Source organism: Sphingomonas kyeonggiensis (genome assembly GCF_030812785.1).
Taxonomy (GTDB): domain Bacteria; phylum Pseudomonadota; class Alphaproteobacteria; order Sphingomonadales; family Sphingomonadaceae; genus Sphingomonas; species Sphingomonas kyeonggiensis_B.
On sequence record NZ_JAUSTJ010000002.1, the window covers coordinates 1,679,230 to 1,736,900 of the forward strand.

Below are 57,671 nucleotides of genomic sequence, written 5' to 3' on the forward strand. Positions count from 1 at the left end.
ATGCCAGCGCAATGAACTTTCCAATCGAAGCCGTGCGCGCGCAATTCCCGGCACTCCGCTCCGGCCGCGTCTATTTCGACACGCCCGGCGGTACCCAGATCTGCGAGAGCGCGATCGCGCGCATGGTGCTGCACCTGCGCGACGGCACGGCCAATTCGGGTGGCGCGTTCGTCACGTCGATCGAGACCGATGCGCTCAGCGACCAGGCACATGCCGCGATGGCCGAGCTGCTCGGTGGCAGGCCGGACGAAATCGCCTTCGGACCGAACATGACCTCGCTCACCTTCGCTCTGTCCCGCGCGCTGGCGCGGGAATGGGCCGAGGGCGACGAACTGATCTGCACCAGGCTCGAGCATGACGCCAATGTCTCGCCCTGGCTCCAGGCGGCGCGCGACAGGGGGATGACAGTGCGCTGGCTCGATTTCGATCCTGAGACCGGCCGCTGGAAGCTCGAGGAGCTGAAAGCGCTGCTCCAGCCGCAGACCCGGCTGGTGGCGCTGGGCATGGCGAGCAATGCGCTCGGCACGATCAACCCGGTAGCCGAGGCGGTGAAGATCGTCCGCGCGCATTCCGACGCGCTGGTGTTCGTCGATGCCGTGCAATCGGTGCCGCACATCGTCACCGACGTCGAGGCGCTGGGCGCGGACTTCCTCGCCTGCTCGCCCTACAAGTTCTTCGGCCCGCACCAAGGGGTGCTCTGGGCCCGCGCCGAGACAGTCGAGCGGGTCGAGGCCTATCGCGTGCGCCCGGCAGGCAATCATGGCGCGCATCGCTTCGAGACGGGAACGCCGTCGTTCGAGGGCCAGGCGGCGGCGCTCGGCACGATCGAGTATCTCGAATGGCTGGGTGGGCAGCTCGATCCGCAGGCCGATGGCAGGCGCGGCCGGCTGGTCGCGGCGATGCAGGGCTGTGTCCGCTACGAGGAGCATCTCGGCGCGCGGTTGCTGGCGGGATTGGCCAGCATCCCCGGCCTGAAGCTCTGGGGGCCGCCGACGATGGAAGGCCGGGTGCCGACCTTCTCGTTCACGATAGAGGGGCATCATCCGGACAATATCGCGGAGCATCTCGCGGAGAACGGCGTTTTCGCCTGGTCGGGCAGCTTCTACGCGGTGGAGGTTACCGCACGGCTCGGGCTCGATGCGGCAGGCGGGCTGCTGCGGGTGGGGCTGTGCCATTACAATAATGCCGAGGAAGTGGATCGGCTGATCGAGGCGCTGCAGGCGCTCTGAAAAAGCGTGATCCCGGCGACGGATCGCCGGGATCACGGGAGGGGGCTCTCAGATCGCGTATTTCGCCCGCTGCGGCCGGCTGAGCATCGCATTGGCGGCATCGTCGCCGATGAACTTCTCGGCCGTGGGATCCCATTTGAGGCGGCGGCCGGTCTTCATTGCGATGTGATGGAGCAGGCAGGTCGAGCAGGCGCGGTGGCCGATCTCGGCCGGTGCGCTGACCGGCACGCCTTTCAGGATCGCGTCGAGCCAGTTCCGGTGCTGCTCGGGCGCCTTGTAGAGCTGGATTTCGTTCGGGCCGATCACGCTGGCGAGGATCTTCGGATCGCTGGCGGTGAGCGGCACCTCGGCGGGCTTGGAGGGGTCGGACGAGGAGACCGCGCCGGTGCGCTGGACGAACACCCAGCCCTTGTCACCGATGAACTTCACGCCATTGGGCAGCGCGCCCGAGATCGTCATCGTCACGCCATTGGCATAGCGCGCATGGGTCTCGAACGGGCCGTGCACGTCCCACAGGCCGGACTTGGGGAACTCCGCGCTGCCCCAGATCTCGACCGGGCCGCTATGCTCCATGTCCATGCCCCAATGGGCGATGTCGACATGATGCGCGCCCCAGCCGGTGATCATGCCGGCACCGAACTGCTCCATGCGGAGCCAGCCGGGGCGGTCCTCGAAGCTGTTCTGCGGGTGGACGCGGATCTCGGTATAATAGGCCTCCGGCGTCGTGCCGAGCCAGGCGTCATAATTGAGGTTCGGCGGGATCGGCATCTGCGGCGCCTCGGGCCCCGAGGGATCGCCGGGCAGGCCGATCTCGACATGCTTGAGCTTGCCGATCCGGCCGTTGCGGACCAGCTCGCACGCGCGGTGGAACTGCGGCCAGGGGTCCTGCCCGCGCTGCTGCGAACCGATCTGGAGAATCCTGCCCGACTTCGCGACTTCGTCCGCCATGCGCCGCCCTTCGGCGATGGTCAGCGAGGCGGGCTTCTGCAGATAGACGTGCTTGCCCGCCTGCACCGCATGCACGGCGAGCGGGGCGTGCTGGTGATCGGGCGTGGAGACCAGCACCGCGTCGATATCCTTCGCCGCGAGCAGCTCGCGATAATCGGTATAGCCGCGCGTGCCCGAATAGGGTTTGCCGGTGCTGGCGGCATAGCGGTCGTCGACCAGCTGCATGCCGGCGCCGAGCCGCTTGGTATCGACGTCGCACACCGCAACGATCTGGGCGTCGGCATGCTTGTGGATTTCCTTCATGTCATGGACGCGGCTGATCCGCCCTACCCCGATCGCGCCGATCGCCACGCGGTTGGAGGGAGCGTTCTGGCCGAACACGCTGGACGGCACGATCATCGGCGCCGCGATGGCACCCAAAGTCTGGCGTCTGGAAAGCCGCATGCCCCTCTCCTCCTCTGTACTGTGGTTCAGGCCGTGACCGGCCTCGTCGCGTTCTTCTGTGCGGTGAGCACCAGCTCGGCGGCGAGCAGTGCCTGTTCCTGGTCCTGCGCCACGCTGGAGCGCTCGACGACATCGGCGATGAATTGCGGGCCGAAGGGCAGATGCACCTTCGAGCAGTCGATATAGCGCACGCCCTGCTTGTCGCAGATCAGCAGGTGGTTGCCGCCCGGGCGCCCGGCGATATCGACGTATTTGCGCAGCTCGATATAGCCCTCGGTACCGAGGATGAAGAGCCGGCCGTCGCCCCAGGTCGGCAGCCCGTCGGGGGTGAACCAGTCGACGCGGACATAGCCGGTGCCGCCGTCGCCGGTCAGCATCATGTCGCCGAAATCCTCGAAGTCCGGCTTGTCCGGCCATTTCAGATTGCCGGTCTGCGCGGCGACGACATGCGCGGTCTTCGAACCGGTGTAGAACAGGAACTGGTCGGCCTGGTGGCTGCCGATATCGGTGAGAATGCCGCCATAGCGGGCCTTGTCCCAGAACCAGTCCGGACGGCCCGAGCCGACGCGGTGGGGCGCGAGATTGACGGTCTGGATCACCTTGCCGATCCGGCCTTGCTGCACCAGCTCGCCGGCATGGACCGCGGCGCGCACCTCGAGCCGCTCGGAATACATGATCGCGAACTTGCGCTTCGTCTCGGCGACCGCCTTGCGGACCTCGGCGAGCTGCTCGAGCGAAGTGATCGCCGGTTTGTCGCCGAGATAGTCCTTGCCGGCACGCATCGCCCGGACGCCGAGCGGCGCGCGCAGATCGGGGATCGGGGCGCCGACGATCAGCTTGATCGACTTGTCGCCGAGGATCTCGTCCTCGCTCCGCGCGAGCTTCACGGCATTGCCATAGCGCTTGCGGAAGGTGTCGACCTGTTTGGGATCGGCTGCGTAGAAGCTCTTCAGCACGCCGCCGCCGCGGATCATCGCGTCGGTCATCGAATAGATATGCGCGTGATCGAGCCCGATCACGCCGAAATCGGCCTTGTGGGTCACGCCCGGCTCCGGCCCGATCGGCGCGGCATTCTCGGACGGCGCATTACCCGAGCTCTTTGACTGGGCGAGGACTTCGGGGGGCAGCATCGCGGCAATGCCGGCAATGCCGAGGATCGATCGGCGGTCCATCTCGTGCTCTCCTGTCACTTGGCCGGCGTCGCGCCGGTCTTCCAGTTGATCACGTGATAGGTCGCCGGCGTGTCGCCTACATTGCGCAGCGCGTGCGGTGAATTGGAAGCGTTGAAGATCACCGAGCCCGGCCCGAGCCGCTCCCATTTGCCGCCCGACAGCGTCTCGACCGTGCCGCGATCGATGATCACCAGTTCCTCGTTCGGATGGGTATGCGGGGGGTGCGAGGCGAGGCCCGGATTGAGCGTGGTGACGTGCATCTCCAGCTCGGACAGCGTCGCCGTGGGCTGGCGGACCAGGTCGCGGATCTCGCCGACATCGGTCTTCTTCACCGCCAGCTTGTTCCAGTCCCACACCGCCGGGCCGAGCACATCGTGCTGCTGGGCCAGCGCATTGGCGCCCCAGCCGCACAAGATCGCGACCGCGGCAATGCCGACGTCCCTTTGCGTGATCCGCATCACCCTCTCCTCTTTCGGAAGAGGCTAACATCAATTGTATGAGTTTTAAAACCCCTATTTATCGAATATCGCGGCGGCCCCGCCATCGGCGGCGAGATCGAGGGTCAGCGTCTCGCCATCGGCCACCCGCTTCTCGTTGACGACGGGCGTGTCGGGCCTGGCGCCATCGGTCCACAGCCGCATCGCCGCGCCGCGCTTGCCGAGGAAATCGAGCGGCACGGTCACTTTGCGCGCAGTCTCGCTGTTCATCGCGCCGAGATACCAGCGGCTGCCCTTGCGGCGGGCAAGGACGATATACTCCCCGGTCTCTCCGGCGAGATAGCGCGTCTCGTCCCAGCTCGCCGGCACTGCCTTGATGAAGTCGAACCCGGCAGGGCTCGCGGCATAGGTATCCGGGCTGTCGGACACCGCGCCGATCGGCGAGAGGAAGACGACGTACATCGCCAGCCCATGCGCGCGACTGGTCTGGACGAAGGGAAGATCGCCGCGGATGCGGAACTCCGCCGGCGTCACGTTGCGGAAGCCGCCGGGGGTATAATCCATCGGGCCGATCAGCCCGCGGGTAAAGGCGAGCATCACATTGTGGCGCGAGGTCGCCCGCTTACTCCACTTGTTGTACTCGGCGCCCATCACGCCTTCCTGGGTCATGAAGTTCGGCCAGGTGCGTGCAAGCCCGCGCGGCGGGAAGGCACCGTGGAAATCGACCATCAGGTGATGGCGCGCGGCAGCGCCGAGCGTGCGCGTGTACCAGTTGACCATCCACTGGTCGTCGCGGTCCATGAAGTCGATCTTGATGCCCGCGATGCCGAGCTTCTCATAAAGCGTCAGCGCATCCTCGAGCTGGTCGTCGAGCGCCTGCCAGTGCATCCACACCCAGAGCCGCACCTTCTTCGACCGGGCGTATTCGGCGACTTCCTGCAGGTTGAGCGTGTCGGCCCATTTGGTGATGTCGACGCCGGGGCGGCGCACCCCGCCCCCGCCGGCGCCGGCATACCAGCCCTCGTCGATCATCGAATAAGGCAGGCCGTTGGCCGCGGCGAAATCGATCAGCGCCTTGGCGACCGCGGTGGTGCTGCGCTGGCCGGGCAGCGCGGCGATCGAGGGACCGCTCCACCAGTCCCAGCTGGTCAGGCCCGGCTTGATCCAGCTGGTATCCTCGATCCGGCTCGGGCTGGAGAGGCTGGTGACCAGGGTGGATTCGTTCAACTTGCCGAGCTGGTCGGCAAGCATCACCACGCGCCACGGCGTGACGATCGGGCTGCCGATGCGCGTGTGCACCGCGATCCGGTAGTCGTCGAGCGAGGGCGAGAGCTTGAGCTGCAGCCCCGGCCCGCCATCGCCGCGACCGGTGAGGTACATGCCGGCAAAGTCGAGCAGGTCCGCCTCGGTGATGGCGAAGGCGGCCTTGCCGGTCTCGCAGGCGAAGGGGAGATCGAAGAGATTGTGGTCACGCAGGTGCAGCACATCGACCGGATCGAACTCGCCCTCATGGCTCGAGCCGAACTTGCCGACGTTGAAGCCCCAGCATTTGTAGGTCGGCGGGAAATAGAAGCCGGTGCGCTCGTAGCGGATGATGGCGGCAGCGGTTTGCGGCTGGACGGGCACGACTGTGCGGAACGCCACCCCGTCGTCATAGGCGCGCAGGACGATGTCGAGCTTGCGCTTCGCCCCGCCCCTTTCCTGGAAATGGACGGTGAGCTGGTTGTAATGATCGCGCCCTTCCGCGGCGGTGCCCGCGACGATCGGGTAGCGCGTATCGGCGCTGACGTTCTCGGATCCGGTGATCGCGAGATTGTAGCCGAGCGTATCGGTGTCGAGATCGAGCAGGATCGGCGACGGCGCGATCACCAGGTTACCGCCGCGCGAGACGGCATAGGTCGGCGTGCCTGAGCCGTTCAGCTGGATCGCGATGCGGTTACTGCCGTCGGGCGAGGCTGCGGTGAGAAGCTGTTGCGCGGAAGCGTGGGTGATCGAGAACAGAGCCGCAAGCGCGACCAGAGCTCCCCTCCCTGCAAGGGAGGGGTTGGGGGTGGGTGGATAACCGCGATACGGCGCAATCGAGCGCGTGGAAGCAGTATCGCCCGGACACGACCCACCCCTGACCCCTCCCTTACAGGGAGGGGAATTGCCAAAGATTGCCCTCACGCCTTGTTTGCCTTCAGCACCGGCGCGAGGACGCTCTCCATCGCGGCATAGCCCTGTTCGGTGGGATGCACCCCATCCGAGGCCAGGCCGGGCTTCATCGCGCCTGCCTCGGTCGCCAGCACGCCGGTATAGTCGACATAGGTCGCGCGGGCGCGGCGGGCATAGTCCTTCAGCCACGCATTGATCGCCCGGATCGGCTGCACCGTCTCCAGGCCCGGACGCCAGGGGAAATGGTCCGCCGGCGGCACCGAGCCGAGCAGCACCTTGATGCCGTTGGCCTGGGCCAGCTCGGTCATCATCCGCAGATTGTCATAGCTCTGCGCGAGCGTGATCTTGCCGGTATTGCCCGCGATATCGTTGGTGCCGGCCATGATGTGAATCAGCCGCGGCTTGAGCGCGATCACGTCGGCGATCATCCGCAACACCATCTGCGGCGTGGTCTGGCCGCCGATCCCGCGGCACACCCGGCCGGGGGTGAAGAAACCAGGGTGCTTGCTCTGCCAGCCCTCGGTGATCGAATCGCCCATGAAGACGATGTCGACCTTCCGGCCGGAGGCGATCAGCTTGGCATTGTCCGCGGCATAGCGGCCGAGCCAGGGCCAGTCTTCCTTGAGCTGGCGCTGGTGCTTGTCCTCCCAGCTCTCCTGCGCCTGGACGGCGCTGGCGGCGGGAAGCAGCAGGGCTCCGGCAAGGAACCCACGGCGGACGATCGGCATCTCAGGCATCTCCGGCATCGAACGGATACCGGCAACAGTAGCGCCCGAGAGCACTGCAAGAAAAGCCCGCAAGTTATCGCGGAACGGGCCGTTTAGAGGATCGGCCCGGCATTGTGCGCGGAGGTCGGGATCGCGTTCGACAGCGTTCGCGCACCAGTTCGTTCCTTGCCGCCGGAGGGGGAGACCCGGGGATCCGGCGGCAAGCGAACGACTTCTTCTTCGATCAGTGAGCCGAAGAAACCCCGCCCTCGGCGCGCACCGTCGGCGCACGGCCGGCAGCAATCGCGAAGAAGCAAAGGACGACGTAGCAGAGCGCCGGCACGATCAGCGCAAAGCCATAGCCGTGCGAGCCCGAGACGAAACCGACCAGCGGGGGCATGAGCGCGCCGCCGACGATGGCAGTGCACAGCAGGCCCGAGGTCGATTCCTCGCTAGCAGTCGAGCGCTCCAGGGTGAGCGTGAAGATCACCGGGAACATGATCGAGTTGAACAGGCCGATCGCCAGCGCGACGAAGCCGGCGGTGACGCCGCCCACGACGAAGACATAGACGCACATGGCGGCGGCGATCGCGGTGAACAGGGTGAGCAGCTTGTGCGCCTTCACTCGGGCGAGCAGCACCGAGCCGATCGCGCGGCCAACCATCGCACCGAGCCAGTAAAAGGCGACTGCCTTGCCCGCTTCCTGAAGCGAGACGCCGTGCACGCCGTCACTGCCCATCGCATAGCCGAGCAGCGGCACGCTGAAGGCGGCATCGGACTGGCCCCAGATCGCGTTCGAGTTGAGGAACAGCGCCATCTGCGTGCCGATCGACACTTCGGCGCCGACATAAAGGAAAATGGCGAGGCCACCGAACAGCGCCCATTTGGACGAGAAGGACGAGAACAAGCCAGCGGTCGAGGCCGGCGGCGGTGCCGCTTCGGTGACGACGCGGCGGCTGAGGAAGAAGAACACGGCGAGCGCAGCGATCAGGCCGCAGAGCCAGAAATAGGCTGAGTCGATGCCGGCTAGCGCCTCGGCACGGACTTCCGGCGTGATCGTCGTCCCCGGCTTCACCTCGACGCCCTTGAGGAACAGGTGTGCGCCGAGCAGCGGGCCGAGGAAGGTGCCGAACGAGTTGAAGGTCTGGCTGAGCACCAGACGGAAATGGCTGCCGCTCGGCGTACCAAGCGCTGCGGCGAGCGGATTCGCCGCGACCTGCAGGATGGTGATGCCACTCGCCAGCACGAACAGGCCGAGCAGCACGAGCCAGTAATTGGCGGCATTGGCGGCAGCGAGCATGATCAGGCAGCCCGCGATCATCGTGATCAGCGCGCCCAGAATCGAAGGCACGGCCTTGAAGCGCGAGATGATCAGCGCCGCCGGGAAGGACACGAAGAAATAGGCCGCGAAATAGGCCGATGCGATGGCTTGCGCCTGCCAGTCCTCAAGCGTGAAGATGCCCTTCACCGCGGCGACCAGCGGATCGACCAGCGAGGTGATGAAACCCCATGCAAAGAACAGGGTTGTGACGGCGGCGAACGCCAGCGTCGTCTGTGTGGAACGTGTTGATGCCAAGAAACCTCTCCCTGCGGACGTCGCCCGCTCCTTGCCACGGCGGGCGTTTGAGGGAAACTGGTCCGACAACGTTGCCACTGTCAAGTTATGTCGATGAAACGCCTAAATTCGACGCTCGCCACATGCGCCCCCTTTGGCTTAATAGCAGGCGGCGATTCAGGTCGTCCGGCGTATCGGGGCGGCCGCGAGGGAGATTTGCGAGTGAACAATGTGTTTTCGGGCCGCCTGACCCGTCGGGTGATATGGGCTGCGGCGCTTGCCGGCATAGCGGCGCCGGTCGTCGCGCAACAGGTCGCGCCCGCGCCGCAATCCACGCCCACGCTCCAGGTGGTGCCCGTGCCGCCGTTTGTCCCGAACGCGCCGGTCGTGCTGCCCGTGCTGACGCCGTCCCAGGCGGCCGAGCTCGCACCGATCCTCACCGAGGCCGGCTTCGCCCAGGGCCTGCGCCGCGTTGGCGATCCGGTGCCGAGCTTCAAGGACAATGACTCGCTGGTCCGCGCCGCGCTCGATTATGCCCGCGCAGTCCATTCGGGCCGGCTTGCCGAGGCCGATTTCGATCCGAACTGGGGCCTGCGCCCCACCGGCTATGATCCCCTGCCCGCCTTTGCCGAGGCCGTGAAGCAGAACCGCGTCGGCGCCTGGCTGCGCGACCTGCCGCCCCCCTGGGCCGGCTACGACACGCTGCAAAAGGGCCTGGCGACCTATCGCCAGATCGTCGCCAAGGGCGGCTGGCAGACCCTGCCGGCGGGCGCGGACCTCGCCGTCGGCGCCAGCGGCGCGCGCGTCGCGGCGTTGCGCAAGCGGCTGGCGGTCGAGGACTCCCAGGTCGTCGCCACCGGCGACAAGTTCGATGCCGATCTGAAGGAAGCCGTGGTCCGCGCCCAGCGCCGCTACGGCCTCAATCCCACCGGCGTGGTCTCCTCGGGCACGCTCGGCGCGCTCAACGTGCCGGCGCAGGACCGGGTCGGCCAGATCATGGCGAACATGGAGCGCTGGCGCTGGCTGCCGAGCGAGCTGCCGGCCAAGCGCATCCAGGTCAACATCGCCGCCGCGGTGCTCACCGTGTTCGAGGGCGACGCTCCGATCGCCTCGATGAAGGCAGTCACCGGCCGTCCCGGCAACGAGACGCCGATGCTCCAGTCGAAGATCCATTCGATCGTGCTCAATCCGCCCTGGAACGTGCCGACCGGCATCGCCCAGAAGGAGCTGTGGCCCAAGGGCGAGGCAGCGCTGAAGGCGCAGGGCTACAAGATCATCGGCACCGGCGCGAACCGCCGCCTGCAGCAGCAGCCCGGCCCGCGCAGCGCGCTCGGTCGCTACAAGTTCGACTTCCCGAACAACTATGCCGTGTACCTGCACGACACGCCGTCGCAATCGACCTTCGCCAGCTTCAGCCGCCTGGCCAGCCATGGCTGCGTCCGGCTGGAGAAGCCCGGCCCGCTAGCCCAACTGCTGCTGCGCAACGATCCCAACTGGCAGCCCGACCAGATCAACGCCGCGCTCGCCAAGGGCGACACGCTGCGCGTGAGCCTGCAGCCGCAGGACCAGGTCTCGGTCTATCTGCTCTACTGGACCGCCTTCGCCAATGCGAACGGCACGATGAACTTCCGCGGCGATCCCTATGGCTGGGACAAGGACCTCGCCGCCAAGATCGAGAAGCGCTCCGCGATCACCGCGGCGGCGGTCTCCGCACGCTGAAAGAAGGGGAAATAGGAATGAAGACCCGCACTATCCTGCTGATCGCCGTTGCCGGCCTGTCGCTCGCCGCTTGCGGCGGCAACAAGCCCGAGGAGACGACCAACGAGACCGTCGTCGCCAACATCGGCGAGCCGGAGAGCTTCTCGAACGTCACGATCGACCAGCCGGTCGAGACGCCGGCGGCAACCAACGCCACCACCGCCGACACTGCGCCGACAGCGCCCGACCTGGCGCCGGACGAGCAGACCCAGGACGATGCCGACGCCACCGGCATGACCGCCAAGGTCGACCGCAATTCGAGCGCGGGCGAGCCGGTTCACTGAGTTCCGGATCGGGCGGGTCGAAAGGCCCGCCCGATTGGTTGAGAACTCAGTGTTCCTGCGAAAGCAGGAACTCAGGGTAATCAGGTACTTCGTCATCCTGGGCTCCTGCTTTCGCAGGAGCACATGGAAATGGTGGAAAGGCATCCCCCTTCACGCAGCTTCAATCCTGCGTCCGGATGCAGAGCGACACCGCGCCGCCAGCGAGCGTGCCGAGCGCGAGGATCAGCAGCCACAGCATATAGCCGGTCTTCTCCGGCGCGAGCGCCAGCGCGAGCAACGGCGCGACCATTGCCGGCAGCGTATTGGTGAGGTTGAGGATGCCCAGATCGCGCCCGCGATGCTCGGGCGATGGCAGCAGCTGCATCGCGATCGCCGAGTGGATCGCCAGGAACACGCTGAGCCCCGACAGCGCCAGTGCATGGCCGATCGCTGCCACGCCCCAGGCCTTCGCGAACGCCATCACCGTCAGTCCCGCCGTCATCGCCACCGCCCCGGCGGCGAGGAAGGGCTTGCGGCGCATCATCCGGTCCGAGAGCCGGCCCGCCAGCAGGGTGAGCAGCACCGCGACGATCGTCGATCCGGTCATCGTCGCGACGATCGGATTGGCCTCGACGCTGGTCTTGCTGATGTCCTCCCGGTCGAGCACCGCGAGGAAATAGAAGAAGCCATAGGTAGCCAGGCCGTTGCCCGCGACCTGGAACAGGATGCGCGAGGCCCAGGCGAGGATGAAGTCGAAGCGGCGTTGCTCGATCTGCGGCGCCTCAGACGCCTGCATCGGCATCGCACTCTCGCGCGCAAGCAACAGGAAGGGCGCGATCAGCGCGGTGAACAACAGGCACAGCAGGGCATAGCGCACCGCGTCCCCACCCAGCCCGGGCAGCGTGATCAGCACCGCGGCGAGCGCACCGATCGGGTGCGCGACGCCGGTCAGGCCGGCGACCATGCCCTTCTGCGCGTCGGGTATCGCATCGGCCATCACCGCGGCGACCGGCGCGAACATCATGTTGATGCCGATCTGGATGCAGGTCACTGCAAGCAGCAGGCTCACCGGGTCCGCGGCGACGAGCAGGAAGCCATAGGACAGGCTGAGCGCCCCCAGCCCCGCGGCGATCCACGGCCGCCGCGTCCCTCGCCTGCGCAATGTCCGGTCGCTCAGCGCGCCGAACAGGATGTTGGTGACGCTGGCCACGGCCGCCCCGCCAAGCGCGCCGGCGCTGAGCAGCTGCACCGCATGCCCGCCCCCCGCCTGCGCCGCCTTCAACGGCAGCAGCACCATGACGAACGGCATGAAGCTGACGAACATGCCCGCATAGGCCAGCGCGTAAAGGAGGATGAAGCCGCGGCCTGGCGAAGTGAAATGCATGGGCGGCGGACCATCGTTCGCAGCGGGAACCAAGTCAACGCCGCGGCGGCGCAGTCGATTCGCGGACGACGAAATCGAAGGGCAGCAAATGATGGTCGTTCGCCACCTCGCCGCGTGCCTTGCCCTGGATCAGCAGCTCGGCCGCCCGCGCGGTCATCGCCGCGATCGGCTGGCGGATCGCGGTCAGCGCAGGCACGCTCATCCGCACCGTCGGCGTATCGTCGAAGCTCACCACCGAGAGGTCGCCCGGCACCGAGAGCCCCAGCGGCCCGGCGGCATGGAGCACGCCCAGCGCCATCTCGTCGCTGCTCGCCAGCACCGCGGTGGGCGGCACCTCGAGCTTCGCCAGCATATTGAGCGCATCGACACCCGCCTCATAGGTGAAGTCGCCGGGCTGGAGATAGGCGGGATCGACCTTGAGCCCCCGCGCCTCGATCGCGCTGGTAAAGCCGTGCAGCCGGTCCGGGCTCATCGCGTATTCGGGATGCCCCTGGACATAGGCGATGCGGGTGTGGCCGAGATCGAGCAGATGCTCGGTCGCCCGCCGCGCCGCCGCCTCGTCGTCCATGTAGACGGCGAAGCCCTCCGCGTCGCGGTGCGAGCCCAGCCGCGCGAAGATCAGTCCGTTGCGGTGGAGCAGGTCGGTGATCCGCGTGTCGTCGCTATGTGGCGGGGTCAGGATCACCCCGTCCGGGTGCAGCGCCGAGAGCGCCGCCTGGACCTGCCCCTCCAGCTGGTCCGAATGCGAATCCACCAGTTCGAACAGCATGCGATAGCCATGCTCGGCGCATTTGAGCATGCCGCCATAGAGCATCTGGTCGACCCAGTCATTGCCGCGCCGCGACTGCCAGCCCTCGAGCGTCGGCCGCTCGTCGTTGAAGGCGAGGATCAGGTAGGAGCGCGAGCCGCCCAGCCGTCGCGCGGCTAGGCTCGGCACGTAGCCGAGCTTGTCGATCGCCAGCCGGACGCGCGCCTGCACCCCCGCGGTGACGTTCGGCCCCTTGTTGATGACGCGGCTCACCGTCTGCAGCGAGACCCCCGCCTCTGCCGCCACGTCCTTGATCGTGATCGCGCGCTTCTTCTGCATCAGGCGGCAGTCGCCGGGCGCATGAGGTCGACCTTCTCGGCGCGGCAATGCGCATCGATGAACTGCTGCTGGGTCGGCAGCTGCTGGACGAATCCCGCGAGCTGGTCACGCGCCGTATTCAGCCCGGCATAGAGCCCGGCCTCGTCGATCCGATCGACCAGCGGGTGATAGGTGCGCGGGCGCACGCCCATACCGTCGAGCACCGAGAACCAGCTGACCGAACGGAACAGCTCGTCCAGCCCTTCGCGCAGCGATCCGTTCGAGCGGAACAGCTCGACGCGCTCGCGCAGGCTGTCCGGCCATTCCATGTCGCGCACCTTGCGCCAGAACGGCGTGTCGTCGCGCGCGCTGGTGCAATAGTGCAGCACGATGAAGTCGCGGATCTCGACATAGTCCGCCACCATCCGGCGGTTATATTCGTCCGCCAACGCCGGATCGCAGTGGCGATCGGGCAGGAAGCGGAAGAAGAAGTCCATGCCGCGATAGATCAGGTGGATCGCAGTGCTCTCCAGCGGCTCGATGAAGCCCGAGGCGAGCCCGAGCGAGAGCACGTTCCGGTGCCAGATCTGCTCGCGCACCCCGGTCCGGAACGGCACCACCATCGGCCCGGCGACCACCTCGCCCTCCACCTTGTCGAGCAGGATGCGCGTCGCTTCCTCGTCGCTCATGAACTCGGAGGAATAGACATGGCCGTTGCCGGTGCGGTGCTGGAGCGGGATGCGCCAGCGCCAGCCGGCATCCTGCGCCTCCGCTAGCGTATAGGGGCGCGGCGGGCCGACATTCTCGGTCTGCGCGGCGATGGCACGGTCGCAGAACAGATAGTTGGACCAGTCGGTGAACCTGGTACCCAGCGTCTTCTCGATCAGCAGCGCGCGGAAACCCGAGCAATCGATGAAGAAGTCGGCATCGACCGTGCGCCCGTCCTTGAGCGTCAGCGTCGAGACGAAGCCGCGATCGTCGAGCGCGACGTCGGTGACGATCCCCTCGGTGCGCTTCACGCCCCGCGCCTCGGCATGGCCGCGCAGATACTGGGCAACGCGCTTGGCATCGACATGCAGCGCATAGGAAGCGCCGGCGATCGGGGTGCGCTGCGCCTTGAACGGCAGCATGAACCGCCCTTCCCGCGCCATCACGCTGGCGGGCGCGAAGTCCTGGAGCGGGAAGTCGTGCCCGGCAAGCGTCGCCTTGCGCCAGCACTGGTAGAAGTCGCTGAGCTCGATCCGCTGGCCGACATCGCCGAACGGATGGAAATAGCGCTCGCCCTTCTTGTACCAGTCCTTGAACTCGATGCCGAGCTTGAAGCTGGCCTGGACCTGGCGGACGAAATCCTGCTCGTTGATGTCGAGCTTGGCGATCAGCTCCATGAAGGGCGGGATCGTGCTCTCCCCCACCCCGATCGTGCCGATATCGTCGCTCTCGACCAGCTCGATCTCGAAGAGCCTGCCCTTCATGTGATGCGCCATCACCGCGGCGGCGATCCAGCCGGCGGTGCCGCCGCCGACGATGCAGACCTTACGCAGCGCGTCGGGGTTGTTCATGCACTGGTCCTTATCGGCTCGGCAGCGGCGCCATCCACCGTCGCGAGGAATTCGTCATGGGTCGGCGTGTCCGAGACGGTGCGCGCCACCGCTGCCCGCATCTGCTCCAGCGCGCGGGCAAGCTCAGGCACATCGACCGCGGCGACGCCGGGATCGATCCGCTCGGGCAGATGCTCATATCCGCCATAGATGGCGAGCCAGGATGCCGGGTGGAACATCTCCCAGCGATAGCGAATGAAGGCACCGCGCGCGCGCCACAGGTCGAGCTTGGCGTTGAGCGTGTCCGGCAGCGTCATTTCGCGGCAGGCCTGCCAGAACGGGCCTTCGCGGGTGCTGAGATGGTAGTGGAGGATGATGAAGTCGCGGACGCGCTCCATCTCCTCGGCGCTCTGGATATTGTATTCAGCAATAACGGCGGGATCGAAGCCCTTGTCGGGAAAGAGATTCTTCAACCGCTCGATGCCCGTCTCGATCAGCGCGATGCTGGTCGATTCCAGCGGCTCGAGAAAGCCCGAGGCGAGGCCAAGCGACACGCAGTTCTTCGCCCATGCGACTTCGCGGCGGCCCGGCGTGAAGCGCAGGCGGCGCGGTTCCATCGTCGGCTTGCCCAGCACATTGGCGAGCAATTCGGCGCGCGCATCGTCGTCATTCTGGAAATGGCTCGCGAACACGATACCATTTCCCTCGCGGGTTCGCAGCGGAATGCGCCATTGCCAGCCCGAACTGCGCGCTGTGACGGTAGTACAGCTCGGCGGCGGCCCCACCCGCTCGCTCTGCACCGCGAACGCGCCGTCGCAGAGCAGCCAGTGCGACCAGTCCTGGTAGCCGATGCCCAGCGCCTCGCCGATCAGCAGGCCGCGAAAGCCCGAGCAGTCGATGAACAGGTCGCCGGCGACCTGCTCGCCGCTGTCCAGCGTCACGCTCTCGATGAAGCCGGTCTCGCCATGCAGCGACACGTCGGTGATCTTCGCGTCGATCCGCGTGACGCCGCTGCGCTCGGCATAGGCCCGCATGTGCGCGGCGAACAGCGCGGCGTCGAAATGCAGCGCCCAGTCGAACACCGAGAGCTGGCTCGGCGGATTGGGCAGCGGCACGCTGGCATGGCCCTCGCGCGCGAGCATCGCGCCCAGCGAATATTCCTCGAGCGGCGCGGCCTGGCCTGCCGCGCGGGCCTTCAGCCAGAAATGGTGGAAATCGATGCCGCGCAGGTCCTGCCCGAAGCGGCCGAAGGGATGGACGAAGCTGGTGCCGAGCTTCCAGTCGACGAAGCGGATGCCGAGCTTGGCGGTCGCCTCGCAGGCGCGCATCACTTCGGCATCGCCCATGCCGAGCTGCGCATAGAAGCGGCGGATGGTGGGGATCGTCGCCTCGCCGACGCCGATCGTCCCGATCTCCGAGCTTTCGATAAGGGTGATGCGGGTGCCTGTCCCCGCAAGATAGGCACCGAGCGCCGCCGCCGCCATCCAGCCGGCGGTACCCCCGCCGACGATGACGACACGCTCGATCGCGCCGCTGGCCATGCCCCCGTCCTTCATGATGGTATCTGATCGTCTTGGTAACGGTATCGCAAGCGAAACCGCCCCCTGCCTTCCGAAATACGGCCTGCCCCTGAAAAATGAGCCGGCAGCCCATGAGAGACTGCCGGCCCAGGAGGGTTGGCTCTTTAGAAGCGGACGCGCACGCCGCCCGAGAAGCGCGGCTCGAACCGGTTCTGCGAATGATACTGCTTCGAGTCGTCGTCGAACTGGAAGTAGTAGCGCTCGCGCTCACCGAAGATGTTCGAGCCGTTCACGTACACCGCGAAGGCGTCGTTGATGTTGTAGGTCACGTTGGCGTCCACATATTGCGCGGTATCCTGGTAGATACCGATGCCGCCGAAAGTGGAAGCCAGGCGCGGCGTGCGATAATTGTACGCCACGCGCAGCTGCAGGTGATCGTCCTGGTACCAGCCGACCAGGTTGACCTGGCTCTTCGAGTTATCCGGGAACGGGAAGCGCTCGCCGTTCAATGCACGGCCGTTCTGCTTGCTGTCCGAATAGGTGTAGTTGGCGTCGATACCGAAGTTGCGGAAGAAGCCGCTGCCGATCAGGTCACTGAAGGCAAGCTTGGCCCCCACTTCGAATCCCTGCAGCGAACCGCCCGTACCCTGTTCCGGCTGCGTCACCGGCACTGCGCGGCGGATCACGCCGTCGCCGTCCGCAAAGCGGCCCGCACCCGGCGTGGTGCGGCTCTGGACGAAGCTGTTGATGTCCAGCTTGAACGCACCGATGTTGAACATCGAGGCCCGGCCCAGATAATATTCCAGGCTGAGGTCGTAGTTGTTCGAACGCCACGGGTTGAGGTTCGGGTTGCCGCTCGAACTGGCGCCGGTCACCTGGCGCACGCCCACGGGCGCGGCATCCGGGTTCGTCGGCGTCGGCCCTTGCGAGTCCGCCGTCGAGATGGTCAGGCCGCCGCCATAATTGCCGAGATCCAGCGGGATCATCGTCTTGGCGAAGGCCGCGCGGAGGCGCAGCTGTCGGGTGAAGTCGTACGACAGCGTCACCGTCGGCAGCCAGTCGAGATAGGAACGGCGCGAGACCACGTCGCCCACATCCAGGTTGGTGTCGCCATAGGCGCGGGTGTCGCCGGTGAGGTTCTGCTTCACGGTCAGCTTGGTGTTGACCACGCGCAGGCCCAGATTGGCCTTGAACCCGCCGGTGCCGAAGGCGGTGTTCAGGTACGCGCTCTCCTCGACCAGATCGACGTCATAGGTGTTGCCCGGGATGGTCACTTCGGTCGACGGACCGAACACCTTGTCCTGGAACGCCTTCACATCGTCGAACGCCTTGGGATCGACCACCCACAGGCCGGGCATGCCGTTGACCACCCCGCCCCAGTTGGTCTGGAAATAGACCGGGGTATAGGCATCGAGCTTGGTCGGCCGGTTGACGGTGTAGCCCTGGAAGCAGGTCGGCGTATTGGCCACCGTCGCCGCGCCGCAGCTCGACGGCGCCGTCGCCATCGGGTTCGCCGCATTATACTGCGGGTTGGAGACGAACTCGCCCGCCGAGCACTGGGCATTGTCCATCACCACGTCGATCGCCTTCCACTGCGCAAGGCAGCCTTCCGGAACCGCGGCGCCGTTGCCGCCATAGAAGTTCGAGAAGAGGTGGAAGTTGCGGATCTGGGTCTGGCGGTCCGACCGGCGCACGCCGACATCGACGCGGTTCAGCAGGCCGAACAGGCCGCCCTCGTCGAAGTCATAGCTCGCATCGGCGCGGAACACGCCCAGGCTGGCATGGTTCTCCTGGTTGCCTTCGGACGAGAAGGCCGCGACAGCATAGCTGTCGAGATTGGCCATATAGTCCTTGAGCGTCTTGCCGGCGCCCAGGCCGCCCGAGATGGCGGTGTCGAAGCCGCTGATCGCGGGGTTCGAGCCGCGCAGGTCGAGATGGAGCTGCGGGTCCTGGCCATAGCCCAGCGGGTTCGGGTTGATGTAGCGGCCGCCACGCGAGCCGATCACGCCGTTCGAATATTGCGAAGCCGGGTACTGCGACGCGATGCTCGACGGATAGAACGGGCCGCGGGTGCGGTCCGCCGGATTGCGGAACAGGCCGAAAGCGCGGTTGGCGCCATATTGCCAGTTGCTCAGGTCGCCCTGCACCTGGCCGTTCATGCTGCGCATGTTGGCGTTGGACTTCAGCGCGCGGGCGCTGAACTTGAAGTTGTCCTTGTCGTAGTCGATCTGGAAATTGTAGTTGGTCGAATGCTCCTTCGCGGTGCGGTTGACCGAGAAGGAGTTGAACCACCACACGTTCAGATCATACTGGTTGACGTCCAGCCAGGGCTGGCCGTTGCCGGCCGTCTGGCCCGAAGGCGTGCTGTCGGTCGGCGTGGTCCAGCCCAGCCCGTTCCAGCGGTTCGAGATGTTGATGCCGGCGGCGCGGTTGTGCTCGGTCAGCTCGGTGTGGAAGACTTCGCCGGTGACGGTCCAGTCCTCGTCGATCTTGAACTGGAGCGCGCCGTTGATGCCGAGGCGGGTACGCTCGACTTCGCGGTTGAAGAATTCATAGCCGTGCGGCGAGATCCAGTTCGCGCCGGAGCCGCCCCAGTCGTTGTTGCCGAACACGCCGCCGCCGATGCCGGCATAGCTGTTGCCCAGCCGGTTGCGGCTATAGGTCGCGCCGACCATCGCGCCGAAGCGATCGCTGCGCCAGCTGGCCAGGCCGCTGAACAGATAGTCGTTGTGCTTGGTGTTCGAGCCCCGGGCATATTCGCCCTGCCCCGAGAACACGAAGCCTTCCTTCATGTCGAACGGACGGCGGGTGCGCAGGTCGATCGTGCCCGAGATGCCCGACAACGCGTTGCGCGTGTCCTGCGACTTGTAGACGACCACGGCGTTCATCAGCTGCGCCGGGATGTCGTTGAGATTGGGCTGTGCGGTGCCGAGGTTGCCCGGGCTCAGATACTGCTCGCCGTTGAGCAGCGTGATCACCTGCGGCAGGCCGCGGATGTTGACCGTCGAACCTTCACCGGCGCTGCGCTGGATCTGGACGCCCGAGATGCGCTGCAGCGCATCGACGATCGTCACGTCCGGCAGCTTGCCGATGTCTTCCGACGAGATCGCGTCGACGATCGCCGTCTCGGTGCGCTTGATGTCGACCGACTTGGCCTGCGAGGCGCGGATGCCGGTGACGACGATCTCGCCGTCCTGGCCACCGGCGTCCTGCGGCACGGCCGTCGCCGTGTCCTGGGCCCATGCCGGCGCGACCAACGCGGTCGACGCCAGCAGGCCGGCCATCACACTGGATATTCCCTTCATTCCCTTCGTCCTCCCACTCTGTTCTGCACCCCGGCGCATCTACGCGCGCCTCACCCGGTGCTGTTCTGTCAGGGCGCCAGCCGGCGCTCCTGCAACTCCGCCGCACCCGTGAGCACCGGCTGGCCGGCGTCCCGCGCGATCGCGACACGATAGGTTCCCGCCGCGACGTGCCAGCCCGGCCGGGCGGTGTCGTAGTCCGCGACGACGCGCGGCTCGGCAGTGAGGGTGATCCGGCGGGTCTCGCCGGGCTTGAGCGTCACCCGCTCGAAGCCCGCCAGGCGCAGCGGGCGCGCGCCCGTGGCCGGAGTCACATAGAGCTGGGGTACGTCGGCGCCTTCGCGCTTGCCGCGATTGGTGACGTCGAAGCTCACCGTAAGCGCAGCCCCGCCCTCGACCTTGAGGTTGGCATAGGCGAAGCGCGTGTAACTGAGGCCGTATCCGAACGGGAAAGCCGGCCGCGCGCCCTGACGGGCATACCAGCGATAGCCGACGTCCGAGCCTTCCTTGTAGTCGATCACGAACGGCTTGATCGCCCGCGCGTCCGTCCCACGGTCGGGCGAGGCCTTGACCTGCTCGAAGCCGGGCACGCTGGGCCGCGGTGCCTGGTCGATCGACGCCGGGAAGGTGATCGGCAGCCGGCCCGAGGGATTCACGTCCCCGAACAACACGCGTGCCACCGCCTCGCCGCCGCGCTGGCCCGGGTACCAGGCGGCGAGCACCGCCGGCACCTGCTTGAGCCAGGGCATCAGCACCGGCCCGCCGGTGTTGAGCACCACGGCGGTCCTGGGATTGGCGGCAGCGACCGCGGCGATCACCGCATTCTGGTTGCCGTCGAGATCGATCGTCTCGGGATCCTCGGCCTCGGTGGTCCACTGGGTGGCCCAGACGATCGCGAGGTCCGCGTTCCTCGCCGCCGCGGCGGCAGCGTCGGGGTCGCTGCCATCCACGAAATCGACGCGCGCCTTGGGGGCCAGCGCACGGATCGCCGCGAGCGGCGAGGACGCGTGCCAGGTCACGCGCACGAAGGACGCGGCCGGGCCGTTCTTGAGAGGGATCTCCAGCGGAATGCCGCCGGTCGAGCGGACCTGCGACGAGCCGCCGCCGGACAGCACGCCGATATCGGCATGGCCGCCGATCAGCACGATGCGCTTCGCCGACTTGGCGAGCGGCAGGATATTCTTCTCGTTCTTGAGCAGCACGATCCCGGCCTCGGCGGCACGCTGCGCGACTTCGGCATTCTTCGCGGTGTCGATCGGCTGCGGCGCATCGACCACGGGCGCATCCATCACGCCGGTCGAGAACATCGCGTTGAGGATGCGGCGCGCCATGTCGTCGAGCCGGGCCAGCGGCAGCTCGCCGCTCTCCACCGCCTTTTTCAGGTCGCCGCGAAAGAACATGTGCGTGTCGAGCTCGCCGCCCGACTGCTGGTCGAGCCCGTTGCGCGCCGCCTTCACGGTCGAATGCACCGCACCCCAGTCGGACATGACATAGCCCGGATAGGCCCAGTCCTGCTTGAGCACGGTGTTGAGCAGGAACGCGTTCTCGCAGGCGAAGTCGCCGTTCACGGACATGTACGCGCACATCACCGAGCCCGGCTTGCCGCGCTCGATCGCCAGCTCGAAGGCGAGCAGGTCGCTCTCGCGGAACGCCGCCTCGCCGATCTTCGCATCGCTGACGAAGCGGCCGGTTTCCTGCGCATTCAGCGCGAAATGCTTGATCGTCGAGATGATGCGGTTCGACTGGATGCCCTTGATCGACTCCCCGGCCATCGTGCCGGCGAGCAGCGGGTCCTCGCCCAGATATTCGAAGTTGCGGCCACCCCAGGGATCGCGGGTCAGGTTGATGCCGCCGGCGAGCATCACGTTGAAGCGCTTGGCGCGCGCCTCGCTGCCGATCATCGCGCCGCTTTCATAGGCAAGTTTGGGATCGAAGCTGGCGGCGAGCGCCAGGCCCGAGGGAAGCGCCGTGGCGGTGTCGCCCTTGCGCTGCTCGACCTGGTTGGCGACGCCGAGGCTGGCATCGGTCTCGCGCAGCGCCGGGATGCCCAGGCGCGGGATCGCCGGCTGCTGGCCGGCCGACGAGATCATGTCGGTGGGCGCCGCCGGGTCCTTCGCCAGCGGCGGGAACCACGTGTAGACGAGCGCCAGCTTCTCTTCGAGCGTCATCGCCGCGAGCAGCATCTCCGCACGGGCAGCGGCGGGCAGCTTCGCGTCGACCCAGGGGCGCGCGGCGGGGTCTGCGGGCTTGCTGGATTCGTTGGAAGACGCGGCGGGCGCGACGGGGTCCTGCGCATGCGCACCCATCGTCCCGGCAAGCGCGGTAGTGGCGAGTAGCGCCATCGAGCGCGCCACGTGCCGCAGGCTGACCAGCATTCACTTCTCCCCTTCGGCGCGCAGGACGGCGCCGTACACGCCTGGGGGCGTGCCTGTTTATCCGATCCAACCAGGGGGAGCTTTTTCCGACAACGCTGTCGGATTCGGCGACAGATCAAGCCGACGACGCCTCGTGGCGCGCGCGGCAGCCTGTTCCAACACCCCTCATGTCCGTGGAGTCTTACGCTCCGATGCTAGCCTTAGAGCATAAATTGAGAGCGTTCTCAAGAACGTTCTCAATTTTGTTACATTCGGAATGGGGCTAGTGATTATCTATCTGCTATACCGAGATAAATTATGTGTCTGCGGCGTAGCCGAGCGCGATTTCGCCGGCCCGGGACAGCGCATTTCGCACGGAATTTTCGCGATTTTTGGAAGCGGTCCCAACCGGCGCAACCGCGATCTCCGCGCGCGACAGGGCGGCGCCGAGGCGCGCGATTCCTGCCGGCGCGACAGCCCGCGCGACACGCAAACCACCCGCGGGTGCGACTGCCTCGCGGCGAACCGGCCGGATACGGAGCACGAGCATCCTGCCCCCGCGCGCGACGCGCAGGCGCGGCCCCTCCCCTTCCCCCGAGTCCAGGGCGGCAAGCCGCGCGCCGTCGCGGTTGACCGACCAGATCACCCGGTAGCGGGTGGCGACATCAGCCGCAGGCACGGGCGCGGCAAACTTGTTGTCGAGCACCCAGTTCTGCCCGCCGGCCTCGACGAACAGCACGGCATGCTGCTCGGCATCCTGACTGTCCCACACCACCGCGATCCGCATCGCCGCCTCGGGCAAGCCGAGGTCACGCAGCGCGAAATATTTGGTGAGCGCGAAGTCCTCGCAATCGCCGCCGCGCGCGAACATCTCGGCGGGCGTCTCCCAGCGATCGGCCATGCCCCAGTTTGCGAGATCGGAGACATAGGGTAGCCGGTTGACCACCGCCTGGACTCCGGAGACCTGATCGGCCGCAGGCAGGCCGCGCAGCCCGGCAAAGGCAGCACGCCAGCCCCGCACGCCGCATTCCACCGGCAACTCGTCGGCGGGCATCCTGCAATAAAGGGAAAGCGGTGCGGGGCCGCCGGCCTCGCCGGCTTCACGGGCAAGCACGTCGGTCCAGCGCGGGGCATCGGCGAGGCGCAGCGCGACGTCCGCGCGCTCCCGCGACTCGGGCGCCTCCGCCGCGGCGGCGGACAGCGATTGCCCCGATGCCAGCGCCGCCCAGGCAAGCGCCAGCCGCGTTGAAGATACGCGACGCAAAACCCCAACCCCCGGTTGAAACCGAGGACCGGGATACGCCGCCTCCCCCTAAGGCCAGGCTAACAAGGAGCTAAGTATAAGCCACTGAATATGGTTAGTATTTATGGTTACCAAAGGGTTTATCCCGGCAGCTGCCAGGGCGGTAAATCGACGAGAACATGTCGCTTTAGAAACAAACTGGAAATAATATAATAGTCCCGTTGTGGATCAACCTATTATTGCAAATATTACATAGTTAACGCCGAGTCCGTCTTCCTGAGTCCGCCCCGCCCATTGTAAGAGCCGACTCGCTTGCAACCGATTCGGGCGCATCTCAGCTCGGTTGCATGTCTCTGGGAGGGGGAACCGGGGCTATGGGATCCAAGCGTTGCTGGCTATTTGTTTTTGCCGCCGCGGCAATCGTGCCGTTGCAGGCGGCGCATGCCCAGCAGACTGTAAATCCGGGACGGATCGACGAGCGGCTTCGCCCGGCGGACAAGACGCCTGACGCGCGCTCGGTCGATGTGCCCGAACTGCCGCGCCAGCAGGGCACGCCCGATTCCGCGATCCAGGTCCGGCTGAGCGAGGTCCGCTTCGAAGGCGTGACGGCGGTGCCGGTCGAGGCGCTCAATGCGATCGCCGCGCCCTATCTCAACCGCGACATGCCGCTCGCCGAGGTGTTCAAGCTCGCCGAGGCGGTCACCACCGAATATCGCCGCCGCGGTTTCGTCCTTTCGCGCGCCGTGGTCGGACCGCAGCGGATCGAGGGCGGCGTACTGACGCTGCAGGTGGTCGAGGGTCATATCGGCGCGACCAAGATCGAGGGCGATGCCGGCGGCTATGCGCCCTATCTGCGCGGCTATCTGGCCGGCGTCGCCGCCGAGCGGCCCACCACCGGCGCCGCGCTGACCCGCGCGCTGCTGCTCGCCCGCGACCTGCAAGGCGTCGATGCGCGCGCGGTGCTCACCCCCTCCCCCAGCGAAGTCGGCGCCGCCGACCTGACGCTGGCAGTGGAGCGCAAGGGTATCGAAGGCTTTGTCGCGGTCGACAATCGCGGCTCGCGCTGGCTCGGCCCGGTCCAGGTCTATGGCGGGCTGTCGTTCAACGACATGCTCGGCGCCGGCGAGCGCATCTCGATCACCGCGGTCAGCGCGCCGGTCCACCGGGAACTCGGCTTCCTCTCGGCGACCTGGGACCAGCCGGTCGGCAATTCGGGCCTGCGCCTCACCGCGTTCGGCAGCTATGCCGCGACGCATCCCGGCGACGAGCTGCGCCTGCTCGACCTGCGCGGCCGCAGTGCCACCTATGGCTTCGCCGCGCGCTATCCGTTCGTGCGCAGCCGCGAGGCCAACATCTTCGGCCGGCTGGTGTTCATCGGCCGCGACAGCAGCTCGCGCAACGTGGTGATCGATCCGATCTTCGACGATTCCACTCGCACCGTGCAGGGCGAGATCTTCGGCAATTATGCCGCGCCCTGGGGCGGCATCCTGAACGTCCGCGCCTCGGTCACCCAGGGCCTCGACTTTCTCGGCGCGACGGTGCGCGGCGACGCCAACAAGTCGCGCGCCACCGGTTCGGGCGTGTTCACCCGGGCGAACGCCGAAGTCTCCTTCGCCTATGGCATCGCCGGCGGCCTCTATTTCCAGGCCAGCGGCGCGATGCAGTATAGCGGGCAGAGCCTGCTCGCGAGCGAGGAGTTCGGGCTGGGCGGCGAGCAGTTCGCCCATGCCTATGACCCGTCCGAGATCACCGGCGACAAGGGCGCCGCCGGCCGGGTCGAGCTCTTCTACGCGGGACGCTTCAAGGGTGGCTCGATCCAGCCCTATGGCTTCTACGAAGCCGGCCGGGTCGCCCAGAACGATCCGCTGCCGGGCGAGCCGCTCCACAGCACGCTCGAATCCGCCGGCTTCGGCCTCCGCTTGGGGCTGCGCGCAGGCATCAATGGCTCGGTGGAGTTCGCCAAGCCGATCAACCGGCCCGTCGCCTCGCGCGGCGACAAGGACGGCCGGGTCTTCTTCTCGGTGGGCATGTCGTTCTGATCGATCCGGTCGATCGCGTTCGTTCGTGAGAAATGCGGGCTGGCCACCCCGAACGGCCAAATGGGGATCAGGGATATGAGCAAGCTGCACAGTGCCAAGGCCGCCATCGTCTCGAGCGAGGGCGCCCGCCGCCGTCTGAAACGCTCGGCGCTGCTGCTGTCGGCGGGCCTCGCCGCGATCACGCTCGCCAATCCCGCCCGCGCCCAGCTCGCCCCGAATGCGCTGCCGACCGGCGGCGACGTCGTGCACGGCTCGGCGACGATCGGCACCCCCACCCCGTCGAGCATGACGGTCAACCAGAGCACCGATCGCGCGGTGATCAACTGGAACACGTTCGACATCGGATCGGGCGCGAGCGTCACCTTCGTCCAGCCTTCGGTCACGTCGATCACCGTCAACCGCGTGATCAGCGGCGCCGCGCCGTCGGAGATCGCCGGCCAGCTCAATGCCAATGGCCGGATCGCGATCCTCAATCCGAACGGCGTGCTGTTCTCGGGCACCGCCAATGTCGATGTGGGCGGGCTGATCGCCTCGACCGGCGACATCGACCAGGCTGCCTTCATGTCGAGCGCCGGCACGCTGGAGATCACCGGCGCGAACACCGGCGGCGAGATCGTCGTCAACGGCAACATCAACATCTCGGCCGGCAATCTCGGCCTTGCCGCCTTCGTCGCGCCGACGGTGCGCAACAGCGGCGTGATCACCGCCACCGCGGGCCGGGTGCAGCTGGGCGCCGGCAACGCCTTCACGCTCGATCTCGCCGGCGACGGCCTGCTCCAGATCGGCGTGCCCGCCGGCAGCGCGCTCGTCCAGAACAACGGCCAGGTCTTCGCCGAGGGCGGCCGCATCCAGATGTCGGCCAGGACGGCGGGCGGGCTGATCGACAATTTGGTCAACACCGGCACGCTCAGCGTCGATTCCGCGACGCTCGACAATGGCGTGATCGTGCTCGAGGCGGTGGGCGGCAGCGCCAATCTGCGCGGCACGATCGCGGCGAACGACCGCAACAGCATCAGCCGTAACATCCTGATCAGTTCCGATCAGGGCGTGAACATCTCGGGCAACCTTGGCGCCGCCTCGGGCACGGTGAACATCACCGCGCCGCACATCTATGGCGCCGGCAAGATCAGCACGGCCACCGCGCTGAACCTCAACCTGAGCAACAACGGCACCGACACCAGCGGCCTCGGCAACTACATCAACGATGCGCTGGGCGTGATCGGCACCACCGGCTTCGGCACCACGCTGCGGCTCGGCGCCGGCACCTACCGGTCGGGCGTGCGCGTCGATGCGAGCGACGTGCGGATCGACGGCCAGGGCGTCGCCAAGATCGGCTGGACCCCGGGCATCGAGAACGCGATCGACATCTGGGGCGACTATGTCACCGTCCAGAACCTCGAGATCGCGGGCCCCGCGACCAGCGGCTATACCAGCTTCGCCTGGGGCAGCACCAACTCGCGCGGCATCTTCGTCAATCGCTATGCCGACACCGTCCAGCTGCTGAACAACAACATCCACGACATCCGCACCGGCATCATCGTCGATGGACGGAACGCGAACACCTATCTGCTGAACAACAGGATCGACAACACCAAGTCGGCGATCTCGGTCCAGTATACCGACGGATCGAATGTCGTGATGACGGGCAATCACGGCGGCACCTATGGCAATGAATGGGGGATCAACCTCTACCTGAACGGCATCCTGCAGGCGGACGGCACCACCATCCTGCCCGCGGCCGGATCGCTGGGCGCCAACACCCCGCTCGCCGAGCAGCAGCGCCTGCTCGCGCTGCGTGCCGCCAATGGCGGGATGGAAGTGCAGAACCAGGGCTGGTCGGCGCTCAACCGCACCGCCGTTTACGTCGGTCCCGCCGGCAGCAATTCCAACCAGGGCAGCCCGCTCGGCAAGCTCGCCACGCTCCAGGCCGGCGTCAACGCCGTCGTCACCGGCGGCACCGTCCATGTCGCCGACGGCAACTACAGCCTCGGCTCGGCCCAGCTCGTCATCAACCATGGCCTGAGCATCATCGGCCAGTCGCAGGCGGGCGTGGTGATCGATGGCCGCGCGGTCTCGGCCAACGGCCTCGGCACCATCTCGGTGATCGCCGACAATGTCTCGCTCAGCAACTTCACCCTGCTCGGCAGCCAGCTCGCCGGCGGCAATTACGGCATCAAGGTCGCGCCGAACCCGGCCGGCCATGTCAGCACCGCGGGCGGCACCGGCGAGCGGGTCAGCAACTTCGCGGTGAGCAACGTGACGGTCAGCGGCTCGCGCCGCGCCGAACTCGACCTGAACGGCGTGGTGGGCGCGACCATCACCAACTTCACCGCCGATGGCCAGGGCACCGACGGTGCCGGCATCCAGATCACCGACAGCGCGAACGTGACGCTCAGCGGCGTCCACACGCTGAACAACAATTGGGGAGGCGTCGCGCTCTATCAGAGCAACAGCGCGAGCGGCTACAACGCCCAGACTACCAACATCAACATCGACGCGGGCCAGAACCAGTTCGACGAAGCGAACGGGCTGTTCACCCAGCTCACCTCGACCACCCAGGGCTTCGGCCAGCTGAACCTCGCCGGCTTCGACTATGCGATCCGCAACACCGGCTCGCGCCCCGATGCCGGCCAGTTCACCTGGTTCCAGACCGACCTGGCCAAGGCGACCGGCTTCGCGCTGGCGCTGGGCGCACCGACGACCAGCTCGATCGAGGGCTATACCGGCACCGCCTTCAGCAACGACTTCACCGTGGTCGCCGGCCTCACCATCGGCGCGGCGCTGCGCGATGCCCGGACGGGCGCGAGCATCAATGTCGGCGCCGGCACCTATGTCGAGAATGTCCTGATCAACAAGTCGGGCATCACCCTCACCGGGACCAATGGCCGCGACCTGACCACGATCCAGGGCATCGCTGGCCTCGGCGCGCTCGGCACGGTGACCGTCTCGAACGCCAACAATGTCACGATCGACGGCTTCACCATCCTCGGCATCGACAATGGCAATCCGGGCATCGAGAACGCCGCGCTCTACCTGCAGGGCAACAACAGCGGCACCACGATCCGCGGCAACACGATCACCGCCAACGGCGATCTCGGCCTTGTCTCCGAGTACAGCGCGACCGTCAGCAACCTGACGATCGACGGCAACATCTTCAACGGCCAGACCTTTGTCGGCGCGGCGCCCTCCTCGGCTCCGTCGAGCCAGCAGTTCACCACCCCCAACGTCTCGCGCCAGCTGGTCGCGATCGGCGGCGGCGCGGGCGGCGGCAACACCTCGAACGTGGTGTTCACCAACAACCAGGTGACCGGCAATAGCGGCCTGAACAGCGGCGTGACGATCGACGCGGTCGGCGCGACGATCACCGGCAACCGCTTCGCCAGCACCACCGGCGGCTTCGGCAACATGCTGCGCGCCCGCGGCACCAACACCAGCGTCACCGGCAACGTGATCGACATGGCCGGCGTCGACTATACCGCCGGCGGCCTCTACATCCGCGACGCGGCGATGACCGCCGCCAGCTTCGCCGACCTGCTCGCCGCCAACACCCTGGCCGGCGCCGGCGCCTGGGCCGACGCCTCGGCGACCGGCTATCACAGCCTCAGCCGCAACATCCAGGGCGCGGTCAACGAGGCCGCGTCGGGCGCAGTCGTCACCGTCCGCCCGGGCGACTATCTCGAGGGCGTCACCGGCGTCGGCTATTATGGCGATGCCGGCGCGCAGAGCTTCGGCCTGTACCTCTACAAGGACAACATCACCCTGCGCGGCGTCGACGCCGCCGGCAACGCGATCACCGATGCCGACGACGTCGCCGCCTTCATCACGTCGCGCTACCAGGCCGGCTTCGGCGCGCAGCACTTCATCTCGGGCAACGGCGTCACCATCGAGGGCCTGGGCTTCAAGCCCGCCGCCGTCGGCGACAACAAGACCGTCGAGGTGATCGGCAACGCCTTCACCCTGCGCAACTCGGTGATCGACAACAGCGGCAACCAGACCGCCGCCAACCTCTATATCGACGACTTCAACGATCCGGCCCGCACCCGGCTCGAGAGTTTCACGATCACCGGCAACAAGTTCCTGGGCGGCACCTATGCCAGCGCGATGGTCGTCGTCGCGGGCGGCGCCGGCCGCACCACCGATGCCTCGAACCGGATCTTCGCGAACAACTATCTGAGCAGCAGCCTCACCGGCATGCGCGGCTTCCAGATCCAGGGCTATATGCCCAACACGCCGTGGCAGCAGCTCTATGCCGGCGCGGTGACGGTGACCGGCAACAGCTTCGACGTCGACATCCCCGTGCGCACCGTCGGCCTGCTCCGCAGCGTCTTCGCCTGGGACGATGTGTTCCGCAACAACGGCAACAGCTTCCTGCGCGGCGGCGTGCTCGCCTATGAGGGCGGCTCGACCAATGCCCGCGCCACCATCACGGCGGGCGGCGATCCCGACATCCGCATCACCAGCACGATCGACGCCTCGGTCGCCCGCGCCCAGAATGGCGACACGGTGCGCATCCTCGACGGCACCTATGTGCTCGGCTCGCAGCTCAAGATCGACCGCGGCATCGCGCTGGTCGGCCAGTCGCAGGCCGGCACGATCCTCGATGGCCGCACGGTCAACAATGGCGGCGGGCTCGGCACGATCCTCGTCGCGGCCGACAACACCACGCTCGCCAACTTCACCCTGCTCGGCAGCCAGCTCTCGGGCGGCAATTACGGCATCAAGGTGCAGCCGGATCCGCTCACCTATGCGCCCTCGCAGCGGATCAGCAACGTCACGATCAGCGACGTGACGGTGAAGGGCTCGCGCCGCGCCGAGCTGGACATCAACGGCGCCGTCGGCGTCACCCTCACCAACTTCACCGCCGACGGCCAGGGCACCGAGGGCGCCGGCGTCCAGATCACCGACAGCGCCAATGTGACGCTGAACGGCGTGCATACGCTGAACAACAACTGGGGCGGCGTCGCGCTCTACCAGACCAACCGCGCCGGCGGCTATGACGGCCAGACGACGAACATCAACATCGATGCCGCACAGAATGATTTCGAGGAAGCGAACGGCCTGTTCGCCCAGCTGGAATCGACGACGCAGGGCTTCGGCCAGCTCAACCTGACCGGCTACAACTACGCCGTCCGCAACACCGGCCATCGCAGCAATGGCGGCCAGTTCACCTATTTCCGTACCGACCTGGCCGACGCCACCGGCTGGGCGCTGAGCCTCGGCGCGGCGAGCACCGGCTCGATCGAGGGCTATACCGGCACCGGCTACAGCAACGTCTTCACCGTGGTCCAGGGCCTGGGCATCGATTCCGCGGTGCGCGACGCACGCAGCGGCGGCACGATCAACATCGCAAACGGCACCTACACGCTCGCTGGCACGCTGATGATCGACAAGAGCCTGTCGCTGGTCGGCGCCAGCGAGAGCGGCACCATCCTCGATGCCTCGGGCTTGAGCGTCTATGGCATGCGCGTCCATGCCGACAATGTCTCGCTGAGCGGCTTCTCGCTGCTCGCCCCCAGCGCAGTCAGCAGCTCGACCTATGGCATCAAGGTCGAGGTCGGCGCCGGCGATACCAATGGCAACGCCCGGATCGACGATTTCGCGATCCGCGACGTCTCGATCAGCGGCTCGCGCAAGACCGGGCTCGACCTGAACTCGGTGATCGGCGCGACGATCGACAATGTGAACGTCACCGGCGCGCTCGCCGGCAACGGCATCTCGATCACCGACAGCGCCAATGTGCTGGTCCGCAACACCACTACCTCGGGCAATGCCTGGGGGGGCCTGGCGCTCTATCAGGCGAATGGCCCGACCGGCAGCAACCAGCAGCTCACCGGCATCACGATCGAGGGCAACAACCTCTTCGGCGAGGCAAACGGCCTGTATCTGCAGGACAGCTCGGCGATCAACGATGTCGGCACGCTGAGCATCACGGGCTTCGACCATATCGTCCGCAACACCGCCTTCCGCCCGGACGGCAGCCAGTTCACCTTCTTCCGCACCAGCCTGAGCGACGCGACCGGCTATGCGCTGTCGCTCGCTACGCCTTCGAGCAGCTCGATCGAAGGCTGGGCGGTCAGCGCCGGGACCAACCAGTTCACCGTGGTCGACGGCCTGAGCATCGCCGCCGCGGCGCGCGACGTGCGGGCGAACGGCACGATCAACGTCGCCGCCGGCACCTATGCCTCGGGCACGGTGATCGGCACCAACGGCGTCTCGCTGCTCGGCAGCTCCGGCGCGAAGATCGACGCCAGCCATGACGGCGACAACGGCATCACGATCACCGGCGACGGCGTCACCGTCTCGGGCTTCGAGATCTTCGGCCCGGCCGACCAGAGCTATGTCAGCTATGCCTGGCCGACGATCACCCGCGGCGTGGTCGTCGCCAACGGCGCCGACAATGTCACCGTCACCAGCAACACCATCACCGGCGTGCGCAACGGCATCCTGATCGACGGCCGCAACCTCAATGCGTCCCTGACGGGCAACCTGATCGACAACACCAAGAGCGCGATCTCGGTCCAGTATACCGACGGCTCGAACCTCACCATCGCCGGCAACAGCGAAGGCAGCTTCGGCAATGAATGGGGCATCATCACCTGGCTGAACGGCATCTGGAACGGCACGACGATCACCGCCTCGGCGGGCTCGCTCGGCGCGAACACGCCGCTCAGCGAGCAGGCCCGCCTGCTGGCGCTATCGGCGGCGAATGGCGGCATGGCCGTCTACAACCAGGGCTATAGCGCCGCGAACCGCACCCGCGCCTATGTCGCCACCAGCGGCGTGGCGGGCGCGCAGGGCAGCCAGCGCACCCTGCTCAATCTGCAGGGCGGCCTCGACGCGGTCGTCTCGGGCGGCACCGTCCATATCGCCGGCGGCACCTATGACGAGAGCGTCACGCTCGACGCGCTGCGCATCCTCGACATCTCCGGCACGCTGCGGCTGAACGACCTCACCTTCGGCGCAGGCGCGGCGGGCACCAACCTCGGCACCAGCATCATCGCCAGCGGCGACATGAACATCGCCAGCGGCATGGTGCTGACCGGCGACACGACGCTCCTCGCCGGCGGCGCGCTGAACCTCGGCTCGGTCCTCTCTCCCTATAATCTGACGCTGACCGGCAACACCGTCTCGCTCGGCCAGTCGGTGCTGAACAGCCTGTCCGTGACCGGGACGAGCATCGTCGCCGCACAGGTCTACACGGTCGGGTCGCAGCAATATGACGGCGCGACGACGCTGAACGGCGCCTATTATGCCGGCGACTGGTTCACCGTCTCGGGCCTGGCGACGCTGGCCGGCGACACCTCGATCACCATGACCGACGGCGATATCGGCATCGCGAGCCTCACCGGCGCCCATGCGTTCAGCGCCTCCGCCGGCACGCGCGACGTCAGCATCGGCCAGGCAACGGGCCTTGCCTCGATCACGATCAGCGCGGACGAGATCGTCACGGCGGGCGCCTCGACCAGCGGCGCGCAGAGCTACACGGGCAACACCGTGCTGAACGGCGCCTACAGCACCAATGGCGCGGCGTTCGGCGTCAGCGGCGCGACCACGCTCGCCGGCGACACCAGCGTCACCACGGCCGGCGGCAATGCCAGCTTCGGCACGCTGGGCGGCGCCTATGGTCTGGCGGCGGATGCTGGCGCCGGCGCGATCGCGTTCGGCGCAGTCAACGGGCTCGCCAGCCTCTCGGCGACCGGCGCGACCATCTCGACCGCGGGCGTCTCGACCAGCGGCAACCAGAACTATGTCGGCGCGGTCTCGCTCGGCGGCAGCTACGCCACGGACGGCGGCAGCTTCACCGTCCAGGGTGTCTCGACCCTGACCGGCACGACCGGCATCGCCACCGACGGCGGCAGCGCGACGCTGGGCATCGTCGCCGGCGGCGGCAATGGTCTGAGCCTCGATGCGGGCAGCGGCGCGGTGACGCTGGGCGCGGCCTCGGGCCTGGCCTCGCTCGACGCGACCGGCGCGACCATCGCCACCGCGGGCGTTTCCACCGACGGCGCGCAGACCTACACCGGCACGACCCTGCTGGCCGGCAGCTACAGCACGGGCGGCGCGGCCTTCACGGTCAACGGCGCGGCCCAGCTGGCCGCCCTCACCGACATCGCCACGGCGGGCGGCGCGGTCAGCCTGTTTGGCGGCGCCTCGGGCGCCAGCGATCTCGGCATCGATGCCGGCACCGGCAATGTGACGCTCGGCACGTCGGACCTCGGTTCGCTCGCCATCGTCGGCGACACGATCCGCACCCACGGCGTCACCAGCACGGGCAGCCAGAGCTACACCGGCGCGACGACGCTGGACGGCCTCTACCTAGCGGGCGGCAGCTTCGCCGTGGCCGACGGCACGATCATCGCCGGCAATACCGGCGTGACCACGGGCGGCAATGCGAGCTTCGGCACGATCGGCGGCTCCGGCGCGCTGGCGATCGACGCAGGCGCGAACGCCGTCACGCTGGGCAGGGTCAACGGCCTCGCCGCGCTTGCGGTCACCGGCGGAACGATCGCGACGGGCGGCGCCGCGACCAATGGCGCGCAGAGCTACACCGGCGCGACCAGCCTCGATGGCGCGTACAGCACCAATGGCGGTGCCTTCACCGTCAACGGGGCATCGACCACGGTCAACGCAGTCAGCATCGCCACCACGGGCGGCAATGCGAGCCTCGGCACCGTCGGCGGTGCGGGCGGCCTCACGGTCAATGCCGGTACCGGCAACGTCACCCTCGGCGCCGTCAGCGGCATCGCCTCGCTCTCCGCAAGCGGCGCGGTGATCGCCACTTCGGGTGCCTCGACCAGTGGCGCCCAGAGCTACACCGGCGCGACGACGCTCGCGGGCGGCTATGCGACCAGTGGCGCGGGCTTCACCGTCAACGGCGCGGCGACGCTGGCCGGCGCGACCTCGGTCGCCACCACCGGCGGCACTATCGGCCTCGGCACGATCGCCGGCGCAGGCAACACGCTGGCGATCGCCGCCGGCGCGGGCAGCGTGACGCTGGGTGCCGCGACGAACCTCGGTTCGCTGACCGCCAGCGGCGCCCTCCTCACCACTACGAGCGTCACCACCAGCGGCGCGCAGACCTATAGCGGCACGCTGCGGCTCAACGGCGCCTATGCCGCCGGCGGGACCTTCAGCGTCAACGGCACGACGACACTGGCCGGCGACAGCAGCGTCACCACCGCGAACGCCAATGCCACCTTCGGCGTGGTCGGCGGCACCCGGGCGCTCACCGTCGATGCCGGCACCGGCACCGTGACGCTGGGCGCGGTCAACGGCCTCGCCGCGCTCTCCGTGACCGGCCGCGGCATCCTCACCAACGGCGCCACCACCGCGGGCGCGCAGAGCTATACCGGCGCGACGCTGCTGCGCGGCAGTTACAACACCAATGGCGGCGCCTTCACCGTCACCGGCGCCACCACCCTCGGCGCCGGCGGCGTGGTCAACGTGGCGACGCAAGGCGGCGACGCGAGCTTCCGCAGCATCAACGGCCCGAATGCCGGGCTGAGCCTGGATGCCGGCAGCGGCGATGTGACGCTGGGCTTCGTCAACGGGATCGCCGGCCTCACCGTCACCGGCACGACGATCACCACCGCCGGCGCCACCACGGCCGGCGTCCAATATTATTTCGGCCGCACGCTGCTGCGCGGCACCTACAGCGCCACCGGCTTCAGCGTGTTCGGCGACACGATCCTCACCGGATCGACGACCCTGACCACCGCCAGCACCCTCGCCGTCGGGCTGGGCTCGGTCATCGGCGACGGCAACAGCAGCTTCACCGTCAACGCGGGCAGCGACGGCACCGTCCTGGTCCGCTCGGTGACCGGCGTGACCGATCTCTCGCTGACCGGCCGGGCCGTGAACAACTACGGCGCGGTGACCAGCGGCTCGCAGACCTATACCGGCGCGACCAGCCTGGCCGGGCTGCACAGCGCAGGCGGCGACATCACCGTCAACGGCGCGACCGACCTGGCCGAGGACACCCATGTCATCGCCGGCGGCAATGTCGGCTTCGGCACGGTCACCGGCGCCCAGGCGCTGGCGATCGAGGCGGGCGGCAACGTCACGCTCGGCGCGGTGACCGGCCTCGCCGCGCTCTCCGCCACGGGCGCGTCGATCACCACCGCCGGCGCCTCGACCACCGGCGCGCAGAGCTACACCGGCGCGACGGTGCTGAACGGCAGCTATGACGCCGCCAGCTTCAGCGCCGGCGCGACCGTGCTGGGCAGCGCCACCACCGTAACCGCCGCCGGCAACGCCAGCTTCGGCACGGTGACGGGCGGCGGCAACGCGCTGACCGTCACGGCGGGGGGTGTCGCGCTCGGCGCAGCCTCGGGCCTCTCCTCGCTGACCGCCACCGGCGCGACGATCGCCACCGCAGGCGTCTCCACCACCGGCGCGCAGAGCTACACCGGCGCGACCAGCCTCAACGGCGCCTACACCACCAATGGCGGGGCCTTCACCGTCACCGGCGCTGCAACCCTCGCCGACGCCAGCAGCGTGACCACCGGCAACGGCGCCATCACGCTCGGCACGGTCGATGCGGCGGTCGCAGGCGGCGCTGGCCTGACGCTCGACGCTGGCACCGGCACGGTAGCGCTGGGCAATGCCGGCGCGCTCCGCCGCCTCGGCGCGACCGCGATCAACGCGGGCACCACCGTCCTCAACGGCGCCAGCTATGCCGCCAACAGCCTGAGCTTCACCGGCGGCGCGAACGCGACGGTGCGCCTGACCCAGGGCAGCACGACCTTCAACACCAGCCTGCCCGGCGGCGCGGGCGGCGCCATCTCGATCGCGCCCGCCCTGGTCGGCACCACCAACGCCCAGCAGAACGTCACCTTCACCGCCGGCAACGGCCTGACCGCGAACAGCGGCGACGTGACCCTGGGCAATGCCGGTACCGACGCCGTCCGCCTCGGCACGATGACCGTGACCGGCCACGACTTCACCGCCACGACGGTGAAGCTCGCCGGCGCCTTCACCTCGGTGCTCAGCGGCTCGCAGCTGTTCAGCGCCAACACGCTCGACACGCTGGGCAACGTCAACGCGCAAGTGGCCGGCAACGAAAGCGGCCCGATCCGCGCCGGCGGATCGGTGACGATCGCCGCGGGCGGTTCGGGCAGCGGCTCGATCATCGCCGGCGGCCCGGTCAATCTCGGCTATGGCGGCAGCGTCAGCCGGGCGATCACCTCGCAGGGCAATGTCGCGGTGACCAGCGGCGGTGCGATCACCGGGCCGATCGTCGCAGCCGGCGCGGTCAGCCTGACCACCAGCAGCGGCACGATCAGCGGCAGCGTCAATGCCGGCGGCCCGGTCTCGATCGTCACCACCAGCGGCGCAGTCACCTCGGCGGTGACCGGCGGCGGCGCCGTCTCGATCCTGTCGCAGCTCGGCGCGATCGGCGCGACGGTCACCGCCGGCGGCGCCATCACCGCCCAGACCAACGGCACCCTCACCGGCAGCTATACCAGCCCCACCACGATCACGCTCACCTCGGCCCGCCCGATCAGCGTGGTGGTCAACGGCAGCCTGGTCACGGTGACGGCGCCGAGCGGCTCGGTCACCGGCGTGTTCGGCGAGATCCGCACCAACAACACCGGCACGCTGATCGTCAACGACCAGCCGGTGATCGGCAGCGGCACCGCCGACGCGCGCCAGATCCTTATCGACACCTTCGTCCGCCCGGCCGGCGGCAGCGTCTCGGCGAATGGCGAGATCCAGCTGCCCGTCGGCCTGGCGCTCGGCCTGATCGCCCCGGCCGGCAACGGCCAGGGCAGCCAGCGCCCGGCGGTGGTGGTCAACAATGTCGCCCGCCTCGGCGAGCTGCTGCGCATCGGCTACACCGCGATCATCATCCAGCTCGACGAGACCAATCTCGACCTGGAGGAGGAACTGGCCGGCAATTGATCCGCGCCATCGCCTGAATCGAAAGGGCCGGGAGGAAACCCCCGGCCCTTTTCATTGTCCCTCGCCGCGATCCCGCGCGCGCTTCCGGCAGTCGCTCGGGCTTTCGCCGAAGCGCTGGCGGAACAGCCGGCTGAGATGCGCCGCATCGCTGAACCCCAGCCGCTCGGCGATATCGCCGATCCGGTCGGCGCGCGGCAGCGCGAGCAGCGCCGTCCGCGCCGCCTCAAGCCGGCTGGCGCGGATATAGGACTGGATCCCGCCCTCCTCCTCGAACAGCCGGTGCAGCGTCGAGCGCGAGATGCCGAAGCGGCGGCACAGGCTCGCCGCGTTCAGCCCCGGCGAGCCGAGATTGCGGTGGATCTCGCCCCGCACCCGCAGCGCCAGCGACTGCGCCGCGCTTTCGCCCAGCGCCGCCTCTCCCTCCGCGCGGATCGCCAAAGCGAGCATGTCGATCAGCGTCCGGGCGACCCGGGCGGCATCGGTCTCAGGGATATATTTCATCCCCTCGGCAAGCTGGACGAGATGGCTGTGGAGCAGCGCCGCCGCCACGCGGCCGATCACCCGGCCATGCAGAGGCTCGACCGGGCCGATCTCCAGCTCGGCGCGATCACGCGGCACCGCGAACTGGATCGAGCGGTTCTCGGAGATCACCACTGACGAGACCTGGGTAAGGTCGAGCAGCACCACCTCCCCCACCTCGGCGACGAACGGCAGGCCCGCGGCACTGCCATGCGTGCGCCCCTCGAGCAGCACGCTGATCCCCAGCGCATCGATCCCGTCCGCCGCGATGCGCTCCGCCGTGCGCTCGAACCGGCGCGCGGTCCCGTGCGAATAGGAAACCGGTACGCCGTCGAGCAGCACATTCTCGGCAGTGGTGTGGAACGGGCCGATCGGCGTCGAGTCGAATACCGAGGCAATGCTCGGCCAGCCCCGGGCCGACCACAGATCATGCCGGTCGGCGGCAGGAAAGCCCGCAGTCGTATAGTGATCGGTCTTGATTCCGCGCGGCGGCTTCATGGTCTTCCGAGGGGGCGGCCCGTTTTATTTGGCGGCTTTATCCCCTTATTCCAGCATGCTGGCAACATCTGCTCAGGCTCGGTTGTTCTCCCCCGATCGGAGGCCCCACCAGGCCGCGCTTTGCCTGGCCCCGGGTTCGCGTTAGAACGTTGAAGTCGGAACACGCACCAGCGTCATGAGGAGCAGATGCCGATATGCACGGACCAGGCGATTTCGAACTATCCCGGCGCGGTGTCTTGATCGGCGGCGCTGCCTCGGTCGCGGCCACCGCCGCCCCTGTCGCGGAGGCCGCTCCCGAGCAGGCCGGCTCGGCCGGTGCCGGCACGCCGGTGATGGCGAAGGTCGGCTTCAAGGTGAACGGCAAGCCGCATGCGCTGGAGCTCGACACCCGCACCACCCTGCTCGACGCGCTACGCGAGCATCTGCTGCTCGGCGGCACCAAGAAGGGCTGCGACCATGGCCAGTGCGGCGCCTGCACGGTGATCGTCGACGGCCGGCGGATCAACTCTTGCCTCAGCCTGGCAGTGATGCACGAAGGCGACAGCATCACCACGGTCGAGGGCCTCGGCACGCCCGAGAAGCTGCACCCGATGCAAGCCGCCTTCGTCAAGCATGACGGCTATCAGTGCGGCTATTGCACCCCCGGCCAGATCTGCTCGGCGGTGGCGGTGCTCGACGAGATCCGCGCCGGCATCCCCAGCCACGTCACCGGCGACATCGCGGGCAAGCCGGCGATGAGCGCCGACGAGATCCGCGAGCGGATGAGCGGCAATATCTGCCGCTGCGGCGCCTATTCGAACATCATCGAGGCGATCGGCGAAGTCGCCGCGCGGAGGAAGGCATGAAGGCGTTCAGCTACGAACGGGCGCATAGCCCGGCCGAGGCCGCCGCGATCGTCGGCCGCACCCAGGGCGCCCGCTTCATCGCCGGCGGCACCAATCTGCTCGACCTGATGAAGCTGCAGATCGAGACGCCGACCCATCTGGTCGACGTCAACCATCTCGGCCTCGACAAGATCGAGGCGACGCCCGAGGGCGGGCTGCGCATCGGCGCTCTCGTCCGCAACACCGATCTCGCCGCCGACAGGCGCGTCCGCAAGGATTATGCCCTGCTCTCCCGCGCGCTCGTCGCCGGTGCGTCGGGCCAGCTGCGCAACAAGGCGACGACGGCGGGCAATCTGCTCCAGCGCACCCGCTGCCCCTATTTCTACGACACCAACCAGCCCTGCAACAAGCGCAAGCCCGGCAGCGGCTGCGCGGCGATCGGCGGGATCAACCGCAGCCTCGCCGTGATCGGCGCGAGCGATGCCTGCATCGCCACCCATCCCAGCGACATGGCGGTGGCGATGCGCACGCTCGACGCGGTGGTGGAGACGGTGCGCGCGGACGGCGCCACCCGCGCGATCCCGATCGCCGAGTTCCACACGCTCCCCGGCGACACGCCGAACGTCGAGAACAGCCTGGCGGCGGGCGAGCTGATCACCGCGGTGACCCTGCCCCGGCCGATCGGCGGCACGCATATCTACCACAAGGTCCGCGACCGCGCCTCCTATGCCTTCGCGCTCGTCTCGGTCGGCGCGATCCTCCAGAAGGACGGCACCGGCCGCGTCGCGTTCGGCGGCGTCGCACCAAGGCCCTGGCGGATCGAGGCGGCGGAAGCCGCGCTGGCCCAGGGCGCCAAGGCCGCCGCCGCGCTCGCCTTTGCCGGTGCCAAGCCGACCGAGCAGAACAAGTTCAAGCTGGTGCTGGCCGAGCGCACGCTCGCCGCCGCCATTGCCGAAGCGAGGGCCTGAGCCATGAAGTTCGACAAGCCCGCTGGCACCAATCCGATCGACCAGCTCAAGGTGGTCGGCAAGCCCACGCCGCGCATCGACGGTCCGCTCAAGACCAGCGGCACCGCGCCCTATGCCTATGAGCAGCGCGATACGCCCAATGCCGCCTATGGCTATATCCTGGGCTCGGCGATCGCCAAGGGACGGATCACCGGCATGGCGCTGGGCGATGCCAAGGCCGCGCCGGGCGTGCTGGCGATCGTCACCGCGGAGAATGCCGGCAAGCTCGGCAAGGGCAATTTCAACACCGCGAAGCTGCTCGGCGGCCCCGATATCGAGCATTATCATCAGGCGATCGCGCTCGTGGTGGCGGAAAGCTTCGAGCAGGCGCGCGCCGCGGCCTCGCTGATCCGCGTCGACTATGCCCGCGACAAGGGCAGTTTCGATCTCGCCGCTGCCAAGGCCAGTGCGCCGCTCGCCAAGGAAAATGGCGCCGAGACCAAGGTCGGCGATTTCGCCGGTGCCTTCGCCGCGGCGCCGGTCCAACTCGACGCGACCTACACCACGCCCGATCACGCGCATGCGATGATGGAGCCGCATGCGAGCATCGCCGCCTGGAATGGTGACCAGCTCGATCTGTGGACCTCGAACCAGATGATAGCCTGGTCGGTGGCGGACATGGCGAAGACGCTCGGCATGCCGAAGGAAAAGATCCGGATGCGCTCGCCCTTTGTCGGCGGCGGTTTCGGCGGCAAGCTGTTCATCCGCGCCGATGTCCTGCTCGCGGCGCTGGGCGCGAAGGCGGCGAACCGGGCGGTGAAGGTCGCCCTGCCCCGCCCCTTCATCTTCAACAACACCACGCACCGCCCTGCGACGATCCAGCGCATCCGGCTGGGCGCCACCCGCGACGGCAAGCTCACGGCGATCGGCCATGAAAGCTGGTCGGGCGACCTGCCCAATGGCGGCCCCGAAGGCGCGACCGCCCAGACCAAGCTGCTCTATGCCGGCGCCAACCGGATGACCGGGCTCCACCTCGCCGTGCTCGACCTGCCCGAGGGCAATGCGATGCGCGCGCCGGGCGAGGCGCCGGGCCTGATGGCGCTCGAAGTCGCGATGGATGAGCTGGCCGAGAAGCTCGGCATCGATCCGGTCGATCTGCGCGTGATCAACGATACCCAGGTCGACCCCGAGAACCCCAGCCGCCCCTATTCGCAGCGCCAGCTGAACGCCTGCCTGAAGATCGGCGCGGACAAGTTCGGCTGGGCGAAGCGCGCCAGGCCCGGCAAGGTGCGCGACGGTCGCTGGCTGGTCGGCATGGGCGTGGCCGCGGCCTTCCGCAACAACCTGGTGATGAAGTCCGCCGCGCGGGTGCGCCTCAATGCCCAGGGCGTGGTCACGGTCGAGACCGACATGACCGATATCGGCACCGGCACCTACACGATCGTCGCGCAGACCGCGGCCGAGATGCTCGGCGTGCCGCTCGACAAGGTGGTGGTGAAGCTCGGCGATTCCAGCTTCCCCGTATCGGCCGGCTCGGGCGGGCAATGGGGGGCGAACAGCGCCACCGCCGGCGTCTATGCCGCCTGCGCCAAGCTGCGCGAGGCGGTGGCGCAGAAGCTCGGCGTCAACTCGGCCGATGCGGTGTTCGCCGGCGGCAAGGTGAAGAGCGGCAAGCGCGCCGTTCCGCTGGGTGAGGCAGCGAAGAACGGCGAGATCGTCGCCGAGGACGCGATGGAATATGGCGACCTGACGAAGAAGTACCAGCAATCGACCTTCGGCGCGCATTTCGTCGAGGTCGGCGTCGATGCCGCCACGGCCGAGATCCGCATCCGCCGCATGCTCGCGGTCTGCGCCGCGGGCCGGATCCTCAATCCGGTCTCGGCGCGCAGCCAGGTGATCGGGGCGATGACCATGGGCGCCGGCGCGGCGCTGATGGAGGAGCTGGCGGTCGACAAGCGCTTCGGCTTCTTCGTCAATCACGATCTCGCCGGCTACGAAGTGCCGGTCCATGCCGACATGCCGCACCAGGAGGTGATCTTCCTCGACGAGACCGATCCGATGAGCTCGCCGATGAAGGCCAAGGGCGTGGGCGAGCTCGGTATCTGCGGGGTCGGCGCGGCGGTCGCCAACGCGATCTACAACGCCACCGGCGTGCGTGTCCGCGACTATCCGGTCACGCTCGACAAGCTGCTGGAGGGCATGCCGGAATACGCCTGAGCGTCGATCTGCCCACCTCCCATGTGCTCCTGCGAAAGCAGGAGCCCAGGGTACGGGCGGCGCGCTTGCAATGTAGGATTTCACCTGCTGGGCTCAGGCGTCTTCGGACCGCTCTTTGCCCAGTAGGAAAGATAGGATCAGGCCCGCGCAATCCTGTTGCGCGGCCGGCATCTCGCAAGCCACCAATGGTGCGAACTTTGTGACCTTCCGGCCGGGGAAACCCGCTTCTGGCGTGTACTTCCTGTACTTTGGCGAGTCGCGAGGGCGTGCCCGATAGGAAGTCAGCGCCCCGCCGCCGTCCGCGCCCAGGACAGCGCCCGGTCGGCGACTTCCTCCCAGCCATCCTCGTTGCACAACCAGTGCGAGCGGCCCGGGAATTCGTGGAACGCCGTGTCGGCCGGCGAGCGCAGGTGCCGGCGATAGGCGCCGCGCACCATCGGCGCGGGCACGGTGCGGTCGCGCCCGCCGGCGATCAGCATCAGCGGCGGCCGGTCGGGATTGTCCCAGCGTACCCGGCTGCCGATGCCCAGCGCCGCCTCGAAGAAGATTCGCCCGGGCGTGGGCACGATGAACTTCTCCCAGGCATAGAGCTTCTCGGCCTCGGGCAGCGTCTGGGCGAAGCCGGCGGCGAAGCTCGCCGCGCGCATCCGCAGCACGCGGTTCCAGCCGTTGAAGGCGGTAAACACGCCTAGCGAGGTCCACAGCGCCAGCGGATGCACGGGCACGCCGAACGGCGGCGTCGGGTCGATCGCCACCGCCGCGGCGCCCAGCCCGCGATCGGCGAGCAGCTGGACGACCAGCCCGCCAAAGCTGTGCCCGATCAGGATCGGCGGATGCGGCATCGCCGCGATCAGCGCGGCATAATGGTCGGTGATCTCGCGCAGGCCGAGCCTGGACAGCCGCGGGTCGGGCGCCCGGCGGAGCTCGTCCACCGGGCGGTCGAGCCAGGGCCAAGCCGGCGCCACCACGGTCATGCCCGCCGCCTCGTAACGCTGGCGGAAGCGGTCCCAGGCGCTGGGGGTCAGCCAGGCGCCGTGGATGAGCATGACCGTGGGGGCCAATCCGGTACTCCGAACTCGGGTGCGACGATCAGCCCTTGATGAAGGCGAGCAGGTCCGGGTTGATCACTTCCGGATGCGTGGTCGCCATGCCGTGCGGAAGGCCCTTGTAGGTCTTGAGCGTCGCGTTCTTCAGCAGCTTGGCCGAGAGCGGCGCCGAGTCCGCATAGGGCACGATCTGGTCGTCGTCGCCGTGCATCACCAGCGACGGCACTTCGATCTTCTTCAGGTCCTCGGTGAAGTCGGTCTCGCTGAACGCCTTGATGCAGTCGTAATGGGCCTTGATCCCGCCCATCATGCCCTGGCGATACCAGTTGTCGATGATGCCCTGGCTGATCTTCGCGCCCGGCCGGTTGTAGCCGTAGAAGGGGCCGGTCGGGAAATCGATGTAGAGCTGGGCGCGATTGGCGAGCACGCCGGCGCGGATGCCGTCGAACACCTCGATCGGCAGGCCACCCGGGTTCTTCTCGCTCTTGAGCATGACCGGCGGCACCGCGCCGATCAGCACCATCTTGGAGACGCGGCCCGGCTTGGCCCGCGCGACATAATGCGCGACCTCGCCGCCGCCGGTCGAGTGGCCGACATGGATGGCGCCCTTGACGTCGATATGCTCGACCAGCGCCGCGACATCGGCGGCATAGGTGTCCATCTCGTTGCCCGTATAGGTCTGGGTCGAGCGGCCGTGCCCGCGGCGATCATGCGCGATCACCCGGTAGCCCTGGTGGAGGAAGAAGATCATCTGGCTGTCCCAGTCGTCCGCCGAGAGCGGCCAGCCATGGTGGAACCAGATCACCTGCGCGTCCTTGGGACCCCAGTCCTTGTAGAAAAGCTCGGTGCCGTCCGCGACCTTGAAGCTGCCCATCATCCTGTCTCCTGCCTTGGGGGAAGCGCCGGCCGGAAGGGAGACGGGCAATGCCGCGACCGCAGCCGCTGCCGCCGCGCCCATGCCGAACGCGCGGCGCGTGATCTCTAGACGCTCGTCCATGCTCTTCCTCCGGCCAGATGTCCGGTCTGGCTCCCACACCGCCGCGCCGGAGGAAATCCCGCGCCGGTAGCCAGCGCCTACTCTTTCGGGTACCTCACGCTCTGCCGGGCTTTCGTGCTAGCATGCCGGCTTTCCAAAGCGTCGCGTGAGAGAGGGAGCATCTTGCGACTGGCCTTGCTCATCGCCGGGATCGTCGCGCTGTGCTGCACCGGCACGGCCACCGCCGACGCGCCCGGCCAGGGCATATCGCGCTATCTCCACGCCACCTGGACCAGCAAGGACGGCGTCCCCGCCATGGTCCAGGCGCTCGCCCAGGGGCCGGACGGCTATATCTGGGTCGGCACCGGCAACGGGCTCTACCGCTTCGACGGCGTGACCTTCGAGTACGTCCCGCCCGCCGCCGACCATCCCCGCGGCGCCATCCCGGTCAGCGCGGTGCTCGTCACGCGCGCCGGCGAGCTCTGGGCCGCCTATGCGGGTGCCGGCGGGGTCGAGGTCTATCGCGGCGGACGCATGGTGCGCACCGGCATGACCGATGCCGCGGGCGAGTTCACCGAGCTACGGGAAGACCGGGACGGCGCGATCTGGGCGGTCGGCGGGCGCACCCACAAGGCGCTGAAGCGCTATCGCGGCGGGCGCTGGGAGACGATCGGCGAAGCGCAGGGCGTGCCAGACAAGGAATATGTCTCCAGCCTCGCCACCGCCCGCGACGGCTCGGTCTGGATCGCCACCGACAAGCAGCTCTACATCTGGCGCCGCGGGGCGAAGCGCTTCGAGCCGACCGGCGTGCAGCTCGGCTTTGGCGGCCATCTCGCGCTCGACCCCAAGGGCAATATGTGGCTGGCCGACGAGCACGGCACGCGCATGCTGCCCGATTACGCCGCCGGCGCGCGCACCCCGCGCAGTTCGGTTCTCTACCCCTTTTCCGGCCGGGTGCGCCGCACCGCGATCCTGTTCGACCGCGACGGCAATCTCTGGGGCTCGAGCTTCACCAGCGGCATCTTCGAAGTCGATCGTGCCGCCGACCGGTACGACGTGCCCGGCGCGGTCTCCACCTATCGCACCGGCAACGGCCTCACCTCGAACCAGGCGGTGTCGTTCCTCCAGGATCGCGAGGGCAATATCTGGGTGGGCACCGAGCTGGGGCTCGACCAGTTCCGCCCGGCCAACCTCTTCCGCATCGACACGCCGTCGGGCGGTGCGGCGGAGGGCTATCTGCTCGCGGCGGACAGCAGCGGAACGGTCTGGCTGGCGAGCGGCCCCTCGCTCTACCGCGCCCTGCCCGGCCGCGAACCCGTCCTCTTCTCGAGCGGCTATACGGAAATCCAGGCGCTGTGCCGCGGCGGCAATGGATCGATGTGGCTGAGCACGCCCGAGAAGATGATCCGGCTGCGCGGCGACAAGGTAGTGGAGACGCTCGGCCTGCCCGGCGCCGGCGCCACCTTCGGGTGCGCCGAGGACGGGCTCGGACGCCTGTGGGTTGCGCGCTTCCAGCACGGTGCGCTCGTCCGCCGCGGCAATGGCTGGCACGAGCCGAGGCTTCCCCTGCCCGGCCGGCCGCAGGACATCGTGATCGACGGCGACGGCAATCCGGTGATCATCCTCGACCGCAAGGCCCTGGTCCGCGTCACCGGATCAATCGCCCGCGGCTGGACCAACGAGCAGATCGGCGTTTCCGGCCTGACCGGCGTCTATGGCAGCCGCGACGGGCTGCTGGTCGCCGGCGGCGACGGGCTGGCGCGCTGGCGGAACGGCCGGTTCGAGCGGCTGTCGATCGCCCATCATCCCTGGCTGCGCGGCGTGCGCGGCGTGGTGCAGGCCGCCACGGGCGAGACCTGGATGGTCAACAATACCGGCCTGTTGCGGCTGCGCACCGCCGATCTCGACCGCGCCTTCGCTCAGCCCACCGCGCCGCTCCGCCACGACCTGTTCGACGAGCAGGACGGCCTCTCCAGCCGCACCCAGCGCGCCGACGGACTGCAGATCGATGCTGGCGGCGACGGGCGCCTCTGGTTCCTCACCCGCCAGAGCGTTATGCGCATCGACCCCGCCCATCTGGTCCGCAACGCCGCAGTACCGCCCGTGGCGATCCGTGCGCTCACCGTCGACGGCCAGCGCTTCGTCGATCCGGAAAGGATCACGCTCCCGGCCGGCAAGACCAACCTCTCGATCGACTATACCGGCCTCAGCTTCTCCGTGCCGAGCCGGGTGCATTTCCGTTACATGCTCGAAGGCTTCGACAAGGGCTGGATCGATCCCGGCACCCGGCGCCAGGCCTTCTACACCAATCTCGATCCGGGCACGTACCGCTTCCGGGTGATGGCCTCCAACAATGACGGGCTGTGGAACCCCCGGCCGGCGGTGCTGGAGCTCACCATCCCGCCCACCTTCCTGCAGAGCCCGTGGTTCGCGCTGCTCTGCGCGATGGCGATCGCCGCGTTGTTCCTGCTGCTCTACCAGGTGAAGGTGCGGGCGATGGCGGCGGCGATGCGCGTCCGCATGCGCGAGCGGCTGACCGAGCGGGAGCGGATCGCCAGGGAATTGCACGATACGCTTCTCCAGGGGGTCCAGGCGCTGGTTCTGCGCTTCCAGCTCGTTGCCGACGATATTCCGCCCGAGAACCCCGCACGCCGCACGCTGGAGGAAGCGCTCGACCGCGCCGACGACGTGCTGGCCGAGGGCCGCGACCGGGTGCGCGACCTGCGGATGATCGGCGGCGCCGACGATATCGAGCACATGATCCTCGAGATCGCCCGCAAGCAGGTCTTCTCGCCGGCCACGCAGATCAACGTCGCCAGCGAAGGCGAGGCGCGGGCGCTAGACCCGCTGGTGTGGGACGAAGTGGCGCGCATCGCCAACGAGGCGCTGTTCAACGTCTGGCGCCACGCCCAGGCGAAGCAGATCCTCATCCGCATCGCCTTCCGCCCCGAGAGCTTCTCGGTCCGCTTCCGCGACGACGGCGTCGGCATCGCCGAGGAGATATTGCGCGACGGCCGCCGCGACGGGCATTTCGGCCTGCCCGGCATGCAGGAGCGCGCGAGCAAGATCCAGGCGCGGCTGGTGGTGCAGCGCCCGCCCGGCGGCGGCACCGAAGTCGCGTTGATCGTCCCCGCGACGATCGCCTATTCGAACACACGGCGCCGCAAGTGGCGCGCTCTGGTCACAGGAGGCCGAATTGGTTGAAGCAGCTGTGATGACGAGCACCAGGACCGTCCGCGTGATGGTGGTCGACGACCATCCGATGCTGCGCGAAGGCATCGCCGCGGTCGTCGAGCGCCAGCCCGACATGGAGATCGTCGGCGAGGCGCAGGGCGGCGCCGAGGCAGTGGAGCAGTATCGCGCGCTCCAGCCCGACGTGACGCTGATGGACATCCAGATGCCCGGCATGGACGGGGTCGAGACGATCGAGGCGATCCGCCGCGAATTCCCGACGGCACAGTTCGTCGTCCTCACCACCTATCCCGGCGACACCCATGCGCTGCGTGCGCTCAAGGCCGGCGCGACCGGCTATCTGCTCAAGAGCTGCATCCGCAAGGACCTGCTCGACACGATCCGCGCGGTGCACGAGGGGCGCCGCGCGATCGCTGCCGATGTCGCGCAGGAGATCGCGCTCCACGCCTTTGACGACCGGCTGAGCGAGCGCGAGACCGACATCCTCAAGCTGGTCGCCGAGGGCCATCCCAACAAGCAGATCGCCTGGCGGCTGTCGCTTTCCACCGACACGGTGAAGGCGCATCTCAAGAACATCTTCGCCAAGCTCGACGTCGCCGACCGCACCCATGCAGTGATCACCGCGGCACGGCGCGGCTTCATCGAGATCTAAAGCCGCACGCCGAGCCCCAGGCCGAACACCAGCGGATTGACCTTCACCCGCGTCCGCTGCGTGCCGATCGCAGCCGTGTCGAGCCGCACATCGGTGCGCATGTCGATGTACTTCACATCGAGGTTGAGGAAGATCTTGCGGGTCAGGTCGACGTCCATGCCCGCCTGCGCCGCCCAGCCGAAGCTGTCGGACATGCGCACCCTGGTCTTGCCCACGGCGCCCTGCAGCCCGCCCGACGCCTTCTCGTTCCAGAACATCGTGTAGTTCACGCCCGCGCCGAGATAGGGCCGCAGCTTGCCGCGCGGATTGAAGTGATATTGCGCGGTCAGCGTCGGCGGCAGCACCCAGGTCGAGCCGAGCCTACCGATCGACCCGGTGGTGCCGCTGACGCCCGAGAAATCATGCTTTGTAGTCGAGGCGATCAGCTCCAGGCCGATCGTGTCGGTGACCATGTAGGTCGCATCGATCTCGGGCATCACGGCATTGTCGAGCTTCACCTTCTCGCCCGGAAAGGCCGGGTGGATGCCGTTCGATTTCTCGTTCGGCGCCACCAGGATGGTGCGCAGCCGGACGAGCACGTCGCCCGCCTTGATGCCGGTCTCGTCGCGCGTCTGGGCGCCGGCGGGAAGTGCTGCGATCAGGCCGGCGGCGGCCAGGGCGATCAGGGTCTTCATCATTGCCTCCTGTGTTGTCGCGCCAGGAGATGCGCGCCGGTCCGCCGCGCCGCCTTGCAGCAGCGCAAGCCGCGATTTGACCGGCGTCAAAGCCCCCGCGCCGCTGCGCTCGCAGGGGATTGCCATGTGGACCTATCATCCCGAGCTGCTCGCCACGCCGGTGCCCCGCTACACCAGCTTCCCCACCGCGGCGGAGTTCGGCGACGATGTCGGCCCGGCCGACATGCAGCATGCGCTGGCCCGGGTGCGCGAGGACGATCCGGTCTCGCTCTACCTCCACGTCCCTTATTGCCATGAGATCTGCTGGTATTGCGGCTGCAACACCGGCGCCGCCAACCGCACCGCGCGCGTCGCCGCCTATGTCCAGCGGCTGGGCGAGGAGCTCGACCTGGTCGCCCGCAAGCTCGATGGCCGCGGCAGGATCGCGCGCATCGCCTGGGGCGGCGGCAGCCCAAATGCCCTTGCTCCCGCGCAGTTCGACGCACTGATGCAACGGCTGCGCAGCGCCTTCGCCTGCGCCGATGCCATCGTCTCGGTCGAGCTCGATCCGCGCGGCTTCGGCTGGGAATGGGCCGAGTGCTTCGCCCGCAACAAGGTCCGCCGCGCCAGCCTGGGCGTGCAGACCTTCGCCCCGCACATCCAGCGCGCGATCGGCCGCATCCAGCCGACCGAGGAGATCGCCTGCACCGCCGGCCGGCTCCGCGTTGCAGGCGTGGAGTCGATCAACTTCGACCTGATGTACGGCCTGCCCGGCCAGTTCTCCGAGGATCTCGACGAGACGCTGGGCATCGCCCTGTCGATGCATCCCGAGCGCTTCGCGGTGTTCGCCTATGCGCATGTCCCCCACCTGCTGCCTCGCCAGCGCCGGATCGACGCGACCCGCCTGCCCGGCGGCGGCGCCCGCTTCGCCATGGCGCAGCAGGCGCATCGCAAGCTCACCGGCGCCGGCTATGACGCGATCGGCTTCGATCATTTCGCCGTGCCGCACGACACCCTTGCCCGCGCCGCGCGCGGCAGGACGCTGCGCCGCAATTTCCAGGGCTTCACCGAGGACCGGTCCGATGTGCTGATCGGCCTGGGTGCCTCCGCGATCAGCGCCTTTCCGGGGGCACTGCTCCAGAACGAGAAACATGCCGGCCGCTATCACCTGCGTATCGCCAACGGCCAGCTCGCCACCGCGCGCGGCATAAGGCGCAGCGCAGGCGATCGGCGGCGCGGTGCGATCATCGAGGCATTGCTCTGCCGCGGCGAGGCCGAATGCATCGGCCTGCCCGACCTCGAAGATATCCGCGCCCGGCTGGTGCCGTTCGAGGCACGGAGCCTGATCGCCTGGGCCGGCACGCGGCTGCTGCTCGACAAGGGCGCCCTGCCCTATGCGCGTACCATCGCGGCGATCTTCGATCCGTGGCGTGCGGCCGGTGCCAGGCGCTTCAGCAGCGCCGTCTGACCTCCCATCGAAAGCACCCGCCATGCTCCTCCAGGACCGCACCTCCGCCAGCTGCGCCCCCGCGCGCTGCCTCTCCTGCAAGGCGCGGGGCAACTCGCTCTGCGCGGCGATGGCGGATGGCGAGCTTTCGGCGCTCCACGCGATCGGCCGGCGCCGCAACCTGCCGGCGGGCCAGGCGTTCAACTGGGCCGGCGACCGCAACCACCATTGCGCCACCGTGGTCGAGGGCATGCTCAAGGTCACCGCCTCCACCAGCGACGGGCGCGAGCAGATCGTCGGCCTGCTCTTCCCCGGCGATTTCGTCGGCGAGCTGTTCGCGGACGACGCAACGCTGACCGTTTCGGCCTTGTGCGAGACCGACCTGTGCACCTATCCCCGCGCCGCGTTCGAGCGCACGCTCGAGGACCATCCTCGCATGGAGCGCCTGCTCCTCCGCCGCACCCTGCTGGCGCTGGGCGACGCCCGTGGCCGGATGCTCGCGCTCGGCCGTCGCAACGCCCGCGAGCGGATCGCCGGCTTCCTGCTCGACCTGGTCGAGCGCACCGGCCGGCCAGCGGCGAACGGCGGCACCCGCATCGCCATCCCGATCAGCCGCGGCGAGATGGCCGACTACCTCGGGCTGACGATCGAGACGGTCAGCCGCCAGCTCTCCCAGCTCAAGGCGGCCGGCATCCTCGCCTTCGCCAAGGGGGATCGCGGCTGCACCGTGCTGCGCGAAGCCAGCCTGCAGGCGATCCTCAACCCGGCATAAGCCCGCGCCGGGCGATCTCGATCCCGCTTTCCTTGAGCGCGATCGCCCGGCGACAGCCGTCGAAGAAGCAGCGCAGCATGTAGGAGAGCTTGCCGACGTCGCGCTCGGCCCCGGTCTCGACGCTGCGGCGCAGTTCGCTCGCCAGGTCCTCGCCATGCATCCGGTCGAACTGGTGCATCTCGTGCAGCGCGGAAAGAAATGCCCGCCCCGGCCGGTGCGCGACCGGCAGCCCGGCGAAGACGCGTTCGGCCCGCGCGAAATGCGTGGCGGTCACCCGCTGGATCGTCCTGCACAGCCGCATAGCCTCGGCGGAAGACGGCAGCGCCGGCAGCCGATCCGCGACGCCCTCCAGTTCGTTGCACAGGCTGCGCTGCACGGCGTGATCGTCTTCGAGCATCTGGAAGCCCGAAATGGGCAGTTCGAAGGGCGGACTGCGGCGCGTCATGACGGGATCTTTCGCATCGCACCCGGTCTACGCCTGCCTTGGCGAACCCGAATTGACGCCCATCAAATGCCCCATGCGCGAAGGTAGCGCGAACAGAGACTGTCACATTTGCCGCCTAACGGAGTGCCGACTCGCTGATCGGCGAGGTCTCGGGTTGCACCCTGCAGGGATGGCTGATGCACGCGATCGACCGCGAACGGACGCGATGGTTCCTACGCAACGTCCTGCCGCATGAGCCGGCGCTGCGCAGCTGGCTCGGCCGGCGCCAGCCGCTCGGCCTCGATGTCGACGACATCATCCAGGAATCTTATGCGATCCTCGCCGACCTCGACACGGTCGAGGATATCCGCAATCCGCGCGCCTATCTGTTCCAGGTCGCCCGCTCGGTGATCACCCGCCATGTCCGCCGCGCCCGCGTCGTCTCGATCCACACGGTCGAGGACCTGGGCGAGCTGGAGCTGGCCGACGACCGTCCCTCGCCCGAACAGATCGCCATCGATCGCGACGAGCTGGGCCGGCTGGCCCAGGCGATCGGCGCGATGCCGGCGAAGACCCAGGAGGCGTTCATGCTTCGCCGCGTCGAGGGGCTGTCGCAGCGCGAGATCTCCGCGCGCATGGCGATTTCGGAGAATACAGTTGAAAAACACATCTCGCGCGGGCTTCGTTTCCTGATCGATTGGTTTGGCCATGGCGGAAAAGCTCTGGCAAAAGCCTCTAGGGAAAGGGAAATGGAGATTGCCTCTTTTGACGGCCGAGCGAGAAACCAGTCGATCCATTGACGAAACCGCCGCCGACTGGATCGCCAGGCTCGATCGGGGGCCGCTCTCGGCAGAGGACTCCCGGGCATTGGAAGCCTGGCTGCACGGCGATCCGCGTCGCCGCGGGGCGATGCTGCGCGCCGATGCCTATGCGATGCTGAGCGAATCCGCGCGCGCGCTCGGCCCGCAATTCGATCCCAGGGCGTTTGCCGAGCCCGCGCCTGCGGACCCCGAGCCGCGGCGCGGCCTCAGCCGCCGCTCGATGCTCGCCATGGTCGGCACCGGCGGGGCAATCGCGGCATCGGTGCTGGCCCTCGGCATCGCCCTGCCCGCCGCGGCGATCACCACCGGCCTGGGCGAGGTCCGCCTCGTCACGCTCGACGACGGCTCGACCGTGATGCTCAACACCCAGACCAGCGTGAAGGTGCACTACAGCCCGAGCGAGCGCGTGGTCGAGCTGCTCTATGGCGAGGCGTTCTTCACCATCCTGGCCGATGCGCGCCGCCCCTTCTTCGTCGAGCTGCCGGGCAAGCGCCTGCGCGCCACGCGCGGGACCTTCCGGGTGCGCAAGCTCGACGGGAAGCCGGTCGACATCCTCGCCGACCAGGGCAAGCTCGCGCTCGCTTCGGTTGCCGGCGCTCCAGCCCGGCTGGAACTGCCCGCCGGCAGCCGGCTCGCCTTCCAGCCCGATGCACTGATCGACAGGCTTCCGGCCCCGACGCTGATCGCCCCGGACCTCGTCTCGCGCGAGTTGGCCTGGCGTGATGGCAAGATCGCGTTCGAGGGCGAGCCGCTCGAGCACGCCGCTGCCGAGTTCGCCCGCTACAGCAGGACCCGCATCGAGATCAGCGATCCTGCGCTCGCCCGCGAGCCGGTCGCCGGGCTGTTCTCCGCCAGCGATCCCATGGGCTTCAGCCGTGCCGTGGCCGGCCTGTTCGACGCCCGGGTCGAACAGCGTGGCGATACCCTGGTGCTCAGCCGCCGCGCCGGCCGCCCCTAAAAATTTACCGCCACAATGGCGGAACTTTTCCCGCCAGGTCTCTCAGCCTCAAAGGGTGCTGCGGCCGCCGCACCCAAGGGTGTCGAAGATCATGCTTGCCCGCAACGCCATATTGTCGTCCGCTGCGGTCATCGCGTCGCTCGTGGCAACGCCCGCGTTCGCCCAGGTCCGCAGCTTCGACATCCCCGCCCAGGCGGCGGTGAAGGCGATCCCCGAATTCGCCCGCCAGGCGCAGATCCAGGTCGTCGCCGCGGCGCGTGACCTGGCCGGAGTACGCACCCCGGCGATCAAGGGGTCGATGGATGCGCGCCAGGCGCTGCGCCGCCTGATCGCCGGCACGCCACTCGAGATCGTCAGCGACGACGGCCATGTCATCACCCTGCGCTCGCGCCGGGCTCCCGGCCGCCAGAACGCGCAGGTGAACGGTCGCGGCACCATCGCCGGCCAGGTCGTCAACCCGGCGAGCGGCGAGTATCTCCGCGCCGCGATCATCGATCTGACCGCTTCCAACGGGGAGCGCCGCTTCGCGACCTCGGGCGATGCCGGCGCCTATCGCTTCAACGGCGTGCCCGCCGGCCCGGCTACCGTGACCGTCCACTTCACAGGCTACACGACCGAGGCAGCCGTGGTGCACGTGCTGGCCCGCAAGACCGCCAAGCTCGATTTCAGTCTGCGCGAAAGCGGTGCCGACGGCGAGCAGCCGAGCAGCCAGATCATCGTGAACGGCGCACGCGAGGATTATGCGCAGGACATCATGGCGCAGCGCAAGGCGATGAACATCGTCGATGTGCTCTCCACCGAAGCCTATGGCGACATCGCCGGCGGCAACCCGGCCGAGTTCCTGAAGTACATGCCGGGCGTCGATGTCGACGGCACCAACGGCACCTCGCTCTACGCCTTTCTGCGCGGCCTGCCGGCGGAATATACCCGCACCCAGCTGAACGGCATGGACGTGGTCTCGGCCAACGCCAACGCGCCTGCGGGCTATGCCAATTCGGCCGCGGGCGCGCGCATCTTCAGCTATGAATCGATCTCGATGTCGGCGATCGATTCCGTGACGGTCTACAAGACGGTCAGCGCCGACAACAATGCGGACGCGCCGGCCGGCATCATCGATCTGCGCACCAAGCACGCCTATGACCGCAAGAAGCAGGCGCTGGTGGTATCGTTCGGCGGCTTCACCCATGAGAACATGTGGGACAGCAAGACGCATAGCGGCCCCGATCCCCAGGGTTGGGGCGGCAGGCGCTTCCTGCCCGAAGCCTCGCTCTTCTACGCCAACAGCTTCTTCGACCGCCGCTTGGGGGTGTTGGTCTCGCTCGGCTACAACAACAGCTATATCGAGCGCGAGCAGATCACGATGAGCCGCAGCTACGCGCCGACGGCGAAGAGCCCCGATCCGCTCGCCTTCACGGCGATGGAATATGAGCAGTCGGCGCGCCAGACGACGCGGCGCACCGCCTCGGCGATGATCGACTTCAAGGCCGACGATCGGCTGACCCTGTCGCTGCTCGGCATCTTCTTCCGCGGCGACGTCTATCAGAACACCAGCGACGTCACGCTGACTACCGGCGTTCGCACCAATGGCGTCAGCGGCGACATCCTCGGCAACTACACCACGCTGAACGCCGCGACCGCGAAGACCATCCAGAGCGCCGATACGAACCAGTACAAGGTCAACAACGGCAACATCATCGCGCCGAGCTTCGAATGGAACCGCGGCAACGCGCATGTCGACGGCTATTTCGCCTATTCGGACTCCAAGTCCTATTACAACTCGCCGCACCAGGATCAGGTCACGTCCTTCATCTCCACGGTGACCTCCACCGGCAATTTCTCGGCGGTGAAGGGCAGCTCGAGCCTCGCCTACACCGATTGGGACATCCGCCAGACGAGCGGGCCTGACTGGAGCAACCTTTCGTCCTACACGCTCTCCGCCACGCCGCAGCTGCGCACCACCAGCGGCGCCAATGCCTTCATCTACGAGAAGTCGGGCGGGCTGAACGCCAGCTATGACGCGCAGTTCGGCGCGGTTCCGATCACCTTCAAGGCAGGCTTCAAGGTCACCGACACCGTCTATCGCTTCGGCGATACCTCGGGCGACAATCTCTACACCTATACCGGCCCGCTCTCGAACGCCGACTTCCTGGCTTCGGTGATCAATCCCTATCAGCGCGCGTCGTGGAGCAAGAGCGAAGCCAGCGTCACCTCGCTCTCGGGCTCAAGCTACATCCCGATGATCGACATGGCCAGGCTCTACCAGCTGTACGTCAACAATCCGGACCAGTGGACGCACACCCTCTCGGCAGCGAACTACGCCGCGGCCAATTATTCGAACAACACCCGGTTCGAGGAGAACATCAAGGCCGTCTACGGCATGGCCACTGCCAAGGTCGGCAAGCTCAAGCTGCGTGCGGGCCTCCGCGCCGAATGGACCGCCAACACCAGCTGGGGCTGGTCGCCGCTCTCCGCCACCGAAGTGAAGGCCGCCACGGTCAACGGCGTAAAGTGCGCGGTCACCGCCTCCACGGGCATCGCCACGACCATTCCCTGCGTCGACTATCAGTTCCAGACCAACGGCTATCAGGAAATCCGCGGTAACTATTTCAAGCTCTATCCCAGCGCCTCCGCCAAGCTCACTCTGGGCCGCAGCACCGACGCCGAGGTCGGCTATAGCCGCACCATCCTGCGCCCCGGCCTGAACGCGATCGCCGGCAGCGCCAGCGTGGACGATGCCAACAAGGTGATCTCGGTGCCCAATCCGGGCCTGACCCCGGCGATGTCGGACAACATCTCCGTCCGCCTCTCGCACTATTTCAAGTCGGTCGGCCTGCTCACCGCGGGCTTCTATTACAATCGCATCGACGGCCTGGCCGATCTGCAGGAAGGCCTGACCGCGGCGGAAGTGGGCGCGGCAGCCGGCGGCTATGCCGAGGACCCTTCCTATGCCGACTATAGCTACACCACCTATCGCCAGCTCGGCGTGGTGAGCATCAAGGGTATCGAGGTCTCGTTCCAGCATGCGTTCAGCTGGCTGCCCGCGCCGTTCGACGGTCTGTCGGTCCGCGGCGGCTTCATGCACAACGAGCCGAGCGAGCCGATCACCCGCGTCGGCAAGAATATCGGCTCGGCGGCGCTGATGTATGAGAAGGGCCCGGTCCGGCTCTACGTCAACATGCTGTGGAACGACGACAAATACCGCTCGACCACACCGAGCTGGTTCCAGGCCCGCACCGACCTGAGCGTCTCGGGCCGGATCAGGCTGGTCAAGCACTGGGAAGCCTATTTCTCGGTCAACAACCTGCTGGCCCAGCCCTACAACGTCATGGTCCCCGGCGAGCTCGCCACCACCGCGAGCAGCACCCCCAACCACAGCGCGATCTATGTCCAGAACGGCCGCACCGGCACGTTCGGCATCCGCGCGCGCTTCTGAACCGGAGTCCTACGATGGCCGACACGCCCCAATTCACCCGCCGCCGCCTGATCACCGATGGTGCCCAGCTTGCCGCGCTCGCCGCCGCCGCGGGCCTGCTGCCGCCCAACCTGCAGAAGGCGCTCGCCCAGGTGCCGAACCGCGCGGGCTCGCTCAAGGACATCAAGCATGTCGTCATGCTGATGATGGAGAACCGCTCGTTCGACCATTATTTCGGCACGCTCTCCGGCGTCCGCGGCTTCGACGACCCTGACGCGCTGATGCTGTCCACGGGCCGGAACGTCTTCCACCAGCCCGATGCCGAGAATCCGGATGGCTATCTGCTGCCCTTCCACGTCGATACCTCGACCACCAAGGCGCAGAAGCTGCCCTCGACCAGCCATGCCCGCAAGGTCCAGCACGCGGCCTGGAACGGCGGCAAGATGGACAATTGGCTGCCGGCGCACCGCGAGGCCGACGGTCCCGAAGGCCCCTATACGATGGGCTATTTCAAGCGCGAGGACATCCCGTTCCACTATGCGCTGGCCGAGGCCTTCACCATCTGCGACGCCTATCACTCCTCGGTGATGGGGCCGACCTGGCCGAACCGGCTCTACTACATGACCGGCACGATCGATCCCGATGCGCTGGCAGGCGGACCGGTCGTCCGCAACAAGATGCCGCCCGAGGGTTTCCGCTGGACGACCTATGCCGAGCGGCTGGAGGCCGCCGGTGTCGACTGGCGCGTCTATCAATATGGCGAGCTGGGCAAGCGCTCGCACAATCTGTTCCGCTGCTTCCCGCGGATCGCGCAAGCCCCGGCCGGCTCTCCGCTTGCCCTGCGCGGTTTCCCGGATGCGGACGAGGAGCGGTTCGCGCAGGACGTGCGCAACGATCGTCTGCCCGCCGTCTCCTGGATGTTCCCGCCCGCCGACGCGAACGAGCATCCGTCGAACTCGATCCCCGCGGCAGGCGCCAACTTCATCGCCAGCCGGCTGAACGAGCTCGCCGCCAACCCGGAGGTCTGGGCGAAGACGCTGTTCATCCTCAACTATGACGAGAATGACGGGCTGTTCGATCACGTTCCTCCGCCGGTGCCGCCCGCAGGTACGGCGCACGAGTTCGTCGACGGCCTGCCGCTCGGCGGCGGCTTCCGCGTGCCCTGCCTGCTGATCTCGCCCTGGACCGCCGGCGGCTGGGTGTGCAGCGAGCGCTTCGATCACACCTCGATCCTGCAGTTCCTCGAGCGGCATACCGGCGTGCGCGAGCCCAATATCAGCGACTGGCGTCGCAGGA

At 67.8% G+C, this 57,671-nt stretch carries 34 protein-coding genes (1 of these 34 running past the window's edge); 16 read left to right on the forward strand and 18 right to left on the reverse strand.

Translation table 11 applies throughout. The annotated features are described in order from the left end of the window. Positions 1-11: 11 nt before the first annotated feature. A complete protein-coding gene (locus tag J2W22_RS17575) occupies positions 12-1,229 on the forward strand; it encodes a cysteine desulfurase-like protein (protein ID WP_307119516.1) in 1,218 nt (405 codons plus the stop codon). Between the two features lie 48 nt (positions 1,230-1,277). Here the strand turns inward: J2W22_RS17575 and J2W22_RS17580 are convergent, their stop codons facing one another. The 6 genes from J2W22_RS17580 to J2W22_RS17605 form a co-directional block, all read right to left on the reverse strand. Continuing rightward, a complete protein-coding gene (locus J2W22_RS17580; protein ID WP_307119517.1) occupies positions 1,278-2,621 on the reverse strand; it encodes a Gfo/Idh/MocA family protein in 1,344 nt (447 codons plus the stop codon). 26 nt (positions 2,622-2,647) lie between these two features. Then, complete coding sequence (locus J2W22_RS17585; protein WP_307119518.1) at positions 2,648-3,793, reverse strand: Gfo/Idh/MocA family protein; 1,146 nt, start codon at positions 3,791-3,793, stop codon at positions 2,648-2,650. 14 nt (positions 3,794-3,807) lie between these two features. Next, positions 3,808-4,251 carry a cupin domain-containing protein gene (locus J2W22_RS17590; protein ID WP_307119519.1) on the reverse strand — a complete coding sequence of 148 codons (444 nt, stop codon included), beginning with the start codon at positions 4,249-4,251 and terminating at the stop codon, positions 3,808-3,810. 54 nt (positions 4,252-4,305) lie between these two features. Next, positions 4,306-6,309, reverse strand: coding sequence for a glycoside hydrolase family 97 protein (locus tag J2W22_RS17595; RefSeq protein WP_373422997.1), 2,004 nt, complete (start codon positions 6,307-6,309; stop codon positions 4,306-4,308). A gap of 83 nt (positions 6,310-6,392) precedes the next feature. Next, the gene (locus J2W22_RS17600) at positions 6,393-7,121 is read right to left on the reverse strand and encodes a GDSL-type esterase/lipase family protein (RefSeq protein WP_307119521.1); all 729 of its coding nucleotides are present in this window, start codon (positions 7,119-7,121) and stop codon (positions 6,393-6,395) included. A 214-nt stretch (positions 7,122-7,335) separates the two neighbouring features. Further along, positions 7,336-8,667 (reverse strand): MFS transporter, encoded by a 1,332-nt coding sequence (locus J2W22_RS17605; RefSeq protein WP_307119522.1) that lies wholly within the window; start codon positions 8,665-8,667, stop codon positions 7,336-7,338. Between the two features lie 210 nt (positions 8,668-8,877). On the opposite strand from J2W22_RS17605, the gene J2W22_RS17610 reads away from it, so the two are divergent. Further along, the gene (locus tag J2W22_RS17610; RefSeq protein WP_373422998.1) at positions 8,878-10,365 is read left to right on the forward strand and encodes a L,D-transpeptidase family protein; all 1,488 of its coding nucleotides are present in this window, start codon (positions 8,878-8,880) and stop codon (positions 10,363-10,365) included. Between the two features lie 17 nt (positions 10,366-10,382). Next, positions 10,383-10,688: a hypothetical protein gene (locus J2W22_RS17615; protein ID WP_307119524.1), complete on the forward strand. Its 306-nt coding sequence runs from the start codon at positions 10,383-10,385 to the stop codon at positions 10,686-10,688. Positions 10,689-10,848: 160 nt separating this feature from the next. On the opposite strand, the gene J2W22_RS17620 is transcribed toward J2W22_RS17615, so the two are convergent. From J2W22_RS17620 to J2W22_RS17650, 7 genes are all read right to left on the reverse strand, one after another. Further along, positions 10,849-12,051, reverse strand: coding sequence for an MFS transporter (locus J2W22_RS17620; RefSeq protein ID WP_307119525.1), 1,203 nt, complete (start codon positions 12,049-12,051; stop codon positions 10,849-10,851). A gap of 34 nt (positions 12,052-12,085) precedes the next feature. Next, positions 12,086-13,138: a LacI family DNA-binding transcriptional regulator gene (locus tag J2W22_RS17625; protein ID WP_307119526.1), complete on the reverse strand. Its 1,053-nt coding sequence runs from the start codon at positions 13,136-13,138 to the stop codon at positions 12,086-12,088. After that, positions 13,138-14,676 carry a tryptophan halogenase family protein gene (locus J2W22_RS17630; protein WP_307119527.1) on the reverse strand — a complete coding sequence of 513 codons (1,539 nt, stop codon included), beginning with the start codon at positions 14,674-14,676 and terminating at the stop codon, positions 13,138-13,140. Before J2W22_RS17630 ends, J2W22_RS17625 begins: the two co-directional genes overlap by 1 nt. Then, positions 14,673-16,211, reverse strand: coding sequence for a tryptophan halogenase family protein (locus J2W22_RS17635; protein ID WP_307119528.1), 1,539 nt, complete (start codon positions 16,209-16,211; stop codon positions 14,673-14,675). Before J2W22_RS17635 ends, J2W22_RS17630 begins: the two co-directional genes overlap by 4 nt. Positions 16,212-16,339: 128 nt before the next feature. Then, positions 16,340-19,480, reverse strand: coding sequence for a TonB-dependent receptor (locus tag J2W22_RS17640; RefSeq protein WP_307119529.1), 3,141 nt, complete (start codon positions 19,478-19,480; stop codon positions 16,340-16,342). Positions 19,481-19,548: 68 nt separating this feature from the next. Continuing rightward, the gene (locus tag J2W22_RS17645; RefSeq protein ID WP_373422988.1) at positions 19,549-21,852 is read right to left on the reverse strand and encodes a beta-glucosidase; all 2,304 of its coding nucleotides are present in this window, start codon (positions 21,850-21,852) and stop codon (positions 19,549-19,551) included. A 295-nt stretch (positions 21,853-22,147) separates the two neighbouring features. Further along, entirely contained in the window at positions 22,148-23,095 is a 948-nt protein-coding gene (locus J2W22_RS17650) for a transglutaminase-like cysteine peptidase (RefSeq protein WP_307119530.1), read from the reverse strand. Between the two features lie 353 nt (positions 23,096-23,448). Here J2W22_RS17650 and J2W22_RS17655 point away from each other — a divergent pair, with 353 nt between their 5' ends. Together J2W22_RS17655 and J2W22_RS17660 are read left to right on the forward strand one after the other, a co-directional pair. Next, entirely contained in the window at positions 23,449-25,113 is a 1,665-nt protein-coding gene (locus tag J2W22_RS17655; RefSeq protein WP_307119531.1) for a ShlB/FhaC/HecB family hemolysin secretion/activation protein, read from the forward strand. 75 nt (positions 25,114-25,188) lie between these two features. Continuing rightward, positions 25,189-37,017, forward strand: a complete 11,829-nt coding sequence (locus J2W22_RS17660) for a beta strand repeat-containing protein (protein WP_307119532.1) — start codon at positions 25,189-25,191, stop codon at positions 37,015-37,017. A 51-nt stretch (positions 37,018-37,068) separates the two neighbouring features. On the opposite strand, the gene J2W22_RS17665 is transcribed toward J2W22_RS17660, so the two are convergent. Next, positions 37,069-38,034: a helix-turn-helix domain-containing protein gene (locus J2W22_RS17665; protein ID WP_307119533.1), complete on the reverse strand. Its 966-nt coding sequence runs from the start codon at positions 38,032-38,034 to the stop codon at positions 37,069-37,071. Positions 38,035-38,228: 194 nt separating this feature from the next. Between J2W22_RS17665 and paoA the strand changes: the two genes are divergently transcribed. From paoA to paoC, 3 genes are read left to right on the forward strand one after another with little or no spacing between them, the layout of a single operon-like run. After that, the gene (paoA, locus tag J2W22_RS17670; protein WP_307119534.1) at positions 38,229-38,879 is read left to right on the forward strand and encodes an aldehyde dehydrogenase iron-sulfur subunit PaoA; all 651 of its coding nucleotides are present in this window, start codon (positions 38,229-38,231) and stop codon (positions 38,877-38,879) included. After that, positions 38,876-39,826, forward strand: a complete 951-nt coding sequence (locus J2W22_RS17675; RefSeq protein WP_307119535.1) for an FAD binding domain-containing protein — start codon at positions 38,876-38,878, stop codon at positions 39,824-39,826. Before paoA ends, J2W22_RS17675 begins: the two co-directional genes overlap by 4 nt. Before the next feature lie 3 nt (positions 39,827-39,829). Continuing rightward, on the forward strand, positions 39,830-42,022 hold the full coding sequence (gene paoC, locus J2W22_RS17680) for an aldehyde oxidoreductase molybdenum-binding subunit PaoC (protein WP_307119536.1): 2,193 nt from the start codon (positions 39,830-39,832) through the stop codon (positions 42,020-42,022). A gap of 281 nt (positions 42,023-42,303) precedes the next feature. Here paoC and J2W22_RS17685 read toward each other — a convergent pair whose 3' ends face one another. Together J2W22_RS17685 and J2W22_RS17690 are read right to left on the reverse strand one after the other, a co-directional pair. Further along, positions 42,304-43,083 carry an alpha/beta hydrolase gene (locus tag J2W22_RS17685; RefSeq protein ID WP_307119537.1) on the reverse strand — a complete coding sequence of 260 codons (780 nt, stop codon included), beginning with the start codon at positions 43,081-43,083 and terminating at the stop codon, positions 42,304-42,306. Between the two features lie 28 nt (positions 43,084-43,111). Beyond that, positions 43,112-43,942, reverse strand: coding sequence for an alpha/beta fold hydrolase (locus J2W22_RS17690; protein WP_307119614.1), 831 nt, complete (start codon positions 43,940-43,942; stop codon positions 43,112-43,114). A gap of 285 nt (positions 43,943-44,227) precedes the next feature. Here J2W22_RS17690 and J2W22_RS17695 point away from each other — a divergent pair, with 285 nt between their 5' ends. Both J2W22_RS17695 and J2W22_RS17700 read left to right on the forward strand, forming a co-directional pair. Further along, positions 44,228-47,248: a sensor histidine kinase gene (locus tag J2W22_RS17695; protein ID WP_307119538.1), complete on the forward strand. Its 3,021-nt coding sequence runs from the start codon at positions 44,228-44,230 to the stop codon at positions 47,246-47,248. A 10-nt stretch (positions 47,249-47,258) separates the two neighbouring features. Then, the gene (locus J2W22_RS17700) at positions 47,259-47,888 is read left to right on the forward strand and encodes a response regulator (protein WP_307119539.1); all 630 of its coding nucleotides are present in this window, start codon (positions 47,259-47,261) and stop codon (positions 47,886-47,888) included. Here the strand turns inward: J2W22_RS17700 and J2W22_RS17705 are convergent. Next, on the reverse strand, positions 47,885-48,562 hold the full coding sequence (locus tag J2W22_RS17705) for an OmpW/AlkL family protein (RefSeq protein ID WP_307119540.1): 678 nt from the start codon (positions 48,560-48,562) through the stop codon (positions 47,885-47,887). The genes J2W22_RS17700 and J2W22_RS17705 overlap by 4 nt on opposite strands. Positions 48,563-48,686: 124 nt before the next feature. Between J2W22_RS17705 and hemN the strand changes: the two genes are divergently transcribed. Both hemN and J2W22_RS17715 read left to right on the forward strand, forming a co-directional pair. Beyond that, complete coding sequence (hemN, locus tag J2W22_RS17710; RefSeq protein ID WP_307119541.1) at positions 48,687-50,009, forward strand: oxygen-independent coproporphyrinogen III oxidase; 1,323 nt, start codon at positions 48,687-48,689, stop codon at positions 50,007-50,009. 22 nt (positions 50,010-50,031) lie between these two features. Further along, positions 50,032-50,760, forward strand: coding sequence for a Crp/Fnr family transcriptional regulator (locus J2W22_RS17715; RefSeq protein ID WP_307119542.1), 729 nt, complete (start codon positions 50,032-50,034; stop codon positions 50,758-50,760). Here the strand turns inward: J2W22_RS17715 and J2W22_RS17720 are convergent. Continuing rightward, positions 50,747-51,205, reverse strand: coding sequence for a hemerythrin domain-containing protein (locus J2W22_RS17720; protein ID WP_307119543.1), 459 nt, complete (start codon positions 51,203-51,205; stop codon positions 50,747-50,749). The genes J2W22_RS17715 and J2W22_RS17720 overlap by 14 nt on opposite strands. A gap of 176 nt (positions 51,206-51,381) precedes the next feature. On the opposite strand from J2W22_RS17720, the gene J2W22_RS17725 reads away from it, so the two are divergent. The 4 genes from J2W22_RS17725 to J2W22_RS17740 all read left to right on the forward strand — a co-directional run. Further along, positions 51,382-51,984, forward strand: a complete 603-nt coding sequence (locus J2W22_RS17725) for an RNA polymerase sigma factor (RefSeq protein WP_307119544.1) — start codon at positions 51,382-51,384, stop codon at positions 51,982-51,984. Beyond that, positions 51,950-52,963 (forward strand): FecR family protein, encoded by a 1,014-nt coding sequence (locus tag J2W22_RS17730; protein WP_307119545.1) that lies wholly within the window; start codon positions 51,950-51,952, stop codon positions 52,961-52,963. The genes J2W22_RS17725 and J2W22_RS17730 overlap by 35 nt, the downstream gene beginning before the upstream one ends. Before the next feature lie 91 nt (positions 52,964-53,054). After that, entirely contained in the window at positions 53,055-56,396 is a 3,342-nt protein-coding gene (locus J2W22_RS17735) for an outer membrane beta-barrel protein (protein ID WP_307119546.1), read from the forward strand. A gap of 14 nt (positions 56,397-56,410) precedes the next feature. After that, positions 56,411-57,671, forward strand: the 5' portion of a protein-coding gene (locus J2W22_RS17740) for an alkaline phosphatase family protein (RefSeq protein WP_307119547.1). The gene runs 188 nt beyond the window's last position; the window shows 1,261 of its 1,449 coding nt (coding positions 1-1,261); the start codon lies at positions 56,411-56,413; its stop codon lies off the right edge, out of view.

What these genes read in the sequence shown, in the direction of transcription:
- J2W22_RS17640 (WP_307119529.1), bottom strand. Translation starts at nt 19,480, where the DNA reads ATGAAGGGAATATCCAGTGTGATGGCCGGCCTGCTGGCGTCGACCGCG.
- J2W22_RS17705 (WP_307119540.1), bottom strand. Translation starts at nt 48,562, where the DNA reads ATGAAGACCCTGATCGCCCTGGCCGCCGCCGGCCTGATCGCAGCACTT.
- J2W22_RS17715 (WP_307119542.1), top strand. Translation starts at nt 50,032, where the DNA reads ATGCTCCTCCAGGACCGCACCTCCGCCAGCTGCGCCCCCGCGCGCTGC.
- J2W22_RS17660 (WP_307119532.1), top strand. Translation starts at nt 25,189, where the DNA reads ATGAGCAAGCTGCACAGTGCCAAGGCCGCCATCGTCTCGAGCGAGGGC.
- paoA (WP_307119534.1), top strand. Translation starts at nt 38,229, where the DNA reads ATGCACGGACCAGGCGATTTCGAACTATCCCGGCGCGGTGTCTTGATC.
- J2W22_RS17690 (WP_307119614.1), bottom strand. Translation starts at nt 43,942, where the DNA reads ATGGGCAGCTTCAAGGTCGCGGACGGCACCGAGCTTTTCTACAAGGAC.
- hemN (WP_307119541.1), top strand. Translation starts at nt 48,687, where the DNA reads ATGTGGACCTATCATCCCGAGCTGCTCGCCACGCCGGTGCCCCGCTAC.
- J2W22_RS17700 (WP_307119539.1), top strand. Translation starts at nt 47,259, where the DNA reads ATGACGAGCACCAGGACCGTCCGCGTGATGGTGGTCGACGACCATCCG.
- J2W22_RS17630 (WP_307119527.1), bottom strand. Translation starts at nt 14,676, where the DNA reads ATGAACAACCCCGACGCGCTGCGTAAGGTCTGCATCGTCGGCGGCGGC.
- J2W22_RS17575 (WP_307119516.1), top strand. Translation starts at nt 12, where the DNA reads ATGAACTTTCCAATCGAAGCCGTGCGCGCGCAATTCCCGGCACTCCGC.
- J2W22_RS17720 (WP_307119543.1), bottom strand. Translation starts at nt 51,205, where the DNA reads ATGACGCGCCGCAGTCCGCCCTTCGAACTGCCCATTTCGGGCTTCCAG.
- J2W22_RS17665 (WP_307119533.1), bottom strand. Translation starts at nt 38,034, where the DNA reads ATGAAGCCGCCGCGCGGAATCAAGACCGATCACTATACGACTGCGGGC.
- J2W22_RS17590 (WP_307119519.1), bottom strand. Translation starts at nt 4,251, where the DNA reads ATGCGGATCACGCAAAGGGACGTCGGCATTGCCGCGGTCGCGATCTTG.
- J2W22_RS17620 (WP_307119525.1), bottom strand. Translation starts at nt 12,051, where the DNA reads ATGCATTTCACTTCGCCAGGCCGCGGCTTCATCCTCCTTTACGCGCTG.
- J2W22_RS17635 (WP_307119528.1), bottom strand. Translation starts at nt 16,211, where the DNA reads ATGAAGGACGGGGGCATGGCCAGCGGCGCGATCGAGCGTGTCGTCATC.
- J2W22_RS17580 (WP_307119517.1), bottom strand. Translation starts at nt 2,621, where the DNA reads ATGCGGCTTTCCAGACGCCAGACTTTGGGTGCCATCGCGGCGCCGATG.
- J2W22_RS17735 (WP_307119546.1), top strand. Translation starts at nt 53,055, where the DNA reads ATGCTTGCCCGCAACGCCATATTGTCGTCCGCTGCGGTCATCGCGTCG.
- paoC (WP_307119536.1), top strand. Translation starts at nt 39,830, where the DNA reads ATGAAGTTCGACAAGCCCGCTGGCACCAATCCGATCGACCAGCTCAAG.
- J2W22_RS17675 (WP_307119535.1), top strand. Translation starts at nt 38,876, where the DNA reads ATGAAGGCGTTCAGCTACGAACGGGCGCATAGCCCGGCCGAGGCCGCC.
- J2W22_RS17600 (WP_307119521.1), bottom strand. Translation starts at nt 7,121, where the DNA reads ATGCCTGAGATGCCGATCGTCCGCCGTGGGTTCCTTGCCGGAGCCCTG.
- J2W22_RS17625 (WP_307119526.1), bottom strand. Translation starts at nt 13,138, where the DNA reads ATGCAGAAGAAGCGCGCGATCACGATCAAGGACGTGGCGGCAGAGGCG.
- J2W22_RS17725 (WP_307119544.1), top strand. Translation starts at nt 51,382, where the DNA reads ATGCACGCGATCGACCGCGAACGGACGCGATGGTTCCTACGCAACGTC.
- J2W22_RS17645 (WP_373422988.1), bottom strand. Translation starts at nt 21,852, where the DNA reads ATGCTGGTCAGCCTGCGGCACGTGGCGCGCTCGATGGCGCTACTCGCC.
- J2W22_RS17655 (WP_307119531.1), top strand. Translation starts at nt 23,449, where the DNA reads ATGGGATCCAAGCGTTGCTGGCTATTTGTTTTTGCCGCCGCGGCAATC.
- J2W22_RS17615 (WP_307119524.1), top strand. Translation starts at nt 10,383, where the DNA reads ATGAAGACCCGCACTATCCTGCTGATCGCCGTTGCCGGCCTGTCGCTC.
- J2W22_RS17585 (WP_307119518.1), bottom strand. Translation starts at nt 3,793, where the DNA reads ATGGACCGCCGATCGATCCTCGGCATTGCCGGCATTGCCGCGATGCTG.